The sequence below is a fragment of the Dyella jiangningensis genome, assembly GCF_003264855.1.
GTDB classification, from domain to species: Bacteria; Pseudomonadota; Gammaproteobacteria; order Xanthomonadales; family Rhodanobacteraceae; genus Dyella; species Dyella jiangningensis_C.
This window is the reverse complement of sequence record NZ_NFZS01000001.1, coordinates 2,065,645-2,122,661: the sequence shown is the minus strand read 5'-3', so window position 1 is coordinate 2,122,661 and position 57,017 is coordinate 2,065,645. Positions and strand designations below refer to the sequence as shown.

Here is a 57,017-nt window from a genome sequence, read left to right as displayed (position 1 = left end):
AGCTTGTAGCGGCGCTCCATCTCGGCGACGCACCAGTTCAGCGCGTTGGCCGCTTGCTTCATGTCGGTCACGACCGGCGCGAGCAGGTGCGGGATGCCTTCGTAGACCGAAAGCTCCAGCATCTTCGGGTCGATCATGATCATGCGCACGTCTTTCGGGCTGCTCTTGTAGAGCAGGCTCAGCACCATGGCGTTGACCGCCACGGACTTGCCCGAACCGGTGGTACCGGCCACCAGCAGGTGCGGCATCTTTGCCAGATCGGCCACCGACGGACGACCGGCAATGTCCTTGCCCAGCGCCAGCGCGAGCGGCGACTTCATCTGGTCGTACTTCTCCGAACGCAGGATCTCGGAGAGATAGACGATCTGCTTCTTGGCGTTGGGGATTTCCAGGCCGATCACGTTCTTGCCCGGAATCACGTCGACCACGCGCACGCTGACCACGGAAAGGCCGCGCGCGATGTCCTTGTCGAGGCTGGACACCTGCGAACCGCGCACGCCCGCGGCCGGCTCCAGCTCGAAGCGGGTGATGACCGGGCCCGGATAGACGCCGACCACCTTCGCCTCGATGCGGAAATCCTTGAGCTTGAGCTCGACCTGGCGCGACAGCACTTCGAGCGTCTCCTCGGAATAGCCAGGGCCTTGCGGCGGCGCCTCATCCAGCAGCGACAGCGGCGGCAGCTCGCCCGGCACCGAGGCGCCGGTGAACAGCGGGATCTGCGTTTCCAGCTTCGCGCGCTCGCTTTTGACCACCGGCGGCGGTGGCGTCTCGATGCGCACCGGCTCGCGCTTGGCCTGCTTCACGGCCTCGGTCTTCTTGACCACCTCGCGCTCGGCGCGCGCCTGCCGGGCGGCCAGCACTTCCGGCGCCTCGCGCAGCTTGCCGCCGAACCAGCCGGCAAGCTTGAGCACGCCCTGCCCGGTCAGGTCCATCACCTTGAACCAGGAAAGGCCGGTGGCCAGCGTCACCGCCACCAGGAACAGCGCGAGCAGCAGCAGCGGCGCGCCCTTGTCGCCCAGCGCGCTCAGCAGGCCGCGACCGACCCACATGCCGATGATGCCGCCCACGCCCTGGGGCAGCACCGGCTCGTCATTGAAATTGAGATAGAGCAGCGCCGGCGCGGTGATGAAGAAGAACACCGAACCGATCAGGCGCAGCGAAGGCTCCCACGGCTGCACGGTGCGCTCGCCGCGATGGCGCAGCACCTGCACGCCGAGGAACAGCAGCAGCAGCGGGAAGCAATAGGACACCACACCGAAGATGTAGCGGAGCACGTTGGCGATGTTGGCGCCGATGGAGCCGCCGAAGTTGCGGGCGTGCTCGACCGTGCCGACATGGCCCCAGCTCGGATCCTGGTCGTTGTAGCTGAACAGGCAGACCAGCAGATACAGCGCCAGCGGCAACAAAAGCAGCGCACCGGCCTCGCGCAGGCGGCGCTTCAGCTCTTCGCTGAGCCCCTCGCGCTGCTTCTTTTCCTTCTTGACGTTCGCGCTACGCGGCACCGTGGTCCTTTTCCTATGATCTGTCATAAGGCCGGCCGCCTCGAAGGCGGCCGGCCCTTGTTACATCCGTCGAAACGGCAGGCTAGACCTTAGATCATGCCCTTGAGCGCCGGATGAACCAGCTCGCCGTTCTCGACGTTGATGCCCCCGCGCAGCGGTTCGAACTGGCGCCATTCGTTGCCGGCGGCCAGACGCTGCACGTACGGCAGGATAGCGGCAGAAATCGCCACCGACGAGGTCTGCGGAACGGCACCCGGCATATTCGTGACGCAGAAGTGGGTCACGCCGTGCACGTCGTAGGTCGGTTCCTTCCAGGTGGTCGGACGCGAGGTCTCGAAGCAGCCACCCTGGTCGATGGAGATGTCCACCAGCACGCTGCCCTTTTCCATGGTCTTGACCATGGCTTCGGTGACCACGCGCGGCGCCTTGGCGCTCGGGATCAGCACGGCGCCGACCACGAGGTCGGCCGTGGCGACTTCTTCGGCCACCGAAGACTCGTAGGCGTACAGCGCGGTGACGTTCGGGCCCATCGCCATCATCTCGGCGAGGCGGTCATGACGCTTGTCGAACACCACGACGTTGGCGCCAGCAGCGGCGGCCAGCGCGGCGGCATTGCCACCGGCAGCGCCCGCGCCCAGCACGACGACCTTGCCGCGCGGGGTGGAGGCCATGCCGCCCAGCAGCTTGCCCTTGCCGCCCTGCGGACGATGCAGCAGCGTCGTGCCGATCTGGGTGGCGATGCGGCCGGCGATCACCGACATCGGCAGCAGCAGCGGCAGGCCGCCGTTTTCTTCCACCGACTCGAACGCCACGCCGGTCAGGCCGATCTCGAGCAGGCGCTTGGTCAGCTCCGGCTCGGCGGCCAGGTGCAGGTAGCAGAACAGCAGGTGGTGCTTCTTGAGCAGGGCGAGGTCGCCGGCGACCGGCTCCTTCACCTTCACGATCAACTCGCCGGCTTCGTACAGGGCGGCAGCGTCCGGCACGAGCTTCACGCCGACCTTGGCGTAGGCCTCGTCCGAGAAGCCGCTCTTCTCGCCGGCGCCGGACTGGATGAAGACTTCATGGCCACGGCGCACCAGGTCGGCGGCAGCGGCGGGAATAAGGGCGACACGACCCTCGAGGGTCTTGGTTTCGGACGGAATACCGATACGCATGGGGAGTGGATCCTGTGGAAAAGCTTCAAGTGGCAACGACGCCCCGCCGTGACATGGCCGGGCAAACCTGTCCAGCAGCCTTGAATCGGCCCCGCGTCTTCCCCATCCTTGCGGGTTCGGACGCCTCGTTCCGTCACCTGCGATACGGCCTGAAGAAACCGTTGCAAGGGATGGAGCGAAAGACTGTTCAAGTCGCCAGCAAACCGAAGGATTATAACCATGACGGGCAGGTCGTTTTCACATTCCCGCTACGCTGCGCGAGCAGACCACCTTTGCGCACTTGCAGCAAAGTCAAAGGGATAGGCCCTGTCTTGATGAAAACCAGCTTCGGAGCCTCCATATAGGGGCGCACCGAAACACCATTCGCCGAAGCATGGTCGCCAGGGCGACCGGCGCCGGATTCCACCCATCCAGAACACCACCGCCCCGTCGGCGGATAGAAGGAACGCATGAACACAGCCACCAAGCACAGCCGCCTGCTGATCCTGGGCAGCGGTCCCGCCGGTTACACCGCCGCCGTCTATGCCGCGCGCGCCAACCTCAAGCCGACCATGATCACCGGCCTGCAGCAGGGTGGCCAGCTGATGACGACGACCGAGGTGGACAACTGGCCGGGCGATGTCGAGGGGCTGCAGGGTCCGGCGCTGATGCAGCGCATGGCCGAACATGCCGAACGCTTCAAGACCGAGATGGTGTTCGACCATATCCACACGGTGGACCTCAAGCAGCGCCCGTTCCGCCTGAAGGGTGATTCCGGTGAGTACACCTGCGACGCGCTGATCGTGGCCACCGGCGCCACCGCGAAGTACCTCGGCATCGCCAGCGAGGAACACTTCAAGGGCCGCGGCGTGTCCGCCTGCGCCACCTGCGACGGTTTCTTCTTCCGCGAGCAGGAAGTGGCGGTGATCGGCGGCGGCAACACCGCGGTCGAAGAAGCGCTGTACCTCTCCAACATCGCCAGCAAGGTCTATCTCGTGCATCGCCGCGACAAGCTGCGCGCGGAGAAGATCATGCAGGACAAGCTGTTCGAGAAGGCCGCCGCCGGCAAGATCGAGCTCATTTGGAACCACACCGTCGATGAGGTGCTGGGCGACAACTCCGGCGTCACCGGCGTGCGCGTGAAGGACGTCAACTCGGGCACGACGCGCGACATCCCGGTCACCGGCTTCTTCGTCGCGATCGGCCATACGCCGAACACCGGCATCTTCGACGGCCAGCTCGACATGCACGATGGCTACATCAAGATCCGCAGCGGCCTGGCCGGCATGGCCACGATGACCTCGGTGCCGGGCGTGTTCGCCGCCGGCGACGTGGCCGACCATGTGTACCGCCAGGCGGTGACATCGGCTGGCTTCGGCTGCATGGCCGCTCTCGATGCCGAGCGCTGGCTGGATCAGCAGGGTCCGGCGAGCTGATGGCTCACCTTTCCGGCGCATTCGTTCGGTGATTCCGAAGATGCGCCGGCCTGTCTTTGATCGTCATTCCGGCGCAGGCCGGAGGTGCTTTTTCAACGGCGAAGCCGGTCATCCAGTAGCGACGGTCCTGAGTTTTCGCGAAAAGACAATACTGAAGTCTTTCGCAATAACCGTACCCAGCGGCAACTGGATTCCGGCCTGCGCCGGAATGACGAGGATGTAACGGTTCGGCGAATTCAGAGTCACGTGATCGAAGCCCGCTTCCACGACAGCATCGACGGCATCCCCGCCACGGCGTGGGACGCGTTGCGGCCTGACGACAACCCGTTCGTCTCGCACGCCTTTCTTTCCCTGCTCGAGCGCACCGGCTGCGTCCGTCCCGACTGGGGTTGGCGCCCGCATCATCTCGGTCTCTACGAAAACGACGCACTGATCGCCGCCGCGCCGCTATACCTCAAGGGTAATTCGCACGGCGAGTTCGTGTTCGACTGGAGTTGGGCCAGTGCATGGGAGCGTGCCGGCGGCGACTACTACCCCAAGCTGCTCAACGCCGTGCCCTACTCGCCCGTGCCCGGCCCGCGCCTGCTCGCGGGACGGGGACCGCACGCGCAGGCGCGCCACGCCCTGCTCGCCAAGGCCATGAAAGGGCTCGCCGAACAGCTGAATCTCTCGTCCGTGCATGCCAACTTTCTTCGCGACGACGAGCTGGCCGCTTTCGATGGCGACTGGCTCGAACGCTCGGACGTACAGTTCCACTGGCATAACCATGGGCACGCGGATTTCGCCGGTTTCCTCGCCGCACTCAACCACAAGAAACGGAAGAACATCCGGCAGGAACGCAGCCATGTCGCCGGAAGCGGGCTCTCCATCGAGATGCGTGGCGGCGGCAGCCTGGGCACGAGCGAGTGGCGCCGCATCCACGCGCTCTACGAAGCCACCTTCGACGCGAAGGGCAACCATGCTGCGCTCACGCGTTCCTTCTTCGCCGCCCTGGGTGAGACGCTGGGCGATGCCGTGCAGGTGGCGCTGGCACGGATGGACCATGAGATCGTCGCGATGGCGCTGTTCCTGCAAGGCAACGACACCTTGTATGGCCGCTACTGGGGCGCCGCGGTGGATGTGCCCGGCCTGCACTTCGAGCTGTGCTACTACCAGGGCATCGAGCACGCCATACGCCACGGATTGCAGCGCTTCGAGCCGGGCGCGCAAGGCGAACACAAGCTCGCGCGCGGCTTCCTGCCCGTGCGCACGCATTCGCGCCACTACCTGGTGAACGGGAGTTTCCGCGACGCCGTGCGCCAGGCGCTGACGCACGAAGCGGAAGCCATCGACGATTACGCCAGGGAGCTGCTGCAACACAGCCCCTACGCGCACGTGTCGTCCTGAGATTTTTCAGCCGACGGAAATGCCCGCGACCTTGCCTTCGGCATCCAGCTCCACGCCGAAGGGAAGACTGTTGCCGGGGCCGAACTCGATCCGGTAATCGTTCCACGTCCTGTTCTTTTCCTTGTCCGGACGCTGGCCCTTGTAGATGAAGGACGACGGCTCGCCGAACGGCGACAACTGCCTGGCCATGCGCTCGGAAAGGCCGTCGCCCATCTTCGCCTTCAATCTCGCATCGAACATGGAAAGATCGGCGCCCCTGCCCTGCAACCTTGCGAAGGCCTTGCGCACCGCCTCCGTCGTTGCGGTGTTCTCGCCGGCCGCCGGCTTGCGCGCGGCCGCGGCGATGTCCGGGTACAGCGCCTCGAACGTGGCGGACACCAGCATCTGGCCCGGCTCCGGATTGTCGCCCACGTTGGTGAACGCGATGATCTGGATGCCCTGCTTCGGGAAATACTGGTTCGACGTGGTGAAGCCGAACGAACCGCCGGTATGGCCGACGCGCGGCTGTTCGTCGAGCGTATCGACGAACAGCCCCAGTCCGTAGTCGGTACTTCCCGTCGCCGGCGTCGCCATCAGCGCGTAATCCGCGGGGCTGACGATCTTTCCGCCCTGCAGCGCCATGTTCCAGCGTTCGAGGTCCGCCACGGTGGATACGAGATTGCCGGCGGCCCAGCCCACGGTGGCATGGATGGTCGGCGCAGCCTCGAGCTTGCCATTCGTATGTCGGTAGCCCTTCGCCATGGCCGGCGCGCGCGCCTCCTCCGCGACCGTGATCGTCTGGCCCATGCCCGCCTTCGCCAGCAAGTGCGTCCTCACGTAGTGCTCGTACGACTCGTGCGACGCCACCTCGATCACCCGGCCGAGCAGCACATAACCGCTGTTGGAATAGGACCACCGCGTGCCGGGCGGGAAATCCAGCGGACGATCCTTGATGCGCGCCATGATCTGCGCGAACGTCGCCGGCTTGACCGCCCACGTCTCCACGTCGTCGCCGTCGAGGTATTCCGGCATGCCGCTGGTATGGGAAAGCAGCTGTATCAGCGTCACTTCCTTCGCATGCGGCGCATCGGGGAGGTACGTGGCCAGCGTGGCATGGATATCAAGCTTGCCGGCCTCCTGCAGCTGCAGGATCGCGGCGGCTGTGAATTGCTTGGTGATCGAGCCGATTTCGTAGCGGGTCGACGCGGCGGCTGGTGTCTTTCGCTCCCGGTCGCTCAGGCCATAGGCATGGACATAGAGAGGCACGCCATCCCGATAGACGGCCAGGGTGGCGCCCGGCGTACCGGTTCGCTGCAGCACCGCTTGCGCGTCGGCGTCGATGCGGCCGGCCAGCGCCGGATCCATGGCAGGCGAGGACGCCATCGCCGCCGGAGCGAACAACACCATCCAACACAAGTCGCGACAGCGCATGCCAATTTCCGGGGGCTGCAAGGGTGGAACATGCTAACCACATCCCCATGCCGGTAGCATGTACCTCTCTTCCCGGCTTCGCCTTACCGAATATCCAGGCGCCATGATTCGACTGCCCCTGCTCGATACGGCCAAGCCGGAGCATTTTCCCGACCCGCGCAAGGCACTGGACGAGCCCAACGGCCTGCTCGCCTTCGGCGGCGACTTGTCACCGCGCCGCCTGCTGGCGGCGTATGCGCAGGGCATCTTTCCCTGGTTCAACGAAGACGAGCCGCTGCTGTGGTGGTCGCCTGATCCGCGCTGCGTTTTCCATACCGCCGCATTGAAACCCAACCGAAGCCTGCGCCGTCGTCTCGCACAGGTGTCATGGCGCATCACGGTGGATCACGCCTTCGGCGACGTCGTGAAGGCCTGCGCCGCGCCCCGGCCCGGCCAGAGCGGGACCTGGATCGTGCCTGCCATGGTCGATGCCTATACGCGCCTGCACCTGCTCGGGCATGCGCACAGCGTGGAGGTGTGGGAGCAAGAGCGGTTGGTCGGCGGCATCTATGGCATCGCGGTTGGCCGCCTGTTCTGCGGTGAGTCGATGTTCAGCCGCGAGAGCGGCGGTTCGCGCGTCGCGCTCACCGCCCTCGCGCAACTGCTGCGCCGGTGGGACTTCCCCTGGATCGATGCGCAGGTCACCAATGCGCATTTGCTGCAGTTGGGCGCGGTGGAATACCCGCGCCCGCAGTTCCTGCGCACCGTGAGCCAGCTGGCCCACCTGCCCGGACAGCCGGGCCTGTGGAGGGAATTCACGCCGCTGGCCCAGATCGCTCCCTCAGGCGGCCACTGACGTCTTGCGTGCCTGCGCGGCCCGATAGGAGCTGATGATGTCGCCACGCTCCGGCACGGCGCCCGTCGCCAGCGCATGCATCCATTCCTCCGTGCTCAGCACGGCCGCGAAGCGCGAGTGCTCGACCACGCTGAACACGCGATGGATTTCCTCGGCGCTGGCATAGCCGGCACGGTTGGCATACGAGACCGCGCCCGAGGCGTCGTGCACGAACTCCACCGCCAGGCCACGATCGAATGCGTGCTTGATGGTGGTGTCGTTGCAGTTATGGGTCATGTAGCCCACCACGGTGACGGTGTCGACGCCCTGCGCTTCCAGCCATGCGGCCAGGCCGGTCTCGCTGAAGGCGCTGGGCAGCGGCTTGTTGAACAGCGCGTCGCGATGGCGCCTGGCGACTTCGTCGTGCAACTGCCAGCCATGACTGCCCACGGCGAACGCGGGCGCGCTGGCCGGTGAATCCTGCTGGATCACGACCACCGGGATACCGGCCGCCGTGGCGGCGTCCATGATCTTCGCGATGTTGGCGAGCGAACCGGAGGACGGCGGATATTCGATCTGCAGGTTGCCGGTGAAATATTCGTTCTGCACGTCGACCACGATCAGCGCGCGGCGGGGAGAGACAGCCATGGCACAGCTCCTTGCGTGAGTTTGGATGGCGTGCATGGTGCGCCGCCGGGCACTTGCACACGAGTGGCCCGAAGGACAATTATCGATGCAATCGGGCCACCGGGATTTCTTGCCATGCGTCGCATCCGTATCGCCGTCGTCGCCTTCGAAGGCATCCTGCCTTTTCATCTCTCCGTGCCCTGTGCGGTGTTCCAGTCATCGACGCCGGAACGCCGCTCGCCATTTCGCCTGCGCGTGTGCTCGGCGGAAGGCCGCCGCATCACCAGCGCCGCCGGCTTTTCCATCGGCATGGATTACGGACTGGAAGAACTCGCTCACGCGGACGTCGTGATCGTGCCGTCCTGGCGCGACTCGAACGAAGTGCCGCCTGCCGCCTTGCTGCAGCAACTGCGGAACGTCGCCGCGCGCGGAAAGCGTGTCGTCGGTCTCTGCCTGGGTGCGTATGTGCTGGCCCACGCCGGCCTGCTCGATGGCAGGAAGGCCACGACGCACTGGCACTGGGCGGGTGATCTGGCCAAGCGTTTTCCCGACGTGGAAGTCGATGCCGACGTGCTCTACGTCGACGAAGGCAACATCGTGACCTCGGCCGGCGCGGCCGCCGGCATCGATTGCTGCCTGCACCTCGTGCGCCAGATGTTTGGCGCGGACATGGCCAGCAGCATTGCGAGGCGCATGGTGGTACCACCTTTCCGCCGCGGCGGGCAGGCACAGTTCATCGAACAACCCGTGCCCGAAGCGCCGACGGACCGTCGCATGGCGCGGCTGCTGGAACAGGTGCAGCGCCATCTCGACCAGGAACACAGCCTCGATGCCATGGCGGAGAAGGCGGCGATGAGCCGTCGCAGCTTTACCCGCCATTTCCGCCAGCTGACCGGCAGCAGCTTCGGCGACTGGTTGCTGTCGCAGCGCCTGAGCGAAGCGCAGCGCCTCCTGGAGACCACGCCTCTGCCATTGGAACGCATCGCGATGGCGATCGGGCTCGGTTCGCCGGTCACGTTGCGTCAGCACTTCCAGCGCGCCTACCGCACCTCCCCGACGCAGTACCGGCGAACGTTCTGCGCCGCGCAGGCTTAGGCGCCCGGGGCCTGCTTCCTGCAAAACGCCGCGGTGGCTTCGTCGTCGGGAAAGCAGCATTCGATGCGCAGCTCATCCACGGTCACATCACGCGGCGTACCGAACGTGGTGAAGGTGGAAAAGAAGCGCAGCTCCACGCCATCGCGCCGGAACACGGTAGTGAGCAGAGGCGATGGCGTCGTGCCAGGCTCGCGCGTGCGCCAGCGTGCCGGCACGCCGGGATAGGACAAGGCTTCGTCCAGCAGCGCGCGCGACACGCTGTCGGAAGGCGCCGATGCGACATCGCTGTGCAGGTGGCGAACGAGATCGCCCGCCACTTCCTCCCAGTTCACCACGGCGGCGCGCAAGCCTTCGGGATCGAAGAAATGGCGGATCATGTTGCCGTGCTGCCGGCCGTCGCGCAGCAGGAAACCCGTGATCCTCTGCGCCGCCTCGTTGGCCATCACGATGTCCCAATGGCAGTTCAGCACGAAGGCCGGATACGGCTCCTGCTGGCCGATGATGAACTCGGTGGCGCGACGCACCTGCGCAAGCGCCGGTGTCGTCAACGCGGTCTCCGGATAGCTCGGCGCATAACCCGCCGCCATCAACAAGGCGTTGCGCTCGCGCAGCGGCATCTCCAGCGCATCGGCCAGGCGCATCACCATGTCCTGGCTCGCTTGCGACTTGCCGGTCTCCACGCAACTGAGGTGACGTGTCGACACATCGGCGGCTAGCGCGAGATCCAGCTGGCTCATGCGCCGGGCGGCCCGCCATTCACGCAGCAGGATGCCTGCGCGCGAGGTGGGCGCGGGAGGTGGCGGGGACAGCGGAAGTCGGGCGGCCATGAGGCATCTTAGAGGGCCGATGCACGCGGCGCCCATGACCTTCGAGGTCAAGTCGCCATGACCCGCCGCGTTATTGCCCGCAGGAACGACGGGATCAACCATTTGCCCACCTTCCGAACCCAGGCACCGCCATGCATCGCCGGACCTTTCTGCAGACCATGAGCTTCGCGCTCGCCGCCGGCACCCTCGGCGTTGCGACCAGGAAAACGCTGGCCAGCGGCTCGGCACCCACGATCACGCTGGACGCTGCCACCTACCGCCGCGAACGCCGCCATGCCCATCTGCCCTGCGGCGATGTCGCGTATCTCGATCGCGGGCGCGGTCCGGCCACACTGTTCCTGCATGGCTTTCCGCTCAACAGCTTCCAGTGGCGCGGCGTGATCGCACAGCTCTCAGGCGAACGGCGCTGCATCGCGCCCGACTGGCTGGGGCTCGGCTACACGCATGTCGCGCCGGGACGGGCGGTCACGCCGGCCGCGCAGGTCAACATGCTGATCGCGCTGCTCGACCTGCTGCACGTCGTCACGGTGGACGTGGTGGCCAACGACAGTGGTGGCGCCATCGCGCAATGCCTGATGACGCGACACCCCGAGCGTGTACGCACGCTGCTGCTCACCAACTGCGATGTGGAAAACGACAGTCCGCCGGCAGCGCTGCAGCCGGTCATCGAGATGTCACGCAAGGGGCGGTTCGTCGACCAGTGGCTCGCTCCATGGCTGGCCGACAAGGCGCTGGCGCGATCCCCGCAAGGCATCGGCGGCATGTGCTACCAGTTTCCCGAGCATCCCACGGACGAAGCGCTCGACTACTACCTGTCGCCGCTGTGCCAGCCTGCCCAGAAGCCGTGGGTGCATGCCTATGCGCTGGGATTGACGCCCAACCCGCTGGCCGGCATCGAACCCCAGCTGAAGCACAGTCGCGTGCCGACGCGCATCCTGTGGGGCACGGGCGACGACATCTTCTCGCAGGCGAGTCCTGACTACCTGCAGCGAACGCTGGGCAATCCCCGCGGCATCCGCCGTATCCCCGGCGCCAAACTGTTCTTCCCCGAGGAGTATCCCGACGTTATCGTCGAGGAACTGCGCAGGCTGTGGGCTGCCTAGCGCTCAGGCCGGCACGGCGCCCCAGGATTTCAACAGCCCGTGCACGTCGTTGATGACGAACTGCATGCGACTCACCCCGCGAATCGATGCGGCACGAAGCAGCTGGTATTGCGGGTAATCAGGCCATCGTCCTCGCGCAGGCCGATGCCGACCGCGGTATCGCCCACCACCCATGAACCCACCAGGGCGTGCCGCCCTTCATACGATGGCAGCGGCGAGAATGCCTGGTAGATGCACCGCTCGCTGGTTGCGCTTTCCGCCTCGCCCTGCGGCAACACGATCACGCCCGCACCCTCCCTGCCCCAGCACGGCTTGCGCACGACAGGCCCTTCGAGGTCGCTGCGCCGCCGGCTGGCCGGCAACAGGTTCGGATGCCCGGGGAAGAACTCCCACAACAACGGAAGCACGGCCTTGTTCGACAGCACCATCTTCCACGCGGGCTCGATCCAGCGGAGCCGGGAGCCCTGCAGGTGCATCGCGAAAGGCTCGGCCAGCATCCATTCCCAGGGATAGAGCTTGAACAGCCGGTCGATCGGCAGGTTGTCCATATCGATGAAGTCGCGCCCCGACCAGCCGACCTGCTCGATATCCAGGGCCGTCGCACGGTGTCCCGCCTGCAGGCAGGTGTCGATCAGGTAGTCGGTGGTGAGTGCGTCCTCCAAGCTCTCGTAGCACGCCGCGAAATGCACGAGCGAAGACGGCGGCAGTATCCGCCAGCGCTCGACCAGCGCTTCATGGATCGCATTGAACTGATCGGCCTCGGGCGCGACGTCCTGCAGCCAGTACCACTGCGCTACCGAAGCCTCGAACAAGGCCGTCGGCGTGTCCGCGTTGTATTCGAGCAGACGCGGCGGCGCGCTGCCGTCGTAGACGAGATCCATCCGGCCATACAGCGCCGGCTCGCGATCCCACCAGCTGCGTTCGACCAGCGCCGCGGCACGTGCGTCCAGGCCGAGGTCGTCGTAGCGCCCGTCGCGCACCACGCGATCCACCGCCTCCAGGCAAAGCGCATGCAGTTCGTTGGTCGCGGCTTCGATCTCATCGATTTCGCGGGCGTCGAAGACGTAGCAGATGTCTTCGCGCCAATAAGGCTGCGCGTCGATCGTATGGAAATCGAAACCCTGCGCTTCGAGTCGCGCCTGCCAGTCCGCGCGTGGCGCGCATGCCTGACGGCGCATGCTCAGCTCGCTCGCGCAAACACGCGGCTGCTGGAACCGAAACCGCCGCGCGTGCCGAATTCGACCAGGCGAGGACCGGAACGGCCGGGTCCGGGGTCCGATGCACCGCCTCCGCGGTCGCTGCGATACCACGGCCCGTAGTAACGCAATCCGCCACCGCCGCTTCCGCTGGAACCCACCGGGTTGTCCAGCTCGCATTGGCCGGTGGAATAGTCGTGCACGCACTCTTCCAGGCTGTCGTAGCGATTGCGCTGCACGTCGTGGCCACGACCGAGTGCCGTCAGCCCCACCAGGGCGGCACCGCCCAGCATGAGCAGCGGCACGGCATGGGATTTCTTCTGCGGCTGATCGCGCAACGGCCGGAACTGCGCATCCGGCCGACGCGGTGTGCGCGTGTCATCGGACTTCTTGAGGTCACCCATGACGCGCTACCAGGTCATGGCCGCGGCGTTCACCACGCCGACGGCCAACGCCAGTACCGCGGCGAAGCCTGCCACCGCGCGGTTGTCGGCTTCGATCTGCGCGGCGAGATCATGGATCAACAGGCGTACCGTCAGATGCGTCAGCCACTGCACGATGAGCGCCACCAGGCCCCACAACGCCAGGTCGAGCAGGCTCACGCTGTGCGCCATCGCACTCGCGAGCGGCGCCACGAAACCCAGCAGCGCACCGCCCAGGCTGATCGCCGCGGCCTGGTTGCCATGCCTGATCAGCGCCAGCTCGCGCTGGGGCGTGAGCCAGAGATGCACCGTGCAGAAGATCGCGAGAAAAAGGACACCCAACCCGAAATACGCTGCGAACGCCGGCAGCGTGGAAAGATCCGGCAACACGTGCTTCCCCCGTTGATGCGCCCGTCCTGGGCGCCGACCCAGTGTAGCCAGACGCCTGGCGCTCAGTCGACGGTGGCCTGTCCCAGGCCAATCGCCCTCAGCTCGTCATAGTGCTCAAGGAACAATCCCACGATGCTTGGGTCGAGCTGGCCGCCTGCCGCATTGCGCAGATAGTCGAGCACATCCTCTTCGGGCCATGCCGGCTTGTACACGCGCGGAAAGCTCAGTGCGTCCCACACGTCGACCACGCTGAAGATGCGCGCCGCCAACGGAATTTCTTCGCCACTCAGGCCGCGCGGATAGCCGGTGCCGTCCCAGCGCTCATGGTGCGCAAACGGAATGTCGATGGCGGGACGAAGGAACGCCGTGCGCATGAGCAGGTCGCGGCCCAGCGTGGTGTGCGTGCGCATCACCGTGGTTTCCTCGGGCGTGAGCGGACCGGGCTTCACGAGGATCGCATCCGGCAAGGCGAGCTTTCCGATGTCGTGCAGCAAGGCGCCAAAACGCACGTTGCGCAACGCATCGCCCTCCAGGCCGGCCTGGCGTGCCAGCGCCACGGTCATGCGCATGACGCGCTCGGAGTGGTCGCGTGTTTCCTTGTGGCGCACGTCCATCGCCGACACCAGGGCGCGCAGCGATTGCTCGTTGCCGTTGAGCAGCATGTGGTTGAGGCGGTCCAGGCGCCGCATGTCGCGCCCGATCAGCCAGTAGAGCAGCACCGCCGTGCACAGCACGAACAGCGTGCCCTTGAGACTATGCAGGAGACCCAGCGTGTGCTCGCTGTAACCGAGTGAAAACACCAGGCGATCGGACAGGAAAATCCATGCCAGCGCCAGCAGCACATAGATGGCGACGATACGAATTTGTGGCCTGACTGTCACCGATCCTCCCGAACTCCATTCCGGCGTCCGCGCGGAACTGCCGCGACGGCGGAGCATACACGCAGACGATGCGCCGAGCAGGTGAGCGACGCGTGCACGAATGGATCAGGCGTCGTCCGGCTCAAGCAGCACGTCCACCGGCTGGCCCGCGGCGAGTTCGGCCGCGGTGGCTAGCGAATCCTCCAGCAACAACCAGAAGGAGCCGGCGCGCTCCACGACCGAGGCGCTGAAGGTGCGCCCGTTGAGGCTGCCGCGCACGCGATGGCCGTGGCCACATCGCCACAGCGGCCGCGCGGGCGTGGACCACTGGCTGATCGGATCGAACGGCAGCGGCACCAGCCACTGCCGTTGCCCACTCTGAACAACGGCACGAAACGCAACGGCGCGATGCCTGTTCATTCCCCTCCCCCCGAGGTTACCCCGCCATGAAGATAACGGACGCGGGCTTGCCTGTGCGAGGGTGCAGCGGTTCGCGGAGGTCCATCAGGCACAGCCCCGCGCGGCGGAAGCTCGCCATCCAGCCCTCCAGCGTGCGGAAGTACCACGGCGCCGGCTGCCCGAAGCCATCGCCGCAACCGTCCCAGGAGCCTTCGCGCCAACCGTCGCGATAGGGCTCCACGCCCGCTGCCCAGGGATGGAGGGTCTGCACCAGCAAGGCGCCGCCAGGTTCGAGCAGGCAGGGAACGGATGCGAGCAGTTCGGCGACCGAGGTCTCGCCGAGCAGGGAGAAATTGCACACCACCAGGTCGGCGCGCTCATGCAGTGCGCCGGTAGCCACGTCCTCGTAGGCCATGACCCGGAACGTACCCCCGCCTTGTGCCTGCGCGGCTTTGACGAGCGACGGCACGGCATCCACGCCCAGGACCTCGACACCGGCCGCGGTGAGCGTTCGGGCGAGCCAGCCTTCGCCGCAACCGAGATCGATGACCTTGCGCGGCTTGCGGGACAGCACGGCGTCGACGATGGCGCGGTCCGTCACCAGCCTGCGGCTCTCGATCACGCCGCCGCGGACCGCGTGCTCCCATGCCTGTGCGTTGGCCTGCCAGGCGTCGAGGATGCGTGCTTCGCTCGCCTCGCCGCCCATGGCCGCCTCAACCTGCCCGGCTGGCGTATTTCGTGGCGACGTAATGGTCGAGGATGCCGATGAACTCGTTGGCGATGTTGTCGCCACGCAGCGTCATGGCCTTCTCGCCGTCGATGAACACCGGTGCCGACGGCGCTTCGCCGTTGCCCGGCAGCGAGATGCCGATGTTGGCGTGCTTGGATTCGCCGGGGCCATTCACCACGCAACCCATCACGGCCAGCGTGAGGTTCTCCACGCCGTCGTACTTCACGCGCCACAGCGGCATCTGCTCGCGCACATGCGACTGCACCGTGCGCGCCAGTTCCTGGAAGAATTCACTGGTGGTGCGGCCACAGCCCGGACAGGCCGTGACCAGCGGCGTGAACGCGCGCAAGCCCATGGTCTGCAGCAGCTCCTGCGCCACGATGACTTCGCCGGTACGCGATGCGCCCGGCTCAGGCGTGAGCGAGATGCGGATGGTGTCGCCGATGCCTTCCTGCAGCAGCACGGCCAGCGCCGCGGACGAGGCCGTGATGCCCTTGGAGCCCATGCCGGCCTCGGTCAGGCCCAGGTGCAGCGCGTAGTCGCAGCGACCGGCGATATCGCGATACACCGCGATCAGTTCCTGCACGCCGGACACCTTGCACGACAGGATGATGCGATCGCGCGGCAGGCCGATCTCCTCCGCGCGCAACGCCGAATCCAGCGCCGAACGGATCAATGCTTCGCGCGCCACATGCGCGGCATCCCAGGGTTCGGCACGCTTGTGGTTCTCGTCCATCAGCGTGGCGACCATCGACTGGTCGAGCGAACCCCAGTTCGCGCCGATGCGCACCGGCTTGTCGTAGCGCAGCGCCATCTCGATGATCGAGGCGAACTGGCTGTCCTTCTTCTTGCCAAAGCCCACGTTGCCCGGATTGATGCGGTACTTCGCCAGCGCCTCGGCGCAGGCCGGCTCCGCTTCAAGCAGCTGATGGCCGTTGTAGTGGAAGTCGCCGATGACCGGCACGTCCACGCCCATCATCGCCAGCTTGTCGCGGATGCGCGGCACCGCGGCTGCAGCCGCCGGCGTGTTCACCGTGATGCGCACCAGCTCGGAGCCCGCGCGGGCCAGTTCGGCGATCTGCCTGGCGGTGCTCGACGGATCCTCGGTGTCGGTATTGGTCATCGACTGCACCACGATGGGTGCACCGCCGCCGACCGTGATCTTGCCGATCTTGACGCCGACGCTGGGGCGGCGGGGAGCGGGTTGCGCGGGACGGGGAGAAGAGGACTGGTCGCTCATGGATGGATTTGGCTGCACGTCTTGGGCCGCGGGCGGATGCGGCAACTGCAAAAGGATAACCGAATGCCCGGGGCTGCCCTAGCAAGCCGGAAACCCGGTTCAGCGATGCGGCATAAACGCGCACAACTGCCATTCCCGCCCCGCTTGCGAGGATCATGGCCCCGGATACCGAGCAAGGATTCAGGAGGCCAACGCACCATGCTTCAGACATACCCACGCCAGGACGGCGCCAACCGCATGACACCCTCGCCATCCTGCGCGGGCTGCGGTCACGCCTCCGTCTGCCAGGCCAGCGGCTTCGACCGAGCCGAGCTTTCAGGCTTGCGCCATATCGCCGAACGCATCGGCCCACTGCGCACTGGCGAGTACCTGTACCGCCCGATGTCGCCGTTCCGCGCCCTGTACGCCGTGCAATCGGGCATGGCCAAGACGGTGGCGGTGGACGTGGCCGGTCGCGAGCAGGTGCTGGCCTTCCACCTGCCTGGCGAAATGATCGGCCTGGATGCGATCGATCGCGAAATGCACGACAACGCCGTGGTGGCCCTCGGCAAGACGCAGTTCTGCCGGTTCCCGTATTCGGCCGTGCGCCAGGTCGCGATGGAGCAGCCCGAGGTGCCCTGGCATCTCATGAACGCCGCGAGCCACCGCATCTCGCGACTGCAGCTGAGTGGTGGCAACTACCTAGCTGAAGAACGCTTCGCGGCGTTCCTGGTCGATCTGCGCGATCGTCGCGCCATGCTGGGCCTCTCCGCCGATTACCTGCCGCTGCCGATGTCGCGCGCCGATATCGGCAACCACCTGCGCCTGACCACGGAAACCGTCAGCCGCCTGCTGGGACGCTTCCGCCAACGCAACCTCATCGCGCTGGACCGCCACGGCCTGCACGTGGTCAATCTGCCCGCCCTGCGCGAACTTGGCCAATCACTGCTGATGAGCTGAAGCCTCACCCGGGGAGTGCATGTCGCACTCCCCGGCCTGCTTCATAGCAGGTGCAGGCCATCGAACGAACGGCGCTCCACCGACGCCAGCTCGATGCCTTCCAGGCAGCGCACGTTGACCGCGACCATGTCGTCGCCGCTCTTGGGATCCTTGCCATACGCAAACGGCTGGCAGCCGCAATGGGGACAGAACCGGTGGTCGATCATGTGCCGGTTGAACTGGTAACTCGACAAGGCATCTTCGGCGGCGTGCAGATGAAACCGCGCGCGCGGCACGAACCACAGCAGGAAGCCCTTGCGGCTGCAGTGCGTGCAATTGCATTCGATGGCCTGCGTGGGTTCGCCTTCGACTTCGAAGGTGATGCGTCCACAATGGCAGCTGCCCTTCTGCATCGTCATCCACTCCTTGTCGTATCGGTTTGAGCGCCCGCCTCGGCCGGCTCGATCGCGTGGCCGGTCCGGCGCAACGCGGCCCTTAGCACCAGTCGAGATGCGCGATCGCCCATCGTGGCCGGCTTGTCCAGCGCCATGCGCGTGATGGCCTCGGCCTCGCCTGCTACCGGCGCACCTCGTTTCAAGGCGGCACGCAGGATATCCAAACGGCCGCGCCAGCTGTCCTTGCGCAGCTTCAGCCAGGTAAGCGCCGTCAGCAGCTGCTGCTCGACCTCGGTGAAGTCGCTGCCGAACGGAAAAGCCGTCAACGCACCTTTGGACTGCCAGGGCGAAAGCGACTCGCGCAGGACATCGGGCCGGTTGTTACGCCACCGTTCCGGCACCTGGAAATCCGAAGCGAGCTTGCCGTGCGCCTTGGCTTCCGCGCACAGCGCATCGATGAAGCGCGCATCCGAAATCGCCAGCATGGCTTCGATGCATTCGCTGTCGGTCTTGCCGCGAAGGTCCGCCACGCCGTATTCGGTGACGAACAGGTCGCGCAGATGTCGCGGAATGGTGGCGTAGCCGTAGTTCCAGCGGATGTTGGTCTCCACGCCGCCGCGCCCCTGCCGAGTGGACCGCAACAACAGCACCGAGCGACCATCGGGCAGTTCGTGGGCCATGGCGACGAAGTTGTATTGGCCACCGACGCCGCTGACCACTTCGCCATTCTCCAGCCCGTCCGACACCGCCGAACCGAGCAAGGTGGCCATCATGCAGGTGTTGAAGAAGCGGGCGCCTCGTCGTTGCAACGACGCGAGTACCTGATGGTCGCCGTAGAGCTGGTTGACGTTGGAGACGCGGCACATGTCGAGCGCATCGGCATCTTCCGCCTCCAGCGCCGCCACCCAGTCGTACAACGCCTTCGAGCCCAGGAAGAAAGCCCCGCGCAGGTAATGCCCACCCGGCGTATCGGGCGACAGCCTGCCGCTGGCCGCTGCGCGCTCCAGGGCGATGTTGTCCCATGCGCGCCGCTTGAGGATGCCGGCCTGCTGAAGGTGCATGAAGCCGTCCATCACCATCTCGCTGGCGCCATACAGCCCCGTGCGAAACGGCGCGAGGCCGCCCATGCGGGCAGCCAGCGCGTGGGTGCCACCCCGCGGATCCAGCGCCACCAGCGCGCGGCGCCATTGCGTGTTGTCCAGTTGCCGCCAACGCAGCGCATGCACCAATGCATCGGAGAGCGCACCGATGCCGATCTGCAGGCATCCGCCATCGCGCACCAGCGCACTCGCATGCATGCCCAGCGCGTACTCCACCACGTCGAGCGGTTGCCTCGGCACGGCGAACAGCGGCGGCGATGTTTCGGTGCGCAGTTCGATATCGAAATAACCGCGCGTCACCTCCGCATGCCCGCTGACATAGGGCAGATCCGGATGCACGACGGCCACGCACAACGGCCGCGGCTTGCCCGACTGCACGACCTGCTCGATGAAATCCAGCGTCAGGTCAGGATTGCTCGACAGGCTGTAACGCACGCCGTCGGACGTTTCACGCCGCGCGACCAGCTGCAGCAGCAGGTTGATGTCCTGCACGGCGAGGTCGCGCGCGACGTGCGTGTAGTTCTGGCTGATGTAGTTGCGCTGCGCGCTGCCCGAATGCAGCAAGGCTCCGGACTGCATGTAGAACTCATGCACCGCCACGTTGGAAGGCAGGGCGTTGCGCGCCTGGTCGATCGCGTATTCCGGGTCGACTGCATCCGCACCGAAATGCCGCTCCACGAACGGACCGAGAAAACGCGCCTCAAGGCCCGGTGCAGGACGAGGCCGCGTCAGCGAAAGCGCCGTATAGAGCGACAGCGAACGCGAAGTGTCGGCCTTGGTCAGCCGATAGAGCGCATTGAGCAATCCATGCGGCTTGCCCAGCCCCAATGGCGCCGCGACGCGCAGGTCGGGGCCCAGCCGCTCGGCAATGTGTTGGGCACAGCTGTCGATGTCGGCAAAACATTGCTCAGGTGCCATGGAATGAGCATGACAGAAGGTTGATGGAGACGACACTGACCGCCATGGGCGCGTATTCGTGACACGCATCGGGTGAACGCGGGTTGAAGAAAGGCCGATGGCATGCCCTACTCTCCCTCATGAATTCAAAGCTCGCGTCCGCGTCCGCACGACTGTTGGCCGAACAGGCACTGAGCCGAGCCGCCGGCGCACCCTTGCTTGGCGGCAACGCCATCGAGTTGCTGATCGATGCCGCCGCCCACTACGACGCATGGCTGACCGCGATCCAGGCCGCGCGCCACCGGGTGCTGCTGGAGAACTACATCATCCGTGACGATGAGGTGGGCCGCGCCTTCCGCGACGCGCTGGTGGAATGCGCCAAGCGTGGCGTGCAGGTGGCCGTGGTGTACGACTGGCTGGGCTGCAAGGGGCAGTCGCGCGATCGTTTCTGGCGGCGGTTGCGCGCTGCCGGCGGCGAAGTGCGCGCTTTCAATCCACCCCAGCTCGGCCAGCCGTTCGGCTGGATCAGCCGCGATCATCGCAAGCTGCTCGTGGTCGACGGCGAGATCGGTTTTCTCTCGGGCGTATGCATCAGCCAGAAGTGGCTGGGTGACCCCGGGCGTGGCGTGGAGCCATGGCGCGACACCGGCGTGAGCCTGCGGGGGCCGGCCGTCGCCGAACTGGAACACGCGTTCGCCGAGAGCTGGGCCATCATCGGCGCGCCGCTTCCGCCCTTTCCGGAATCCGCCGCTGCGCAGGACCCCGCAGGCCCGGTGGCGCTGCGCGTGATCGCCACGCAGCCTTCGACGGCAGGCATGTATCGGCTGGACCAGCTCATTGCCGCCATGGCGCGACGAACGTTGTGGCTCACCGACGCCTATTTCATCGGCATCGCGCCGTATGTGCAGGCGCTCACGTCGGCCGCGCGCGATGGCGTGGACGTGCGACTGCTGGTGCCGGGCAGCAGCGATATCCCGCTCGTCGCCGGCATGTCGCGCTCGGGTTACCGGCCGCTGCTCAAGGCGGGCATCCGCGTGTTCGAATGGAACGGCTCGATGCTGCATGCGAAGACGGCGGTGGCGGACAACCTCTGGGCACGCGTGGGCTCGTCCAACCTCAACATCGCCAGCTGGCTGAGCAATCGCGAGATCGACGTGGCCGTCGAAGACACCGGTTTCGCGAAGCAACTGGCCGAGCAGTACGAGCGCGACCTGGAGCACGCCACCGAGATCGTGCTGGCGCCGCGGCGCTGGCGGCGCCACACCGAGCACGTGCGCAGCAAGGACCGGCAGCCTCAAGCGCGATACCGCCACGTGGGCGGCAGTTCGGGGCGGGCGGCGGCCGGGGCGCTGCGCATCGCCAACACCGTGGGCGCCGCGCTGACGGATCGCCGCGTGCTGGGCGATACCGCCACCGGGCCATTGGTGCTGGGTACGCTGGCGCTGACCCTGCTGGCGGCGCTGGGTTTCTTCTGGCCTGCCGTCATCGGTTGGCCGCTCGGCGCCATCGCCGCCTGGCTCGCCCTGAATTTCGGCGTCCGGACCTGGCGGTTGCGGCGGCGCCTGCGCGAAGCTGCAGCGGAGTCCGACGACACGCCGCCATGATCTTATAAAAATCAATGCAGTAGACGTATTGCCTCAGGACCTGGCTATGCTTGGTTCGGCAAGCGGATGTAATCCAAGCATTCATCAGCCGCCGGTCATGCTAGGCTCCCGCGTCCATGCGCTCGCCCGACGACTACAGCCAGGATCACGGCGGTTCTCCGCCTCGACAGATCCTCACCCCCAGTTCGCTCAACCGCCTGGTGCGCGATCTGTTGGAGGACGCCCTGCCCCTGATCTGGATCGAGGGCGAGCTGTCCAATGTGGCGCGCCCCGCCTCCGGACACCTCTATTTCACCCTCAAGGACGCCAGCGCCCAGGTGCGCTGCGCCATGTTCCGCCCGAAGAGCGGCTGGCTGAAGTTTCGTCCTACCGATGGCATGCACGTGCTGGTACGGGCACGCGTGGGCCTGTACGAACCCCGCGGCGAATTCCAGCTCGTTGCCGAGCACATGGAGCCGGCGGGCGAAGGCGCCCTGCAGCGCGAGTTCGAACAGCTGAAGGCGCGACTGGATGCCGAGGGCCTGTTCGATCCCGCGCGCAAGCGTGCACTGCCCCGATACGCGCGACGCATCGGCGTCATCACTTCGGCCACCGGGGCGGCGATCCGCGACGTGCTCAGCGTGATGTCGCGGCGCTGGCCGCTGGCTGAAGTCGACGTGCTGCCCGTGCCGGTACAAGGCCGCGAGGCGCCGCCGGCAATCACCACGATGTTGCGCAAGGCCTCGGCGAGCGGCCGCTACGACGTGTTGCTGCTCACCCGCGGCGGCGGCTCGCTGGAAGACCTGTGGGCGTTCAATGATGAGCAGGTGGCACGCGCCATCCACGCGAGCGCGGTACCGGTGGTGTCGGCCGTCGGCCACGAGATCGACTTCAGCATCGCTGACTTCGTGGCCGACCTGCGCGCGCCCACGCCATCCGCCGCGGCCGAACTGCTGGTGCCCGACGCCGCGCCGATGCGGCGACACCTGGAGCAACTGCGGCAACGCCTTGCCGTGCTGGAACAGCGCAAGTTGCAGGCGCGCATCCAGCGCGTGGATCACCTGTACGCGCGCCTGCAGGCGCAGCGGCCACAGGCCCGGCTTGCGCGCGATCGCGAGCGCCTGATCAACCTTGAGCGCCGGCTGCTGGGGGTGCAACGCGAACAGGCCCGCATGCGGCGCGTGGCGCTCGAACGCGCGTACGCGCGGCTGATCGCCCAGCATCCGCGCCTGCGCCTGCCGCTGTTGCGTCGTCGCCTGGCGGAGCTGTCGCAACGCCTTCGCCACTCGGTGGAACGACGACTGGAACGCGAACGCCTGACCCTGCGGCAGGCGGGCCGCGCCCTGCATGCTGTGAGCCCGCTGGCCACGCTGGAGCGCGGCTACGCGATCCTGTTCGATGAGCAGGGCAAGGTCGTGCGTTCAGTGCAGGGCGTGAGCGAAGGAGCACAGCTGCGAGGACGCCTTGCGGATGGCGAGTTGCCGCTGGTGGTGGGCCTGAAATTGAAAGCGGAAAAGCCCAGGGAGCAGTGACGCACCGCTTTTTGGTAGGAGCGCACCCAGTGCGCGATGGCATCTACCGTGGCGTCGACGCAACGTTGTTCGCGCACTGGGTGCGCTCCTACATTTGGGGTAACGGGACGCTGCGGCTCACATGATGTGAACGACTCATGCCCCATCCTTCGCGTTCCGGTCACAGGAGCGCGGCATGAAGGCAGCGGCATTGTTCGTTAAGGCACTGGAAGCCGAAGGCGTGCACAGCATTTTTGGCGTGCCGGGCGAAGAAAACCTCGACCTGGTGGAAGCGCTGCGCGATTCCTCGATCCGCCTTATCGTGACCCGGCATGAACAGGCCGCGGGGTTCATGGCCGCCACTTGGGGACGGCTTACCGGGGAAGCCGGTGTCGCGCTTTCCACCCTGGGTCCGGGCGCCACCAACCTCGTCACCGCCGCGGCCTATGCGCAACTTGGCGCCATGCCGATGCTGATGATCACCGGCCAGAAGCCGATCCGCGAACACAAGCAGGGCTTGTTCCAGCTGGTCGACGTGGTCGACATGATGCAGCCGCTGACCAAGTACACACGCCAGCTGGTTTCCGCGGCGACGATACCGGCGCGCATCCGCGAGGCCTTTCGCCGGGCGGAGGAAGAACGCCCCGGCGCGGTTCACCTGGAACTGCCCGAAGACATCGCACGCGATACCGTCGAGGAAGCGATCCTGCTGCCCACCGAATATGCGCGCCGCCCTTCGCCGGATGACGCGGCGCTGGTGCAGGCGGCCGAGGCGATCAGCAAGGCGCGGCATCCCATCCTGATGATCGGCGCCGCGGCGAACCGGCAGCGCACCACGGTCGCGCTGCGCGCGTTCATCGACAAGCTCGGCATTCCCTTCTTCACCACCCAGATGGGCAAGGGGGTCATCGACGAGGATCACCCGCTGTGGCTGGGCAACGCCGCGTTGTCGGACGGCGACTTCGTGCATCGCGCCATCGACGCCGCGGACGCGATCATCAACGTCGGTCACGACGTGGTGGAGAAGCCGCCTTTCCTGATGCGCAAGGGTCGTCGCACGGTCATCCACATCAATTTCTCCAGCGCCGAGGTCGATGCCGTCTACTTCCCCCAGATCGAAGTCGTGGGCGACATCGCGCACACGGTGGAACGCCTCACCGATGCGCTGCAGCCGCAGGAACACTGGAACTTCAGCTTCTTCGATCGCGTGCGGCTGGCCTTCCATTCGCAGCTGGAGGATCACTCGCGCGACGATCGCTTTCCCATGCATCCGGTGCGCGTGGTGGACGACACGCGCAGCTTCATGCCCGACGACGGCGTGCTGTGCCTGGACAACGGCATGTACAAGATCTGGTTCGCGCGCTACTACCGCGCGCGCGAGCCGAATTCGATGCTGCTCGACAACGCGCTCGCCTCGATGGGCGCCGGCCTGCCCTCGGCGATGGCCGCGAAGATGGTCTACCCCGAGCGCAAGGTGCTGGCGATCTGCGGCGACGGCGGCTTCATGATGAACTCGCAGGAGCTGGAAACGGCCGTGCGTCTCAGGCTCGACCTGGTCGTCCTGCTGCTGCGTGATGACGCCTACGGCATGATCCGCTGGAAGCAGGCCGAAATGGGCTACGCCGACTACGGCATGACCTTCGGCAACCCGGACTTCGTACAGTTTGCCGAAGCGCATGGCGCACACGGTCATCGCCCCGCCAGCGCCGACGAATTCCTGCCCACGCTGCAGCGCGCGTTCGATGCCGGCGGCGTGCACCTGATCGATCTCGCCATCGACTATTCGGACAATCACCGCATCCTCAACGAAGAGATCCGCCGGCTCAGCGCAGCCGTCTGATCGCCTGGAGTTTCCATGCTCGCCAAAAGCTATCCGTATTACCTCGCCAACCAGCCGCAGACCTCGAAGGAAACGATGGATGTGCTGGACAAGTACAGCGGCAAGGTCGCCACGCGCGTAGCCGTGCCCGATGCCAAGGCCACCGAAAAGGCCATTGCCGCCGCGGTGAAGGCCGCGGGCCCGATGCGCGAGTTCAAGCCGTGGGCGCGCCAGCAGGTGCTGCAGCACTGCGCGCAGCGCTTCAGCGAGCGCCGCGAGGAGCTGGCCTATGCGCTGTGCGTGGAAGCCGGCAAGCCCATCAGGGATTCCGACGGCGAAGTCACCCGCCTGATCGAAACCTTCAGCATCGCGGCCGAAGAAGCGGTGCGCGTCAACGGCGAAACCATCAACCTGGAACTCGCCAGGCGTCTGGACGGCTATCACGGCTACACCAAGCGCGTGCCGCTGGGCCCGGTGTCGTTCATCACGCCGTTCAACTTCCCCTTGAACCTGGTGGCGCACAAGGTGGCGCCGGCCATCGCGGCCGGCTGTCCGTTCGTGCTCAAGCCGGCCGAACGCACGCCGATCGGCGCGCTGATCATCGGCGAAGTGCTGGCCGAGACCGACCTGCCCAAGGGCGCGTTCTCCGTGCTCACGCTGGACGGCAAGCACGCCAAACCGCTGGTGGAGGACCCGCGCTTCAAGCTGCTCTCCTTCACCGGCAGCCAGATAGGCTGGGACCTCAAGACGCGCGCCGGCCACAAGAAGGTGACGCTGGAATTGGGTGGCAATGCGGCCTGCATCGTCGATGCCGACCAGGGCCCGCGGCTGGATCGCGTGATCGACCGCCTGGTGTTCGGCGCGTTCTACCAGTCCGGCCAGAGCTGCATCAGCGTGCAGCGCATCTATGCGCACAAGGACATCTACGACGAGCTGAAGAAGAAGCTCGTCGCCGCCGTGAAGAAGCTGAAGGCCGGCGATCCGAAGAAGAAGGACACCTTCCTCGGCCCGATGATCGACGAGGCCGCGGCCGAACGCCTGCACGGATGGATCGAGGAAGCCCGCAAGGCCGGCGGCAAGCTGCTGTGCGGCGGCAAGCGCGACGGCGCCATGCTGGAAGCCACCTTGATGGAAGGCGTGCCGACCAGCGCCAAGGTGCATCGCCAGGAGGTGTTCGGCCCGTTCGCCCTGCTTGCGCCCTTCGACGATTTCGACGAGGTGGTGGCGATGGTCAACGACTCGGACTACGGCTTGCAGGCCGGCATCTTCACCGACAGCCTCGCCCACGCCATGCGCGCCTGGAACGAGCTGGAACAAGGCGGCGTGATCGTCAACGACGTACCCAGCTTCCGCGTGGACAACATGCCCTACGGCGGCGTGAAGCTCTCCGGCATCGGCCGCGAAGGCGTGCGCTGCGCCATCGAGGACATGACCGAGGTGCGGCTGATGGTGATGCGCGAGTTCTGAGGCAGTCGCCGCGACGTGCGCAGCCTTGCCGTCGCGGCTTTTCCTTTCGGGGTTTGCTGCAAGCTGCGGCTTGTGGCGCCCGGGGGCCGGGTGGTGTTCAATCCTCCCACCCGACCCGGCATGCCATGGCATGCTTCCCTGCCCCCAGCGGAGCCCGACGGATGCCCACGAAACTAGCCATGTGCCTGGGCGCCCTGCTCATGACAGGCAGCGCCCTCGCGCAAGAAAGCTCGCCAACACCTGCCGCCAGTACGCAGGGCACCGTGGCGCCCGCCAAGCCCGTCGACCTGCAGACAGTGACCGTTCGCGGTACCCAGCCTGGGCCGGCCCTATGGGAAGTTCGCAAGGGCGACCACGTGCTGTGGGTGCTGGGAACCATATCGCCGCTGCCGAAGTACGCGACCTGGCAATGGACCCAGTTGGAGCAGGCCCTGGGGAAATCGAGCGAAATGCTGGAGGCACCATCGGCGCGCCTGAAGATGCCGCCCAGCCTGTTTTCCCGCCTTGCCTTGCAGCCGGCGGCGCGCCTCAATCCGGGCGGTGCCACGCTGGAGCGCATGCTGCCTGCCGACATGTACCAGCGTTGGCGCGTGTTGCGGCACGAATATCTGCACGATGACGATGCCTACGAGTACCAGCGCCCCATCATCGTCGCCGAGCAACTGTTCACCAAGGCGCTCGATGCGCACGGCCTGACCGGCGACACCGACGTCGAGGACATCGTCGAAAAGCTGGCGCGCAAGCACGGCACCCGGCAGGTGCCTGTGCGCTATGAACTGGTGATACGCAAGGTACCCAAGCCCAATGGTGGCGCGGACAGTGACCAGCAACAGGGCATCGCCTGCCTCGACGAGACCATGCAGATCATCGAGCACGACATGCCCAAGCTCACGCAGCGCGCCAATGCCTGGGCCACCGGCGACACGGCGACGCTGCAAAAGCTCATGGAGGGTTCGCGCGAACCCTGTGTGGTGAGCGCGATCAATGGCGATTTCGAACACCAGCTCAACGTGACCGACCTGCCACAGCGCATCAACACGGCATGGGTCAGGGAGGCGGATCTGGCGCTCACGCGCAACCGGCGCACGGTTGCCGTGTTGACGATGGAACAGTTGACGTCGCCTACCGGCTACCTCGCCACGCTGAGATCGATGGGTTACCTGGTGCAGCCGCCGGCAGACCTCAAGCAGTAACCCACGCTCAAAAAGAAGGCCCGGCGCGTCTGGCGACGCCCGGGCCTTTGTTTTGCCTCGCGGCTTACTTCGTGGCGCCGTACAGCTGCGCCGCATCCGCCTTGAACGACGAGGCACTACCGTCGCGGCTGTAGAACATGTGGCCGCCCGGATAGATCGACAGCTTCACGCGCTGCGGCTGACCGAAGGTTGGCATCTGGTCGATGATCAGGCGCGAGGTGAAGAACGGGCATGACAGGTCGTTGTAGCCGTGCACGATCAGCACCTTCATGTTCGGATCGTTGGCGATCGCCTTGCGCAGGTCGGCCACCGGCTTGTCGTCGGTTTCTCCGCGATCCCAGGCGTTGTTGACGGTGTAGGACAGCGCCTCGTAGTGCGCGTCCGTCTTCCAGCCCACTTCGCGCGTGACGAAATCCACCATCGCGCTGGTGGTCGGCGCCAGCAGCGCTTCGAGGATCGGGTCGCCCGACTGGCGACGGGCCGAACCCGGAAACGGATCGAACGCGGTGACGTTGGAGTCGTACACGCTGCCGATCTTCTTCTCGGAGCGATGGATCTCGCGCAGGTAGGTGCCGATGTCGACGCGGCCATCCAGCTTGGACACCACCGACGGATCAAGGCCCGTATAAGCCGACACCTTCTGCACCATGCGGCTGATCGCGCCGGGATCCGAGCGACCCGCCAGGAAGTCGGTGACGAACTGCGTGCGGACGTAGTTTTCCACGTCGGTCATCGCCGCCGGGGTGAGCTTGCCCTGGGCTTCGAGATGCGCCGCCGTCATCGACGGCAGGTTGATCATCCACGGCAGCGGCGACAGCGCATCACCGTCGCCGATCGCGGCCGGATCGAGGTAGGGCGACACCATCACCAGGCCGTTCACGCCCACGCCCATGCGCGTCTGCAGTTCCAGCGCGATGCGCGGCGCGCGATAGCCGCCGTAGCTTTCGCCCATCACGTACTTGGGCGCGCGCAGGCGGCCGTGCTTGACCAGCCAGTCGTACACCACGCGCGAGAGGTACTTGATGTCCGCCTCGGTGGAGTAGAAATCCTTCTTGGTCTTGTCCTCGTCTTCCAGCGAACGCGAGAACCCGGTGCCGACCGGATCGATGAACACCAGGTCGCTCATGTCGAGCCAGGTGTTCGGGTTGTCCTTGGTCACGGCCGCATCGGACGGCGCATCGCCATCCACGCCGAACTGGATGCGCTTGGGACCGATCGCGCCCATGTTGAGGTACACCGACGAAGCACCGGGACCGCCGTTGAAGGCGAACGTCACCGGGCGGTGCGGATCGTTGCCGGGTACGACATAGGACGTGTAGACCACATCGGCGATCTTCTTGCCCTTGGCATCGCGCACCGGAATGGTGCCGACGGTCGCCTCGTAGGACACCGTGCGGCCACCCACGCGCACGCTCTGCTTGATGGTCTTGTCGGCCGGCAGCGGCGGCAGCTCGGCGTCGGATTTCTTCTCCGCCTCGGCGGCGGGCTTGGCATCCTTGCCTTCGGCAGCCATGGCCAGCGACCACGGCGACATGACCATGCCCAGCGCAAACACGGCTGCAAACCAGGCAGCACCACGCCCCACCCGGGCGGCACGACCACAAACAGGCAAATCTCGCTTCATCAGGAATCTCGCAAAGGCCAAAAGGCGGTTAGCTACGCAGATGCCCGACACGCACGCTCCCCGCTGCGTTCCACAGGCGCAGCCATGCTCGTGTCGGAGGCAATCTCCATAAAAGCGGCACGCCTGCCAGGGGCACCAGTGCCGTTAGGCACGGGTCACGGGCTGAGGCATGAAGAGGCGCGCAACATCATGCGCCTTGCGACAAGGTCAGTGAGGCAGGTAGTCGTTGGGCTCCACCAGCTGGAATCCGGGCGTCTCACTCACGCACTGGCGCAGCAGAAAGGCGTGGCCGCTGCCATAGAAAACCACGATACGGTCGCCAGGCTTCGCCAGCTGCACCAGGTTCGCGCAGATGAGGAAATTGCGGCGATACCACGCAGCGAGCAGCTCGGCGCCCGGCTGTTCGTTGCCTGAGCCCATGCGCAACGCGGTGCGATAGAACGAATTGCCCTCGTCGATCAGGGCCGGCTCGTTGACGCGCCGCAACGCCGCCGAGAGGCCCTGTTCCGCGAGCAGTCGCTGCTGCTCGGCCATCTGGCGATCGATCTTCGCACCCTCGGCGTCGAGCAGGCTCGAAAGGCCGTGCGCATCCGCGTAGGCCTTGACGGGCTCATAGGGAAAATCGCCATCGGCGTCGATGCCATAGACGCCGATGGCGTGGGCCGTCCTGGCCAGGCGAAAGCCGAGCTGCACGACCTCGTTGCGCGACGGCGGCAAGGTGCCGGCGAGGTATTTGGGAAAGCGCTCCTCGACCGTGTCACGCGGCCACTCGACCGCCACCTTGTCCGGCTTGAACCGCGCCAGCGCATCGGTGATGGCGCCCAGCTCGGCCTGGCGCTTCGGCGCCAGCACATCGTCCACCTTCATGTTGTGCAGGTCGTGCCCGGGATTGGACAGATGGAAAAGACCCACCACCATCACCTGGACAGGTGCTGGCGGCGCATCGGCGCGCGCGCCCTCGACGGGCACCGACAACGCGCCAATCCACGCGGCGCACAACAGAAACGACCACCTTGCCATTGTGGACCTCATGCAGACCTCCACCAGGCGCTGCCGGATCGCCCCTCGCCACCCGGCTCTACGGCGCTTCGATGCCTTTGGCCGGCGATAGGTTTAGCGCAGCGACATCGTGAGACCCCAGCGGCACGTCGAGCCCCGACCAGCCCCCACCCAGCGCCTTGATCAGCCGCACATCGGCCTCCAGCCGACGACGCGACAGTTCCACGAGGTTGCGCGACTGGGTCAGGCTCACGCTCTGGGTCGAGACCACTTCGAGATAGTCCGTGGCGCCGTCCCGATAACGCGTCAGGGAAAGCTGCGCCGCGCGCGAAGCGGCGTCGACCGCATGCTGTTGCGTGGCTGACTCATCGCCCAGCACGCGGAGCGAGGCGAGGTTGTCTTCCACGTCCTGGAACGCGGTGAGCACGGTTTGCCGGTAGTCGGCAGCCGCGGCGTCATGGCTTGCGTTCGCCCCGGCGAGTTCCTGCTTGCGGCGTCCGCCATCGAACAACGTGCCCACCAGTGCAGGACCGATGGCCCAGAAGCGGCTGGGCAACATGGCGAATTGAGCCAACTTCGAGGCTTCCAGCCCGCCACTGGCGGACAGCAAGAGGTCCGGAAAGAATGCGGAAGTGGCTTCGCCCACATCGGCGTTTGCCGCTGCCACGCGACGTTCGGCGGCGGCGATATCCGGGCGACGCTGCAGCAAGATTGACGGCACGCCCGCCGGAACCGACGGCAAGGACAGCGGCTGCGTGTTCACCGGCAGGCTGAGCTGGGCCGGCGGCACGCCGATCAGCACGGCGATGGCGTGTTCGTGTTGCGCGCGGCTCTCGCCAAGGTCGATCAACTGCGCCTGCGCCGCCTGCCACTGCGTTTCGGCCTGCTGCAGGTCCGATTCGGAGGCGATGCCTCCCTGGTAGCGCGTGTTCACCAGCGCCCGGGCCCGCGCATAGTCCGCCACGGTCTGCTGCAACAGGGCGGCCTCGGCATCGAGTTCGCGCAGGTCGATGTAGTCGATGGCCAGTTCCGCCTGCATGGCCAGGCGCACCGAAGCCAGATCGGCCTCGCTGGCCTGATAGCGCGCCTGCGCGGCCTTCACCTGGTAGCCGATGCGGCCGAACAGGTCCGGCTCCCATGAGACGGTGAGTCCCGCATTGAAATCGGACACGGTCTTGCCGGCCAGCGAACGGCCCACCACGTTCTGCGAGGTATGCGCGCGATCGGCACTGACGCCCGCGGTCACCGTGGGAAAGTAGGACGAGCGCGCGGTGCCGACCATCGCCTTGGCCTGCGCGAGACTCGCGACGCTCTTGGCAATGGTCTGGTTGCCAACGTCGACCTTGGCTTCCAGATCGTCCAGCGTGGCGTCGCCGAACAAGGTCCACCACGCGCCGCGATCGGCATCGTCGCGAGGATGTGCCGGTTGCCAGCCCGGCGCTGTTCGCGAAGCCTCCTTGAACTGATCGGGAACCGTCACGGTTGGACGTATATAGGCCGGCCCCGGAGAACACCCGGCCAGCATCACACCGAGCAGCGTCGCCACCGCGGCCGTACGCAAGAGAGATGTCGTTTGGCGATTCATGGACGGCCCCCCTTTCTCACGCGTTGGCCGGCTGCGCATTGATGCGCACCGCTTGGCCCGCCGTGATGGCGTCGCCCGGATTCACGATCACGCGCTCGTCGCCGTGCAGCCCGGCATGGATCTCCACACGCGCACCGAAATCGCGACCCAGCGTGACGGTGCGCAGCTGCACCGTGCCCTTCGCATCCACCACGGCCACCTGCACGCCCGCCGGTCGGAACAACAGCGCATTCGCCGGCAGCGACAGGCCCGGCTGCGCGGCGGACAGCGGCAGGCTCACCTGTGCGTATGCGCCCGGCAACACCGCACCATCGGGATTATCCATATCCACCTCGACGCGCAGCGTACGGCTGTTCGCGTCGATCGCGCCCGATGTGCGCGCCACCGTTCCGGCGAAGCTGCGGCCCGGATACTGCGGCAGCGCCAGCGTCGCCTTGGCTCCAGCGACAACATCAGCCGCCTGGTCCTGCGGCACGTCGACGAAGACGCGCAGACGGTCAGTCTCGGCCAGGCGGAACAAGGCGGCAGGCGTGCCGCCGTTGCCTGCATCGATCAAGGCACCCACGTCGATGTTCCGCACCGTGACCACGCCATCGAACGGCGCCACCACCTTCTCGAACGACTGCAGCTGCGCAAGGCGGCTGACATTCGCCTGCGCCGCCGCGAGCATCGCCTGCTTGGCTTTCATCGTGCTCGCGTTCTCCTCGCTGGACTGGCGGGAGACGGCATCGTCCTTGAGCATCTGCTGCCAGCGGGCGGCAGTGACCTTGGCGATGTCGTAGTTGGCCAAGGCCGTCGCCGCGTCCGACTGCGCTTGCGTGAGTTCGGCGTCGAGTTCGGGCGCATCGATGTCGGCGAGCAGGTCGCCGCGCTTCACGTGCGTGCCGATGTCGCTGTACCAGCGATGCAGGTAGCCGCTGGTACGCGCATAGATGTTGGCCTCCTGGAAAGCTTCAACGTCACCAGGCAGCACCAGCACCTGCTGGGCCGGCGCCTTGGTCGGCGTCACCACGGCGACGGTGGGTACGGCAAGCGCATCGGTCTGACGGGCGACCACGCCGTGCGCGGCGAGGCGCGGAATGCCGCCTGCCGACAAGGCCAGCGCCGCCACCACGGCCGAGACGATCAGCAGGCGCCTGGGTGCAGCTGCAGGCTTCACGGGAACGAGCATGGACATGGGAATTCTCCCTCACGGAGTCGATGGGGTCGGATTGGGCAACGCCTGCAGGGTTTGGCCGGCGCGGCGGCGCAGCCAGGCATGCACGGCGGCAAACACGACGGGAACGAAGACCAGGGTGGCAACCGTGCCGAACAATAGGCCACCGATGACCGCGCGGCCGAGCGGCGCGTTCTGCTCGCCGCCATCGCCGAGGCCCAGCGCCATCGGCAACATGCCGATCAGCATGGCCAAGGCCGTCATCAATACCGGACGGAAGCGGGTGCTGCCGGCGTCGAAGGCAGCCTGCAAGGGCGTGGCGCCTTCGTTGATGCGGTCGCGCGCAAAGCTCACCACCAGAATGCTGTTGGCAGTGGCGATGCCAATGCACATGATGGCTCCGGTCAACGCAGGCACGCTGATGGTGGTGCGCGTGACGAACAACACCCCTGCCATGCCGGAGATGGCGCCCGGCAAGCCGCTGATGATCACCAGCGGGTCCAGCCACGACTGGAAGTTCACCACCATCAGCGCATACACCAGCAGCACGGCGAAGGCGAGGCCAAGCAGCAGGCCCTGGAACGACGACTGCATGGTCTGCACCTCGCCGCGCACGACCAGGCTCGAACCCGGCGGCAGATGCGCACGCGCCTGCGCGACCAGCGTCTCGACGTCGGCAGCCACCGCGCCCAGATCGCGACCCTGCACACCGGCGAACACGTCGATCACCGGCTGCACGTTGTAGTGCGATACCACCGCGTCCTGCGATCCGCGCGAGAGCGTGCTCAGCGATGCGAGGATCGGCACCGTCGCGCCCTTCCCTGCCACGCCCTGCTGGTTGCCGTTGGTCAGCGGGATATTGCCCAGCGACTGCAGCGAGTCGATGGTGTACTGCGGTGCTTCCGTGGCCAACGGATAGCTCACGCCATTGATCGGGTTGAGCCAGAAATTCGGCGAGGTCTGCGAACTGCCCGACAGGGCGATCAGCAGGTTCTGGGCAATCACGCGTTGCTGGAAGCCGGCCTGGATGGCCTTGGTGCGATCCACGTTGATGTTGATCGACGGCGCGTCGCCCGGCTGCTGGATACGCGGATCAACCAGGCCCTGCACATGGCGGAACGATGCCAGCAGCTGATCGGCGATCTGCCGATTGGCGACCTGGTCCTTGCCCACGATCTGCACGTCGATCGGCGACGGCAGGCCGAAATCCAGTGTCTGGCTGATGATGTCGGCCGGCAGGAAGGCAAACGTCACGCCGGGGAAATCGCGATTCAACTGCTCGCGCAGCGTCTCGACGTATGCGGCCGTTGGGCCATGACCGGGCTTCAGCGTCACCAGGATGTCGGCATCGGCCGAGCCCACCGGCAATGACGAGTCGTAGGTGATGTTGATGCCGCTCACCGGCAGGCCGATGTTGTCGAGGATCCCGCCCAACGTCGACGGCGGAATCACCGTGCGGATACGCTGCTCCACCAGGTCCACCACCCGCGCGGTCTGCTCGATGCGTGTACCGGTACGAACACGCATGTGCAGGCGGATCTCGCCGGTATCGGAAGTGGGAAAGAAATCCCTGCCCAGTACGGGAACCAGCAGCAACGAGATACCGCAGACCACCGCGAAACCGAGCGCCACGCGCCGCGGACTGGCGATGGCAGCAGACAGCACCGCCTGGTAATGCCCATGGAATCGCTCGAAACCCCGCTCGAAGCGCTGCTGGAACCGGCGCAGTACTTCCCAGCGACCATGAGTGTCGGTCGTCGCGCGCTCGCCGCGCAGCAGGTACATCGCCAGCGTTGGGATCAGCGTGCGGGACAGGAAATATGACGCCAGCATCGCGAACACTACGGCCTCGGCCAGGGGTACGAACAGGTAGCGCGCCACGCCCGTCAGCAGGAACATCGGCACGAACACGATGCAGATCGACAGCGTCGACACCAGCGTGGGCAAGGCGATCTGCGATGACGCATCGATGATCGCGTCCATCAGCGGCTTGCCCATGTCGCGGTGATGGCTGATCGCCTCGATGGCCACCGTGGCGTCATCCACCAGGATGCCCACTGCCAGCGCCAATCCGCCCAGCGTCATGATGTTGATGGTCTGCCCCAGCGCGGACAGCGCGATCAGCGAACTCATCACCGACAGCGGAATCGAGATCGCGATGATCAGCGTCGAGCGCCAGCTGCCGAGAAACAGCAGGATCATCAGCGCGGTCAGCGCGGCGGCGATCAGCGCCTTCGCGAATCACGCCGTCGACCGCGGAGCTGACGAACACCGACTGGTCGGACACCGGCTTCACCGCCAGCGCCTTGGGCAGGCCGGCGACGATATGGGGCAGCATGGCCTTTACCTGGCCGATGATGTCCAGCGTCGAAGCATCGCCGCTCTTCTCCACCTGCAGCAGCGCCGACCGCGTGCCGTCGACGCGCACGATATTAGTCTGCGGGGCAAAGCCGTCGCGCACCTGGGCCACGTCGCGCAGGTACACCACGCCGCCAGGTGTCGATTTCACCGGAAGAAGATTCAGCTCATCCACGCTGGACGGGCTGCCGTTGAGATTGACGTTGTATTCGAGCGCGCCGATCTTGGCGGTGCCTCCGGGCAGGATCAGGTTCTGCGCGTTCACCGCATTCACCACGTCCAGCGGCGACAGACCGTGTGCCTGCATGGCCTGCGCGTTCAGGTCCACCATCACCTGGCGCACCTTGCCGCCGAACGGCAACGGAATCGCCGCGCCCTGTACCGTGGCCAGCTGCGTACGGATGAAGCTGTTGCCGAGGTCGTACAGCTGCTGTTCGGCGAGCGTGTCGCTCGACAGTGCCAGTTGAAGGATCGGCACTGTCGAGGCGTTGTACGAAATGACCAGCGGCGGCAGCGTCCCTGGCGGCAGCACACGCAGGATCGATTGCGCGTTGGACGACGCTTCGGCGATGGCGCGGTTGATATCCGCGCCGGGATGGAAATACACCTTGATTACGGCCACGCCGTTCAGCGACTGCGACTCGATGTGCTCGATGTCGTCGACGTCGGACGTGAGCGCGCGCTCGTAGTTCGACGTGATCCGCTTCGCCATGTCCTCGGCCGAGAAGCCGTTGTACGACCACACGATGCTGACCACCGGAATGTCGATGTTCGGAAAGATGTCGGTCGGCGTGCGCAGCAGCGCGAGCGGCCCGATGAAGACCAGCAGCAGGGCCAGCACGATGAAGGTATAGGGGCGCCGCAGCGCCAGACGGACGATCCACATGACCCACTCTCGGTATCGGCCAACAGGCCGCGATGGGTCCAAGGCTAGGATCGCCGCGCTTGCCGGCCCCTGACGGTCACCTGACAAATCTGTAATCACGGTCGGGCGGGGGCCAACGTATGATGACGGCAAGCCAAGGCGAGACCGTCCATGCGTCTGCTTGTCATCGAAGACGAAAAGAAAGCCGGTGAGTACCTCAAGAAAGGGCTCGAGGAGTCCGGCTTCACCGTGGATGTCGCGCTCAATGGCATCGACGGCCTGCACCTGGCGCTTGAGGACGATTACGACCTCATCGTGCTGGACGTGATGCTGCCGGGTATCGACGGCTGGGCCGTGCTGACCCGGCTGCGCGCCAGAAAGGACACGCCGGTACTGCTGCTCACCGCGATGGACGAGCTGGAAGAGCGCGTGAAGGGGCTGGAGCTGGGCGGCGACGACTACCTGGTGAAACCGTTCGCCTTCGTCGAACTGCTGGCCCGCATCCGCACCCTGCTCCGCCGCGGGCCGCCGCGCGACATCGAGCACATGCATATCGGCGATCTGGAAATTGACGCCGTACGTCGACGCGTTCGACGCGCCGGTCAGCGCATCGATCTCACCCCACGGGAATTCTCGCTGTTGCAGTTGCTGGCACGGCGCCGCGGAGAGGTATTGAGCCGCACGCAGATTGCTTCCTACGTGTGGGACATGAACTTCGACAGCGATACCAATGTGGTCGAAGTGGCCATCCGCCGGCTGCGCGTCAAGATCGACGACGGCCACGAGGTCAAGCTGATCCACACCGTGCGGGGCATGGGCTACGTGCTCGACGAAGCGCGCGAGGCCAACTGATGGCACGACTGTCGCTCAGCGCCCGCCTGGCCATCACTTTCGTAGTGATCACGGTGGCGTGTTTCAGCGCGGTAGGCTTCCTGCTGTTCGAAGCCGCGGCGCGGCGCATCCACGAGCAGGACGACACCAACCTCGTGCTGGCGACGCGGCACCTGCGCCGCTTCGTGGCGGAGCTCGATTCCCCTGCCGACGTCGCCGCGCACCAGTATCGCCTGATCATCGGCGTGCTGGGCGATACGAACAATGCGCTGCGCATCGTGGACGAAGCGGGCCATGTGTTGGTGGAGCGCAACCCGTCCCGTCTTCCCATGACCGTCCAAGCCATGGTGCCGTCGGAGCGGCGCATCGTCGCGGCCGACGTCCAGTCCTGGCGCGATGCCGACGATCACGAGATTCGCGGCGTTTCTGCCATCGGCAAGCCCGGGGATGGTTCGACCGTGACCATCGTGGTGGCGCGCTCGCTGGCCGACCGAGCGCTGCTGCTCTCACGCTATCGGCGCGACACCATCCTGGCGTTGGCTGCCGGCATGCTGGTCGCCGTATTGCTCAGCTACCTGCTGGTGCGGCGTGCGCTGCGGCCGTTGCGCGCCATGGCTGCCAGTGCCTCGGCGGTGACCGCGCATCACCTGAGCACGCGGATGCCGGCCGACGATGTGCCCGCCGAACTGCAGACGCTCAGCATCGCGCTCAACGACATGCTGGGCCGCATCGAGGATGGCTTCGCGCGAGTGTGGCAATTCACCGTGGATCTCGCCCACGATCTGCGCACGCCGATCGGCAACCTGCGCGGCGCGAACGAGGTCGCCCTCACCCGCCCACGCAGCGTGGAGGAATACCAGTTGCTGCTGGGATCCAACATCGAGGAATGCGACCGCGTCAGCCGAACCATCGAAAGCGTGCTGTTCCTCGCGCGCGCCGACAGCCCGCAGTTCGCGCTGCAACGCGTGATGATCGAAGCGGGCGAAGAACTGCAACGCATCGCCGACTACTTCGAAGGACTGGCGTCCGACGCCGGTGTCGCCGTACGCGTGACAGCGCATGCCAGCGTCCACGCCGACCGCGAGCTGTTCCGCCGCGCGGTCAGCAACCTGCTGTCCAACGCGCTGCGCTACACGCCGGCTGGCGGCACGATCGAGATGCGCGCCCTGGATACGGAGCGCGGCGTGGAGGTCAGCGTGGAGAACCCCGGCGCCGGCATCCCGCCCGAACATATGGCGCACCTGTTCGATCGCTTCTACCGCGTGGACCGCTCGCGCAGCGACTCGGCCCATTCCACCGGGCTGGGCCTTTCCATCGTCAAGAGCATCATGGAGCTGCACGGCGGCGACGTCGTGGCGAAGAGCGAACGACAAGGCGTCACCCGCTTCACCTTGACCTTTCCGAAGCCGCCCGCAACCGGCTGAACGCGGGCTCAGGCCACCTCGCGCCACTGGAAGTAGCGACGATGGGCCATTTGCAGCAGCTCGCGATCCTCATGCGTGTCTCCATACGCGTAGACGACCGGATAGGCGTCGACGTCATATGCCGCGTGTACGCGGCGACGTTTTTCTGCGCCCACGCATTGCGCGCCACGGTACCTACCGGTCAACCTGCCGCGGTGGCTTTCCAGCTCCGAACACAGCAGTTCGAGGTCATGCTGCCGGCACCAATGGGAGAGATAGATGTCCAGCGCACCCGAAACCACCACCACGCGATCCCCTTGCCGCTTGTGCCAGAGAATGCGTTCGAGCGCGTTGTCGCGCAGGGCCTGGGGAATGATTTCATCGGCGAAGCGACGCCCCTGTTCGTTCGCATGCGCCTCATCCATGCCCTGCAGGCCGAGGCGAACCGCGCTGGCGCGCATCGTGTTGGAGGGCACGACGCCGAGCTTGTAGCCCAGCACCATCGGCGCCAGCAGGAGGCCGCCCCAGCGCAGCCTGATCGACGGCACCGCGAATTCGAGGAACGGACGAAACAGCTCCTTGGTGGTGATGGTGCCGTCGAAGTCGAACAAAGCCAGGTTCATGCCGTCCCTTTGAAAAACACGGTGTTTGCTCGTCTGTAGGAGCGCACCCAGTGCGCGATGGTCCTGTACTTACTCGCGATCGGCAATCGCGCACGAAGTGCGCTCCTACAAAGGAGGCTAGCCGGAGGCAACCTCCGCCAGACGCAGCCGCGATACGTCACGCAGCGGTGGCGCGCCGAAGTGCCGGCTATATTCGCGACTGAACTGCGACGGGCTTTCGTAACCCACGCGATGGGACGCCGTGGCGACATCGCATTGCCCAGCCAGCAGCAGTCGTCTCGCTTCGTGCAGCCGCAGCTGCTTCTGGTATTGCAGCGGACTCATCGCCGTGATCGCACGAAAGTGGTGATGCAGCGATGAACTGCTCATGTTCACGCGCCCGGCCAGTTCGTCGATGCGCAGCGGTTCGTCGTAGTGCCGGCGCAGCCATTCGATCGCCCGCGAGACCTGATGGCCCTGGCTGCCTGACGTGGCGATCTGCACCAATCGTGCGCCCTGCCCGCCGGTAAGCAGCCGATAGAGCACTTCGTGCTCGATCAGCGGACCGAGCATCGCCAGATCCCTCGGCGCATCGAGCAATCGCACCAAGCGCAGCAAGGGATCGAGCAGGCCATCCTCGAGTGGGCTCAGCGAAATGCCCGTGGTGGGCGCGCCCATCGGCCGACCGGCGGTGACCTCGGGCAGCATCTCGCGGATGCGCGCCATGTCGAGCCGGAACGTGAGGCAAAGACAGGGCTCGGTGGGGGTTGCGCGCAGCACCTGCGAAGACACCGGTACATCCACCGACGTGACGAGATACGAAGCAGGCTCGTGCACGAAGACCTGCTGTCCCAGCAGGATCTGCTTGGCGCCCATGAGCGCCAGGCCAAGGCCGGGCTCGTACATCGCACAGGTCGGGACGCCCGGCGAATCCGCACGGAAGAAGCTGAGCGCAGGCCAGGCGGTGGCGTGCACGCCCTCCGTGGGCGTCCATCGTTCAATCAGGGTTGTCAATTCCTCGCGATCCTGGACCAGACGCGCGGGTTCCGACTGATGGGAAGGCTTGCTGTTCATGATGTTGCCGAAACACGGGGCAGCGTTAGATTGCCCGTTCCTGCACGGCATGGCGAGTACCTCGCCGGCTATCGCGCAGGATCCGGCTACCCGTCGCGCGGCCGGTCCGACCATACTTTCAGGCCTTCGCCGTTTTTCACCCCAGGAGTTATGCATGGCTCTCTCCATCCGCGGCTACGCCGCCCAGTCGGCCACCTCCCCGGTCGCTCCCTATCAGTTCGAACGCCGCGATCCGCGTCCTGACGACGTGGTGATCGACATCCTTTATTGCGGCGTCTGCCACTCCGACCTGCACCAGGCCCGCAACGAGTGGCACGGCAGCATCTACCCGTTGGTGCCAGGTCACGAGATCGTTGGCCGCGTCAGCGCCGTCGGCGACAAAGTCAGCACGTTCAAGGTCGGCGAGATGGTTGGCGTCGGCTGCATGGTCGACTCCTGCCAGCATTGCGCGTCGTGCAACGCCGGCCTCGAACCGTACTGCGAAAACGGCGCGACCTGGACCTACAACGACAAGGATCGCCACGACGGCCTGCCGACCTTCGGCGGCTACTCCGAGCGCATCGTCGTGTCGGACAAGTTCGTCGTACGCATTTCCGACAAGCTGGATCCGAAGGCCGCCGCGCCGCTGCTGTGCGCAGGCATCACCACCTGGTCACCGCTGCGTCACTGGAAGATCGGCAAGGGCAGCAAGGTGGCGGTGATCGGCCTGGGCGGCCTGGGTCACATGGGCCTGAAATTTGCCAAGGCCATGGGCGCCGACGTCACCCTGTTCACCCGCACGCCGGGCAAGGAAGCCGAAGCGCGTCGCCTTGGTGCCGACCACGTGGTGCTGTCGACCGACGCGCAACAGATGGCCGCCTCGGCACGGCAGTTCGATTTCATCCTCGACACCGTGCCCTCGCCGCACGACCTCAACCCCTACCTCGCCACGCTCAAGCTCAACGGCGTGCTGTGCCTGGTGGGCCTGCTGGAGCCGATCGAACCGCCGGTGCAGGCCGCGATGGTGATCCTCGGCCGCCGCTCCATCTCGGGTTCGGCCATCGGCGGCATCGCCGAAACGCAGGAGATGCTCGACTTCTGCGCCGAGCACGGCATCGTCAGCGATATCGAAGTCATCGATATCAAGGACATCAATCACGCCTACGAGCGCATGTTGAAGAGCGACGTGAAGTACCGCTTCGTGATCGACATCGCCTCGCTCAAGACCGCCTGAGTGACGAAGGGCGCGGCTCTCAGGCCGCGCCCTTGCGACCGAGGTGGCGACTCGCTTCGCGCGCCTCACGCAGGCGACGCGCATGCGCAGCCAGCAGATCGCCACGGGTGAGGATGCCCACCATCCGCGTGCTGCCCTCGCCACCCATCACCACCAGGCGACCCACGTCCGCCTCGACCATGTGATCGGCCGCTTCGCGCAGCGTATGGGTTTCGCGCACCACCAGCGGCGGACGACGCACCAGCGAACCGACCAGCGCATCCGCGGACATATTTGCATTGAGCAGATCGCGCCGCGTCACCACGCCAAGCAGGCGCCCATCGTCCGCGAGCACGGGGAAACCTTGATGGCGCGTCTTCGCGTTGTCGTGGCCAAGCCATTCGCGAACCTCGCCCAGGGACTGCGACGCGCGCAGGCTCACGACGTCCCTGCTGCAGGCGTCGCCCACGCTGATGCGCTCCAGATGATCGGCCGCGTACTCCGACGGCACATGCACGCCGCGACGCGCGATCTTCTCCGTCATGATGGTGTGGCGCATCAACAGACCCGACACCAGGTAGGCCGCCGCGCAACCGGCGAGCAGCGGCAACAGCCCCTGCGTCTGCTGCGTCGTCTCGAACGCGAACACCACCGAGGTGAGGAACGCACGCGACGCACCGGCGAAGATCGCCGCCATGCACACCAGCGCCGCCATGTGCGGATCCACGTGCAGGCCAGGCAGCCACGCCACGCAGGCTGCGCCCATCACGCCTCCCATGGCGCCACCGATGGTGAACATCGGCGCCAGCGTACCGCCGGAGGTGCCGCTGCCCAGCGCCACCGACCATGACACCAGCTTGAGCAGGCACAGCGTAAGCATCGCCGCCATGCCGATCTGGCCACTCAGCACGATCGAAATATTGGTGTAGCCCACGCCCAGTGTCGCCGGCATCACATAGCCGACCACGCCCACCACCACGCCACCCAGCGCCGGCCACCACATCCAGTGCACCGGCAGCTTCTCGAAGGCATCCTCGATCGCATAGGTGAGCTTGGTGATGCCCACGCTCGCTACGCCGGTCAGCAGACCCATGGCCATATAGACGGCCAGCGCTGCCAGCGTCGGCGCAGCGACGGCCGGCATGGCGAACATCGGCTCGTTGCCTTCCAGCACGTAACGCACGCCCGTGCCGACGGCAGCGGCGAGCGCCACCGGAATCAGCGAGCGGGCGCGACGTTCGAACAACAGCAGCTCGAGCGCGAGCAGTACCGAGGAAATCGGCGCCGAGAACACCGCCGCCATACCGGCCGCCGCGCCGGCTGCGAGCAGCGTCTTGCGCTCATCGGCGGTGACGTGAAGGAACTGCCCCAGCAGCGAACCCAGCGCGCCGCCCGTGGCGATGATCGGGCCTTCTGCGCCGAACGGGCCGCCCGTGCCGATGGCGATGGCCGACGACACCGGCTTCAGCCAGGTCATGCGCGGCGGAATGCGGCTCTCATTGAGCAACACCTGCTCCATCGCCTCGGGAATGCCGTGTCCACGGATGGCGCGCGATCCCCAGCGCGCCATCGCACCGACGATCAGGCCACCGATCACCGGCACGGCGATCACCCACAAGCCGAGGTGATTGCCGGCGGGACTGCTGAATTCCGTGCTGACGCGACCATAGAAAGCCAGGTTGGTCACCAGGCCGATCAACGCCGTGAGCGCACGCGCCACCAGCGCCACGATCCCGCCCAGCGTCATGGCCAGCGCCGCGATCCACGCCACCCGCAGTTCCAGCGGGCGGAACTGGCGCGGCATGTGCGCGTCGATCAGCGCCGGATCAAGCGATGGGGCAAGCGGAAGCGCCGCACGTGTGTGCGGCTGGGGCGTCGAATCGGTATCCATGGGGAAACCCGGCTGGTGAATCGGCAAAGGTTACGTGGATACGTGCGTCGTAGCTGGCTGGAAAATGAACGACCCGCGAGCGCTCAGTGCCCCAGCCGGGCCGACGGGGCCGCGTTCAGGCCGAGCGCGTTGTAGACGTAGTAGCGCAGGATGCCCAGGTATTCGTGCATGGCCGCGTCCGCCAGCATGACATTCCATGAATCGGGAAAGGGTTCCCAGCGCGGATTGACCCAGTCGCCCGCCACCGGCTGCGGCGCCATGCCGAAATGACCGAAATACAGCAGCGAACGACGCAGGTGCACGCCCGAGGTCACCATCACCAGGTGTTGTGGCGCCTGTGCTTCCAGCATGGAACGGCTGAACTGGGCGTTCTGCCATGTCGACATGCTGCGGGTTTCCAGCAGCAGGTCCGACTCGGGAATACCCAACCGGCGCAGCGCGCGTCCGTACACGACCGACTCCGCTTCACCGTGCCCCTGCGAGTCGCCGCCCGTTACCAGGATGCGGCACTGCTTGCCCGCCGCATGGCACTCGCTGTACAGCTGCGCGGCGCGCAGCAGACGTCCGTTCGAGAAGTACGAAGGCTGCAGCGGCTCATCCGGCACCACTGCCGTGCCGGCAGCCAGCAGCAGGATCACGTTGGTCCCGGCCCATTCGATCTTCGGCGTTGCCGCGTAAGGGTCCTGCAACGGGTAAAGAAGCAGGCGCGACACCGCACCCGAGCCGATGCCGAAGAACAGCACGACGAGCAAGGTCGCCAGTGCGGCGCCTGTCCGGCGCCAGCGCCGTCGATAGCACCACACAGCCAGCAGCAACATCACGAACAGAACGGAGAGCATGGGTTTTCCTGATCCATGGAGACTCGTGGCATCTTAGGGCCTTGCCGCAAGGCCGGGCGATAGCGCGTTGCCTGCCCGCGACCTGGAAGGCGGCCGAACCCGGCAGGGAACCTGGTCATGACCACACTCGTTTTCGTCCACGGCTGGAGCGTCACCAACACCTCCACGTACGGCAACCTGCCCCAGCGGCTCCAGCAGCAGGCGGCGGCACAAGGCGTGGCGCTCAACCTGGCGGACATCTGGCTGTCCGAATACGTGAGCTTCGACGATGCCGTGACCATGGCCGACGTGGTCCGCGCGTTCGATCATGCGTTGCGCGATCTGCACTTGGTGGATGCGAGCTTCGCCTGCATCACGCATTCCACCGGCGGCCCCGTGGTGCGCGAATGGCTGCGTGCACAGCGTGAGCGGCCAGGTGCCTACAGCACCATTCGCCTGACCCACCTGATGATGCTGGCACCGGCCAATTTCGGCTCCGCGCTGGCCCAACTCGGCAAGAGCGTGCTCGGGCGCTTGCGCGCATGGTTCGACGGCATCGAGCCCGGCCAGCGCATCCTCGACTGGCTGGAGCTGGGCAGCGCCGAATCGCTGTCGCTCAACCTCGACCACATCCATGGCGACGATCCGGCAGCCAAGGGCCAGTACCTGTTCGTGCTCACCGGCGATCGCCCCGATCGCTCGCTGTACGACCATATCAACAGCTATACCGGCGAGGACGGCTCCGATGGCGTGGTGCGCATCGCCGCCGCCAACCTCAATGCGCGGCACGCGGTGCTCGCGCGCGATGACGGCGGCGCCGACGACACGCTCGCACTGCACGTCGCGCGGGCGCCGCGCACGGCGTTCAAGCTGATTCCCGGCGCCGCCCATTCCGGCACGGACCAGGGCATCATGGCGGCCGCTCCGCAAGCCACCGTCGAAGCACTGCTGCGCTGCCTGCGCGTGAAAGACGCGGACGCCTATCGGCACCTGTGCGATGCCTTCGACGCGGAGAATGCGCAACGCGACGCCGATCGCGTGGAACTGGAACCGGTCGGCCCGTTCTCCCCGCGCATACACATCCACGACCCACGCAGCCTGATGATCGTGCGGCTCACCGACGAGAGTGGCGAGCCCTTGCGTGGCAGCCGCCTGCTGCTCAATGCCGGCACGCCGCCGAACCCTGATTGGATGCCCCAGGGCTTCATGCTCGACCGGCAGGCCAACAGCCATCAGCCGCACGTGGTGTCAATGTTCCTCAACCACACGCTGCTGTCGGGGAGCCCGCGCATCGCCGACCCCACCAACACCCGCAAGACGCTGCGCGCCGCGACCGACGTGCATCGCCCTTACAACGCCACCGTGCAACCGGCCGACCTTGCCGGCTTCGTCCACCACGCGGCGACGGCCATGGCGGCGTCCGACGATCTCTTCGACGCGCTCGGTCCACACCAGACCACGGTGCTGGATGTGGTGCTCCCACGCCTGGTGCACGAAGGCGTGTTCCGTCTTACCCAGGAACTGACACCGGAAGACTTCAGCCACGTCGCGCCTGGCCCGGCCATTCCTTCCAGGTGACAGTCGCCTCCCCGTGATGCATAGTCGCAAAAACTTGCGCCATGGACGCAGGCACGACCGGCCGGCCCAGGCCGGTCCATCACAGGGAGGGGACAATGAAGAAGCTGATCCTGCTGGCGATCCTCGCCGGCCTCGCATGGTGGTACTTCGACCACAGCCGCCGCATGACCGAGGCGGACATCCGTGCCGCCTACGAAGCCGACATCGACGCCATGCGCCGGTTCGACAGCGAGTTCCTGTGCGCGCGCATGAGCGACGACTACGCAGGCAGCGAGACCTCGCGCCAGGACGACACCGAAGAACATTTCGACCAGGCCGCCCAATGCCAGCGCATCAAGCGATCCATCGCGACCATGCAGCAGCTCAGCGTGGCCACCGGCGGCCGGTTGGCACTCAAGATCGACTACGAGATCAAGGCCATCGAACTGTCGCCCGATCGCAAGCACGCCGACGCAGTCGGTATCGACCGCGAAACTGGGCGACATGACGATTGGACGTGATCGCACCACCGATCACCTGATCCGTCGCAACGGCCGCATCCTCAGCGTCGCGAGCGAAGCGAAGGTCTGGAGTTACACGCCGCAGTAATCGTCATGGGGCTCAACCCCATTCCGGTGAAGGCGCGTTACATGGACATGAGCCCATCGAACGCGCCCCTGCCCCGTGCCCGATTTCCTTAGGCAGCAACCCGCACCGCCGACGCCCGGCGCTTATCGCCGCGCCCGCTTTGCCTTAACCTCGCCGTCCATGGATGCCTCCGTGGACGATGATGCAACGCTGATGCTCGCCTATGCACAAGGCGAGGCGTCGGCGTTCGACACGCTCTACGCCCGGCATCGCGGCACGCTGTATCGTTTTTTGCTGCGCAGTGCGCGCGACCAGGCGCTGGCCGACGAGCTGTTCCAGGAAACCTGGAGCCGCGTGGTCGCAGCACGATCGCGCTACACGCCGCAGGCGAAGTTCAGCACCTGGCTGCTGCAGATCGCCCACAATCTGCTTGTCGACAGCTACCGGCGCAAGCGCCCCATGGCGGATGGCGACGAAGCGGAACAGGCACTGGGCAACCTGCCCGCCCCCGGGCACGAACAGCCCGAACACGTGCTGTCGGATTTCGAGCGCCGCCGGCGCCTGCAGCGCGCGATCGAAGCCCTGCCCGACGAACAACGCACCGCCGTGTTGTTGCGGCTGGAAAACGACCTGAGCGTGGAGGAGATCGCGGAAATTACCGGCGTGGGGCGCGAAACGGCAAAATCACGCCTGCGCTATGCCATGAACCGATTGCGCGAACAGTTGGCCGAATGAACACGCACGATCACGACGACGATCCCCTGCCCGGCGAGGACGAGCTCAAGGCACTGTACGGCAGCCTGCCGCGCAAGGAGCCTTCGCCGTCGCTCGACCAGGCCGTGCATCGCATGGCCGCCGATGCCGTGCGCCCGTCCAAACGTCGCGCGCGCTGGCCGGCCATGGCCGCCAGCGCCGCCGTGCTGGTGCTTGCCGGCGGTATCAGTTGGCGCCTGTACGAACAATCGCCCGAACGGACACCGATGCCTGCGCCGGCTGCCTCCGGTCGGGAGGCGGCCACATCCGCCGGCCTCGCTGCACCCGCTCCGCCCCGCGCAGCAAAGGCTACGACCGAACCCGCGGCAACAGCGGCTTCCTCACTCGCCACATCCACGCCGGCGATCGCACAACGCCAGCATGAGTCCATCCGTATGGCACTGAAGCCACGCGTGCTCCCGGCCGCTCCCGCTACGCGACGCGCAGTGCCGGAAGCGGCAGCACCGTCGGAACCGACAGCGCAGGACCAGGTCATGGAAGCATCCGCTCCGCTTCCTGCGCCCGCACCGCCGGTACCGGCCGCAGCCCAAGCCTATGCGCCTTCGCCGCCGGCGCCGGAAGCCCGGGCCAACGACAGCCGACACGCCATGGCCGCGAAAACGATGGCGGCACCTGCCGTGGTCGCGATAGCGCCGGCCGACCCCACGGCACGGAACCCCGCCGACAGCCCCGAGCAGGAGCTCGACAAGATCCGGCAACTGTTCGCCCAGCAGCGGCGCGACGAGGCACTGCAGCGGCTTTCCGCCTTCCGGCAGGCTCATCCGGATATTCCCGTGCCTGGGGATCTGCAGGATCAGCAAGCCCGCCATGAGTGACACGCTGTACACCCTCGCGACCGTTTGCCAGCACAGCGAGGACATCAAGAAAAGCCGCTTTCTCGCCCAGGCCGCACCGGTGCAGACACCGGCCCAGGCGCTGGATTTCGTGCGGCAGGTAAGCGACCTGGCGGCCACGCACAACTGCTGGGCCTATCGCATCGGCCAGGATTACCGCTTCAACGACGATGGCGAGCCCGGCGGCACGGCCGGCAGGCCGATCCTGCAAGCCATCGAAGGCCAGGGCATCGACCGGGCCGTGGTGGTGGTGACGCGCTGGTACGGCGGCATCAAGCTCGGCGCGGGCGGACTGGTGCGCGCCTATGGCGGCACCGCCGCGGAGTGCCTGCGCCGCGCCGAGCGCACGCCCATCGTGGCAATGGCCCGACTGGGCCTGACCTGCGATTTCGGTGAGCTCACCCTGCTCAAGGCGCGATTGCGCGAACTCGACGCGGATATCGTGGACGAACAGTTCGGTGCGGATGGAGCCACGCTGGAGATCCAGCTACCCGAGCATCGCGTGACCGAAGCCCAGGCGCGCGTTACCGACATCAGCCGCGGCCGCCACGCTGCAAGAAGGCTGGATTGATATCGCAGCACCGCCGCCCCACGTAGTTCGCTTGCGGGGGCGAGCCAGCCCTCGGCCACCCAACGGGACTCGAAGTCGCCCATGACCGAAGCCGCCACCACGCAACGCCCCGCACGCCGCGTCGGCGCCCTGCTGCAGCTATGGCCGTTCGTCAAACCCCACCGCAGGCTCGCCCTGGGGTGGCTGGTGTTCCTCGCCATCTCTTCGTCCGCCACGCTGGTATTGCCGATGGCGGTGCGGCACATGATCGATCAGGGATTCATCCATTCGAACGCCTCGGCCATCAATGTCACTTTCCTCGGCCTGTTCGGCGTGGCGCTGGTGCTGGCCTTCGCCACGGCGGCCCGCTACTACTGCATCACCCTGCTGGGTGAGCGCGCGCTGGCCTCGCTGCGCGCCAAGCTGTATTCGCACGTGATCCGGCTCGACGTCAGCTTCTTCGAACGCAGCCGCGTCGGTGAATTGATCTCCCGCCTGGGCACCGACACGGAAGTGATCCAGGCGCTGATCGGCTCGGGCATCTCGGTGGCGCTGCGCAGCGCGGTGATGCTGCTGGGCGCCACGGCAATGATGATCTGGACCAGCCCGCGTCTCGCCGGCCTCACCGCCCTGGTGATTCCCGCCGTGATGTTGCCGATCCTCGTATTCGGGCGCCGGGTGCAGAAGCTGTCGCGCGCCAGCCAGGATCGACTGGCCGACACCGCCGCCATCGCCAACGAAACCCTCAATGCCGCGCCTGCCGTGAAGGCGTATGCGCGCGAGGACATCGAGAGCACGCGCTACGGCGCTGCGATCACCCGTGCGCTCGCCACGGCGCGCAAGCGCATCGGCATGCGGTCGTTGCTGACCGCCACGGTGATCGTGCTGTTCTTCGGCGCCATCACCCTGGTGCTGTGGGCCGGCGCGCGCGACGTGTTGAACGGCACGCTGGGCGCCGGCGTGCTGGGGCAGTTCGTGCTGTATGCGATCTTCGCCGCCGGTTCGCTGGCGGGTCTCTCCGAGGTGTGGGGCGACGTGCTGCGCGCCGCCGGTGCAATGGAGCGTATCGGCGAACTGTTCGAGGAGCGCGCCGAGATCACCAGCCCCGCGCAGCCCACGCCGCTGCCCAAACCGGTGCAGGGAGCGCTGCGTTTCGACCATGTAGCGTTCCACTACCCTTCCCGGCCCGACGCACCCGCACTGCACGACTTCGACCTGTCGATCCGGCCGGGCGAAACCGTGGCCCTGGTCGGCCCATCGGGCGCCGGCAAGAGCACGGTGTTTGCCCTGCTGCTGCGCTTCTACGATCCGCAGGCCGGCCGCATCACGCTTGACGGCGTCGACCTGCGCGCGCTGTCGTTGCCCGGCCTGCGCGGCACCATCGCGCTGGTACCGCAGGAAACGGTGATCTTTGGCGGCAGCGCGGCCGATAACATCCGTTTCGGTCGCCAGGATGCGGACGACGATGAAGTGCGCGACGCCGCGCGAGCCGCCGAGGCGCACGAGTTCATCAGCGCGATGAGCAAGGGTTACGACGAAGAACTGGGCGAGCGCGGCGTGCGCCTGTCCGGCGGGCAGCGCCAACGCATCGCCATCGCGCGGGCCATTTTGCGCGACGCGCCGCTATTGCTGCTGGACGAGGCCACTTCCGCGCTCGATGCGCAGTCCGAAGCCGCCATCCAGCAGGCGCTGGAGCGCCTGGAGAAAGGGCGCACCACGCTCGTGATCGCGCATCGCCTTGCCACCGTGCAGCGCGCCGACCGCATCGTGGTGATGGACGGCGGCCGCATCGTGGCGCAGGGCACGCACCAAAGCCTGCTGGCCGAAGGCGGCCTCTACGCGGAGTTGGCCAGGCTGCAGTTCACCGCCTGACGCCACGATCTGCGGCAGCAGGTTCAGGCTGAAGCCCACGCATGCATGAGGGCGCGCACCTGTTCCTCGTCGGTACGGATCTCGCCATCCGCCATGTCCAGCGCGTCGGCAGGCTGATGTGACATCCCCGACGGATGCACACGCTTGGCCGACGCATGCAGTTCCTGCGCCCCGGTCAGCGCCGCGATGCGGGCGATGTTGCCCGGTGTGATGCCGGCGCCCGGCATCACCACCAGGCGTCCGTTCGCCTGCGCCACGCACTCGCGGATACGCTCCGCACCTTCCAGCGCGGAACGCGCACCGCCCGAGGTCAGCACCCGCTCCGCACGCAGGGCGATGATGTCTTCCAGCGCACGCGCCGGATCGCGCACGAGATCGAAGGCGCGATGGAAGGTAATGCCCATGCGCCCCGCCGCGGCGGCCAGCTCGCTGCAGCCATCCATATCCACGTCGCCATCGGCATCCAGCACGCCGAACACGACGCCGTCGCAGCCGAGCGCCGCGCAGGCTTCGATGTCACGACGCATGGTGGCGCGCTCGTGCTCGCTGTAGAGGAAGTCTCCGGCGCGCGGGCGGATCAGCACGTAGAGCGGCAGCCTGACATGTTCACGCACCAGAGCGATCTCGCCATGGGAAGGCGTCAGCCCGCCGAGCTCCAACGCCGTACACAACTCGATACGTCCGGCACCGCCCGCCTGCGCGGCCAGTGCCGAGTCCAGCGAGTTGGCGGCCACCTCGAGCAGGCGCGCCGCCATCAATACACGCTCTTGGAAGGCAGCAGGCCATCCTGTCGCTTCGCATCGCACACGGCGTAGGAGAAGCCCGGCTGGATCGCGAAAGCACCCACCTCGCCATGCTTGTTCATCGCAAGGAAACCGACCTGCAGGTCCTTGGAAGCATTCGGGCGCTTCTTGACGATACGCATGACGGCTTCCTGGCAGGCCTCCTGCGGCGAACGTCCCTGGCGCATCAGCTCGACCACCAGGAAGCTACCGGCGTTGCGGATCACTTCCTCGCCCACGCCTGTCGACGTCGCGCCGCCCACTTCGCCATCCACGTAGAGGCCGGCGCCGATGATCGGGCTGTCGCCCACGCGGCCGCGCATCTTCCAGGCCATGCCGCTGGTGGTGCAGGCACCGGCCAGCCGGCCGCTGGCATCGATGGCCAGCATGCCGATGGTGTCGTGGTTGTCCTTGCCGCCCGGCATGCCGGTCTTGCCGTAATCGCGTACTTCGCTGTTGATCGATGGCTGGTAATGGGCGTTCTTCAGCCACTCCTTCCAGGCCTGTTCCGATTCGGGCGTCAGGAGCTCTTCCTTCTTGAAACCCTGCTCCAGGGCGAACTGCAGCGCGCCATCACCCACCAGCAGCACGTGCGGGGTGCGCTCCATGACCCGTCGCGCCACCTGGATGGGATGGGCGATGTGCTCCAGCGCCGCCACGGCGCCGCAACTGCCATCCGCATCCATGATGCTGGCGTCCAGGGTGACGTGGCCGTCGCGGTCCGGATAGCCTGCGCGCCCCACGCTGTGATTCTTCAGGTCGGCCTCGGGCACCATCGCGCCGGCCTCGACGGCATCCAGCGCATGGCCGCCTTTCGACAGCACCGCCCACGCAGCCTGGTTGGCGGCCACGCCGAAGTCCCAGGTGGAAATGACGCGCGCGCCCGTGGCGCCCTTGGCGTGCAGCGAGGTGCCTGCGTCCGCCTTGCCAGCCAATGCCAGGGCGGAAGCGCCCAGCAGCGAAGCCTTCAGAAAATCTCTACGGTCTGCCATTTCTGCTCCGATCTGTTCGTTGCATAACGCAGAAAGCCCCGCGCCTTTCGACGCGGGGCTCCCTAATCACTGCGATGAGCGGCGCGTTGCCTGCTCGTCGAGATCAACCAGCGATTTCGACGCCCGAAGCCTGGGCGCCCTTCGGACCCGTGGTGACTTCGAACTTCACGCGCTGACCTTCCTGCAGGCTGCGAAAGCCCTTGGCGTTGATCGCCGAAAAGTGGACGAACACGTCCTCCCCACCGTCCTCGGGTGCGATGAAGCCGAAACCCTTGGCATCGTTGAACCACTTGACCGTACCGAAACGCATTGCGTGAACCTCTGAATCATGGACTGGATGCACCACGGTATAGCGCTGAACCACCTTGACCCCTTGGTCCGCCGCCCCTGGCACAGCGGAAGTATCAACATGTTTGATAGCAAAGCGCAATACGGGTATGACTTTGGCACGATCAAAAAGCCGGACGGCTGCTCACCTTTTGAGCAATACCCCGAGGATGCGGGGTACTTCGGCGGTTGCCGCGGCCAGATGGGCGAAGATTTCCTCGATGCTGATCTCGGCCTCGTCGCCGCAACCGGCCGCGAAGTTGGCTACCAGGGCCAGGCACGCGTACTCCAGCTCCAGTTCGCGGGCGAGCACCGCCTCGGGCATGCCGGTCATGCCGACCAGGTCGCAGCCGTCGCGCTTCATGCGGGCGATTTCGGCCCGGGTCTCCAGCCGCGGCCCCTGGGTCGCGCCGTAACAACCGCCATCGATCACCGCCACGCCCGCCGCGGAAGCCGCAGCGATCAGCTCGCGACGCAGCGACTCGGTATAGGGCTCGCTGAAGTCGATATGGCGAACCTCGGCACCTTCCACGTCGCAGAAGCTGGTGTAACGGCCGTGGGTGTAGTCGATGACCTGATCAGGCACCACGATGACCCGTGGCCCCATGTCGCCGCGGATGCCGCCGACGGCATTGACGCCGATGACGCGGTGCGCGCCCAGCGAATGCAGCGCCCACAGGTTCGCCCGATAGTTCACCCGGTGCGGCGGCACGGTATGGCTTTCGCCATGACGGGCCAGGAAAGCCACCCGACGCCCGGCGAAGTCGCCGATCACCACGTCGCCCGAGGCGGTGCCGAAAGGCGTGTCGACGCTGTGGCGGGAGGTGTTCTCCAGCCCCGGGAAGTTGTACAAGCCGCTGCCGCCGATGACGGCCAGATCGATAGTCACGGGTCGTTCCTGTTTCAGATTTGCAGTTCTCTCGCCACGGCGGCCAGCCGGTCGGCGAATCCTTGCAGGTGCCGGCCCAGCGCCTCGCGCGTGCGCTCATCGGCCAGCCTGCCTTCGATGATCTTGGTATGCGCCTGGAACACCAGCACGTCACCTTGCGGCTCGGTACGCGCGCCGGCGCGGCGCAATACCAGCCGCAACTGGTCCTGCGCGCGCACGGTGCCGGTGATGCCCGGGCTGGCGCCGACAATGCACACCATCTTGCCGGTGAGCGCGGCCGCCTGGCGGGACTTGCCGATGCGCGACGCCCAGTCCACGGCATTCTTCAGCACGCCGGTGATGCCGCCGTTGTACTCCGGGCAGGCGACGAGGATGCCGTCCGCATGGTCGATGGCGTCCTTGAAGGCCGCCACCGCCTCGGGGTCGCCCTGCTCTTCCACGTCCTGGTCGAACAACGGCAGATCGTGCAGGCGATGGATCACGATGTTCATGCCGGCCGGCGCCAGGTCCTGCGCGGCATGCAGCAAGGCCGTGTTGAAGGAGGCCTGCCGCAGGCTGCCGGAGATGCCGAGTATGTTCATGTGTCCACTCCTCGCGGTGCGGCCAGCCAGGCCGGCTTACTTCAACGCGTAAATACCCGGCAGGTTGCGGCCCTGCTCGTAGTAGTCCATGCCAAACCCGAACACATAGCGATCCGGCAACTCGACGCCGTTGAAGTCGGCCGCGATGCCGTCGACCAGGCGATCGTGCTGCTTGGTGCACAGGCTGACCACCAGCACGCGGCGCGCGCCGCGGCGCAGGCAGTCGTCGCGCACGGCCTTCAGCGTGTGGCCTTCATCGAGGATGTCGTCCACCAGCAGCACGGTGCGCCCGGAGAGATCCACCGCAGGTTCGCGCAACCAGTGCAGCTCGCTGCCCGAGGTGGCCCCGCGGTAGCGGGTGGCGTGGACGTAGTCGAATTCGACGTCGGTGCGGATCGCGAGCGCCAGATGGCCCGCGAAGATCAGTGCGCCATTCATCACCGTGAGGAACACGGCGCGCTCGCCATCGAGCTCTGCATCGATGCGCCGGCCCATGTCCGCGATGACCGATTCGAGGTCCGCGCGACTGAACAGCAGATCGGCATCAGCGAGGGCTGCCGCCAGTGAAGGAGTGGTCGTCATGCTGCAGAGGATCCTTCCACGGCGTTGAGCGCCGTGACGCGCGCGATGAAACGGTCGCGCTGTGGGTTGTCGAGAAGTCCTTCCCAGGTGGAGGCGACGGCGCCCCGCAGGGCCGCCAGGCGTTCCGGCGCGGCGGCCGCGTGACCCTGCACGGCCGCAATGGCCTCGTCCACCACGTTGGGAAAACAGGCGAGCACCAGATCGCAGCCGGCATCGAGGTGAGCGCGCACGCGCTCGGCCGCGCCACCGGCAGCGCCAGCCGCCGCCATGCTGATGTCGTCGCTGATGACCGCACCGTTGAAGCCCAGCTCGCCGCGCAGGATTTCCCCGATCCAACGCCTGGAGAAGCCGGCCGGCTGCGCGTCGACCTCGGGGTAGATCACATGCGCGATCATCACCGCTTCCGCATGCGCGGCGATGCCTTCGACGAACGGCACCAGGTCGTCACGGCGGATCTCGTCCAGCGGACGCGGATCGATGGCCGCGGCCTTGTGCGTGTCCACCGCGACCGAGCCATGACCCGGGAAATGCTTGAGCACGGCCGCCATGCCGCCCAGATGCATACCGCGCACATAGGCCTGCGTCAGTTCGGCGGCGATGGCCGGATCGGCATGGAAAGCACGTGGACCGATGGCCGCGTTGCCGCGAGCCAGGTCGACCACGGGCGCGAAACTGAAGTCCACGCCGCTGGCGCGCAGTTCGCTGGACATCACCCAGGCGTGCTCTTCGGCGAGCCGGATGGCGTTCTCCGGGTCACGGGCGTATTCGGCGCCAATGGTCGACAGCGGCGGCAGGCGCGTGAATCCCTCGCGGAAGCGCTGCACCGGACCGCCTTCCTGGTCGACGGCAATGAGCATGTCCTCGCCACCGACGTCGCGAATCGCGTCCACCAGCGCCATCAGCTGCTCTCGCGATTCGAAGTTGCGCGCGAACAGGATGACGCCCGACACGCCCGACGCGGTGAGCCACGCATGTTCCGCGGGCGCCAAGGTGGTACCGGCGAGGCCGATCATCAGCATGCGCTGGTTTCTCCTGCGGCCTGTCGCTCCTCCTGGCTCCACTGGCCATAGGGATGCGCGATCAGGTTGACGTTGTAGTAGCGCGCGAGGTGGCTCACTTCACGCCCCAGCCAGGCGGGACGCGGGAAGGCGGCGTCCTGCGAGGGAAGCTCCACCTCGGCGACCACCAGCCCGGCGTTGTCGCCAAAGAACTCATCCACCTCGAATAGCACGCCGTCCACGACGACGTGATGACGGATCTTCTCCAGCACGCCGTCGCACAACGTGGCCAGCATCTGTTCGGCGTCGGCCAGGGGAATCGGGTACTCGTACTCCGCACGCTCGATGCCCAGCTGTGCCGACTTGATGTTCAGCCAGGCGTGCTCGCCGATGCGACGTACCCGCACCGAGGCGAGCGCCATGCCGTCCCGCAACGCCTTCGCGCCGACCAGATAACCCTGGGCAATGCGCTCGCTGCGCGAAGCAGCATCGCGCCAATCGTCGCTACCGAGGAGAAATTTGCGTTCGATCTCAATACCCACGACAGCTCCCGGTTATCACCTTTCGAACAACGCGATCGATTCGACGTGGGCGGTATGCGGGAACATATCCATCACGCCGGCCGCGCTCAAGCGGAAACCATGCTTCTGCACCAGGATGCCCGCGTCGCGCGCCAGCGAGCCGGGATGGCACGACACGTAGACGATACGCTTCGTTTCCTTGTGCGGCAGGTATTCCAGCACCTTGTCCGCACCGGCGCGCGGCGGGTCGAGCAACAGCGTGTCCCAGGGCTGGCGGGCCCAATGGGCCTGGCGCTGGTCCTCGAACAGGTTGGCCACCTCGAAGCGGGCATGCGTGATGCCGTTGCGTGCCGCGTTTTCGGCGGCGCGCTCCACCAGGCCATGCTCGCCTTCCACGCCCACCACTTCGGCCACGCGCCGCGCGATCGGCAAGGTGAAATTGCCCAGGCCGCAGAACAGGTCCAGCACGCGATCGCCGGGCTGCGGGTCAAGCAGCTCCATCGCGCGAGCCATCATGCGCTGGTTCATGCCGGCATTGACCTGCACGAAGTCGAGCGGCCGGAATTCCAGCTCCACGTCGTCGTACGCCGCGTCGCCACTCGGAATGCGGAAGGCCAGCCGCGGATGCTCGGGCCACAGCGGATGCACGCTGCTGACACTGCCGGGCTGCAGGTAGATCGCAAAGCCGTGTTCCTTGCCGAACGCGATCAATGCGTCGCGATCGCGTTCGCTCAACGGCGACATGTGGCGGAACACCAGCGCCACGACATCGTCGCCCGCAGCGAACTCGATCTGGGGGATGTCGCTCGCCGCATCCATGCCGCTGATCAACTCGGCCAGCAGCCCGATCTTGGGACCGATGGCCGGGTGCACCACTTCGCACTGGCTGATGTCGGCGACGAAGCGCGGATTGCTCTCTTCGCGAAAGCCGACCAGCACGCGTCCCTTCTTCGCCACCGAGCGTACCGAGAGGCGGCCCTTGCGGCGATAACCCCAGGGCTCGTCGGTGAGCGGCGGCAGCCACAGCGCGGGCTCGACCTTGCCGATGCGCTCGAAGTTGTCCTTCAGCACGCGCTGCTTCACTTCGATCTGCGATGCGGCATCCAGGTGCTGCAGCGAGCAACCGCCGCACTGGCCGAAGTGGCGGCAACGCGGCTCCACGCGATGCGGCGAGCGGGTGAGCAGCTCCACCACTTCCGCCTCGTCGTAGTGGCGATGACGCTTGCGGATGCGCAGCTTCACCTCCTCGCCCAGCAGCGCCCCGCTGACGAAGACGGCCTTGCCGTCGATGCGGGCGACGCCCTTGCCGTCGTGGCTGAG

The 57,017-nt window shown here is 66.4% G+C and carries 52 protein-coding genes and 1 pseudogene (2 of these 53 only partly in view); 20 read left to right on the top strand and 33 right to left on the bottom strand.

The genetic code is table 11. The features are described 5' to 3' along the window. Positions 1-1,502, bottom strand: partial view of a DNA translocase FtsK gene (locus CA260_RS09505; RefSeq protein WP_111982484.1) — the 5' portion only. Its footprint begins 829 nt before the window's first position; the window shows 1,502 of its 2,331 coding nt (coding positions 1-1,502); it begins with the start codon at positions 1,500-1,502; the stop codon falls past the left edge of the window. A gap of 89 nt (positions 1,503-1,591) precedes the next feature. Then, positions 1,592-2,656 carry an alanine dehydrogenase gene (ald, locus tag CA260_RS09500; RefSeq protein WP_038618750.1) on the bottom strand — a complete coding sequence of 355 codons (1,065 nt, stop codon included), beginning with the start codon at positions 2,654-2,656 and terminating at the stop codon, positions 1,592-1,594. Positions 2,657-3,105: 449 nt separating this feature from the next. On the opposite strand from ald, the gene trxB reads away from it, so the two are divergent. Beyond that, positions 3,106-4,071, top strand: a complete 966-nt coding sequence (gene trxB / locus CA260_RS09495) for a thioredoxin-disulfide reductase (protein ID WP_111982482.1) — start codon at positions 3,106-3,108, stop codon at positions 4,069-4,071. A gap of 246 nt (positions 4,072-4,317) precedes the next feature. Next, positions 4,318-5,457: a GNAT family N-acetyltransferase gene (locus CA260_RS09490; protein ID WP_111982480.1), complete on the top strand. Its 1,140-nt coding sequence runs from the start codon at positions 4,318-4,320 to the stop codon at positions 5,455-5,457. A 6-nt stretch (positions 5,458-5,463) separates the two neighbouring features. Here CA260_RS09490 and CA260_RS09485 read toward each other — a convergent pair whose 3' ends face one another. Next, entirely contained in the window at positions 5,464-6,867 is a 1,404-nt protein-coding gene (locus CA260_RS09485) for a serine hydrolase domain-containing protein (protein WP_111982478.1), read from the bottom strand. A 103-nt stretch (positions 6,868-6,970) separates the two neighbouring features. Here CA260_RS09485 and aat point away from each other — a divergent pair, with 103 nt between their 5' ends. Then, positions 6,971-7,702: a leucyl/phenylalanyl-tRNA--protein transferase gene (gene aat, locus CA260_RS09480; RefSeq protein WP_111982476.1), complete on the top strand. Its 732-nt coding sequence runs from the start codon at positions 6,971-6,973 to the stop codon at positions 7,700-7,702. Here aat and CA260_RS09475 read toward each other — a convergent pair. After that, complete coding sequence (locus tag CA260_RS09475) at positions 7,688-8,329, bottom strand: cysteine hydrolase family protein (protein ID WP_111982474.1); 642 nt, start codon at positions 8,327-8,329, stop codon at positions 7,688-7,690. The genes aat and CA260_RS09475 overlap by 15 nt on opposite strands. A gap of 114 nt (positions 8,330-8,443) precedes the next feature. On the opposite strand from CA260_RS09475, the gene CA260_RS09470 reads away from it, so the two are divergent. Beyond that, positions 8,444-9,403, top strand: coding sequence for a GlxA family transcriptional regulator (locus CA260_RS09470; RefSeq protein ID WP_111982472.1), 960 nt, complete (start codon positions 8,444-8,446; stop codon positions 9,401-9,403). Here CA260_RS09470 and CA260_RS09465 read toward each other — a convergent pair. Continuing rightward, the gene (locus CA260_RS09465) at positions 9,400-10,230 is read right to left on the bottom strand and encodes a helix-turn-helix transcriptional regulator (protein WP_111982470.1); all 831 of its coding nucleotides are present in this window, start codon (positions 10,228-10,230) and stop codon (positions 9,400-9,402) included. The genes CA260_RS09470 and CA260_RS09465 overlap by 4 nt on opposite strands. A 131-nt stretch (positions 10,231-10,361) precedes the next feature. Between CA260_RS09465 and CA260_RS09460 the strand changes: the two genes are divergently transcribed. Continuing rightward, positions 10,362-11,333, top strand: coding sequence for an alpha/beta fold hydrolase (locus tag CA260_RS09460; protein ID WP_111982468.1), 972 nt, complete (start codon positions 10,362-10,364; stop codon positions 11,331-11,333). Positions 11,334-11,404: 71 nt separating this feature from the next. Here the strand turns inward: CA260_RS09460 and CA260_RS09455 are convergent, their stop codons facing one another. From CA260_RS09455 to ispG, 7 genes are all read right to left on the bottom strand, one after another. Further along, a complete protein-coding gene (locus tag CA260_RS09455) occupies positions 11,405-12,511 on the bottom strand; it encodes a glutathionylspermidine synthase family protein (protein WP_111982466.1) in 1,107 nt (368 codons plus the stop codon). Positions 12,512-12,513: 2 nt separating this feature from the next. After that, a complete protein-coding gene (locus CA260_RS09450; protein WP_111982464.1) occupies positions 12,514-12,933 on the bottom strand; it encodes a hypothetical protein in 420 nt (139 codons plus the stop codon). Between the two features lie 6 nt (positions 12,934-12,939). Next, entirely contained in the window at positions 12,940-13,341 is a 402-nt protein-coding gene (locus tag CA260_RS09445; protein WP_111982462.1) for a DUF350 domain-containing protein, read from the bottom strand. A gap of 62 nt (positions 13,342-13,403) precedes the next feature. Beyond that, positions 13,404-14,222, bottom strand: a complete 819-nt coding sequence (locus CA260_RS09440; protein WP_172461767.1) for an HD-GYP domain-containing protein — start codon at positions 14,220-14,222, stop codon at positions 13,404-13,406. A 105-nt stretch (positions 14,223-14,327) separates the two neighbouring features. Continuing rightward, complete coding sequence (locus CA260_RS09435; RefSeq protein WP_111982458.1) at positions 14,328-14,621, bottom strand: DUF1905 domain-containing protein; 294 nt, start codon at positions 14,619-14,621, stop codon at positions 14,328-14,330. A 16-nt stretch (positions 14,622-14,637) separates the two neighbouring features. Beyond that, positions 14,638-15,306 (bottom strand): class I SAM-dependent methyltransferase, encoded by a 669-nt coding sequence (locus tag CA260_RS09430; RefSeq protein ID WP_111982457.1) that lies wholly within the window; start codon positions 15,304-15,306, stop codon positions 14,638-14,640. Positions 15,307-15,313: 7 nt separating this feature from the next. Then, the gene (ispG, locus tag CA260_RS09425) at positions 15,314-16,570 is read right to left on the bottom strand and encodes a flavodoxin-dependent (E)-4-hydroxy-3-methylbut-2-enyl-diphosphate synthase (protein WP_111982455.1); all 1,257 of its coding nucleotides are present in this window, start codon (positions 16,568-16,570) and stop codon (positions 15,314-15,316) included. A gap of 198 nt (positions 16,571-16,768) precedes the next feature. Between ispG and CA260_RS09420 the strand changes: the two genes are divergently transcribed. After that, positions 16,769-17,509, top strand: a complete 741-nt coding sequence (locus CA260_RS09420) for a helix-turn-helix domain-containing protein (RefSeq protein WP_172461766.1) — start codon at positions 16,769-16,771, stop codon at positions 17,507-17,509. A gap of 41 nt (positions 17,510-17,550) precedes the next feature. Here the strand turns inward: CA260_RS09420 and CA260_RS09415 are convergent, their stop codons facing one another. Together CA260_RS09415 and CA260_RS09410 are read right to left on the bottom strand one after the other, a co-directional pair. After that, entirely contained in the window at positions 17,551-17,907 is a 357-nt protein-coding gene (locus CA260_RS09415; RefSeq protein ID WP_202864046.1) for a GFA family protein, read from the bottom strand. After that, on the bottom strand, positions 17,904-19,901 hold the full coding sequence (locus CA260_RS09410) for an acetyl-CoA hydrolase/transferase C-terminal domain-containing protein (protein ID WP_111982449.1): 1,998 nt from the start codon (positions 19,899-19,901) through the stop codon (positions 17,904-17,906). Before CA260_RS09410 ends, CA260_RS09415 begins: the two co-directional genes overlap by 4 nt. 119 nt (positions 19,902-20,020) lie before the next feature. Here CA260_RS09410 and CA260_RS09405 point away from each other — a divergent pair, with 119 nt between their 5' ends. From CA260_RS09405 to CA260_RS09385, 5 genes are all read left to right on the top strand, one after another. After that, complete coding sequence (locus tag CA260_RS09405; RefSeq protein ID WP_111982447.1) at positions 20,021-21,484, top strand: phospholipase D-like domain-containing protein; 1,464 nt, start codon at positions 20,021-20,023, stop codon at positions 21,482-21,484. 116 nt (positions 21,485-21,600) lie between these two features. After that, on the top strand, positions 21,601-22,995 hold the full coding sequence (gene xseA, locus CA260_RS09400; RefSeq protein WP_111982445.1) for an exodeoxyribonuclease VII large subunit: 1,395 nt from the start codon (positions 21,601-21,603) through the stop codon (positions 22,993-22,995). A 175-nt stretch (positions 22,996-23,170) separates the two neighbouring features. Then, complete coding sequence (locus CA260_RS09395; RefSeq protein ID WP_111982443.1) at positions 23,171-24,814, top strand: acetolactate synthase large subunit; 1,644 nt, start codon at positions 23,171-23,173, stop codon at positions 24,812-24,814. A gap of 15 nt (positions 24,815-24,829) precedes the next feature. Continuing rightward, positions 24,830-26,260: an aldehyde dehydrogenase family protein gene (locus CA260_RS09390; RefSeq protein ID WP_111982441.1), complete on the top strand. Its 1,431-nt coding sequence runs from the start codon at positions 24,830-24,832 to the stop codon at positions 26,258-26,260. A gap of 161 nt (positions 26,261-26,421) precedes the next feature. Beyond that, on the top strand, positions 26,422-27,453 hold the full coding sequence (locus tag CA260_RS09385) for a TraB/GumN family protein (protein WP_172461765.1): 1,032 nt from the start codon (positions 26,422-26,424) through the stop codon (positions 27,451-27,453). 64 nt (positions 27,454-27,517) lie between these two features. Here CA260_RS09385 and CA260_RS09380 read toward each other — a convergent pair whose 3' ends face one another. The 6 genes and pseudogenes from CA260_RS09380 to CA260_RS21440 form a co-directional block, all read right to left on the bottom strand. Then, the gene (locus tag CA260_RS09380; RefSeq protein WP_111983085.1) at positions 27,518-28,993 is read right to left on the bottom strand and encodes a S10 family peptidase; all 1,476 of its coding nucleotides are present in this window, start codon (positions 28,991-28,993) and stop codon (positions 27,518-27,520) included. Between the two features lie 291 nt (positions 28,994-29,284). Continuing rightward, positions 29,285-30,109, bottom strand: coding sequence for a DUF5694 domain-containing protein (locus CA260_RS09375; protein ID WP_146745302.1), 825 nt, complete (start codon positions 30,107-30,109; stop codon positions 29,285-29,287). A gap of 46 nt (positions 30,110-30,155) precedes the next feature. After that, on the bottom strand, positions 30,156-31,661 hold the full coding sequence (locus CA260_RS09370) for an efflux transporter outer membrane subunit (RefSeq protein ID WP_111982435.1): 1,506 nt from the start codon (positions 31,659-31,661) through the stop codon (positions 30,156-30,158). A 16-nt stretch (positions 31,662-31,677) separates the two neighbouring features. Continuing rightward, complete coding sequence (locus CA260_RS09365) at positions 31,678-32,838, bottom strand: efflux RND transporter periplasmic adaptor subunit (RefSeq protein ID WP_111982433.1); 1,161 nt, start codon at positions 32,836-32,838, stop codon at positions 31,678-31,680. A 12-nt stretch (positions 32,839-32,850) separates the two neighbouring features. Continuing rightward, positions 32,851-35,019, bottom strand: coding sequence for an efflux RND transporter permease subunit (locus CA260_RS09360; RefSeq protein WP_272946563.1), 2,169 nt, complete (start codon positions 35,017-35,019; stop codon positions 32,851-32,853). Between the two features lie 94 nt (positions 35,020-35,113). After that, positions 35,114-36,061, bottom strand: a pseudogene (locus CA260_RS21440) (efflux RND transporter permease subunit); the annotation flags it as partial. A 150-nt stretch (positions 36,062-36,211) separates the two neighbouring features. On the opposite strand from CA260_RS21440, the gene CA260_RS09355 reads away from it, so the two are divergent. Both CA260_RS09355 and CA260_RS09350 read left to right on the top strand, forming a co-directional pair. Then, positions 36,212-36,892, top strand: coding sequence for a heavy metal response regulator transcription factor (locus tag CA260_RS09355; protein WP_111982431.1), 681 nt, complete (start codon positions 36,212-36,214; stop codon positions 36,890-36,892). Then, on the top strand, positions 36,892-38,295 hold the full coding sequence (locus tag CA260_RS09350) for a heavy metal sensor histidine kinase (RefSeq protein WP_111982430.1): 1,404 nt from the start codon (positions 36,892-36,894) through the stop codon (positions 38,293-38,295). The genes CA260_RS09355 and CA260_RS09350 overlap by 1 nt, the downstream gene beginning before the upstream one ends. Before the next feature lie 8 nt (positions 38,296-38,303). Here CA260_RS09350 and CA260_RS09345 read toward each other — a convergent pair whose 3' ends face one another. Continuing rightward, a complete protein-coding gene (locus CA260_RS09345; protein ID WP_111982429.1) occupies positions 38,304-38,897 on the bottom strand; it encodes an HAD-IB family hydrolase in 594 nt (197 codons plus the stop codon). Positions 38,898-39,014: 117 nt separating this feature from the next. After that, the gene (locus tag CA260_RS09340) at positions 39,015-39,950 is read right to left on the bottom strand and encodes an AraC family transcriptional regulator (RefSeq protein ID WP_111982428.1); all 936 of its coding nucleotides are present in this window, start codon (positions 39,948-39,950) and stop codon (positions 39,015-39,017) included. 154 nt (positions 39,951-40,104) lie between these two features. Here CA260_RS09340 and CA260_RS09335 point away from each other — a divergent pair, with 154 nt between their 5' ends. Next, a complete protein-coding gene (locus CA260_RS09335) occupies positions 40,105-41,163 on the top strand; it encodes an NAD(P)-dependent alcohol dehydrogenase (protein WP_111982427.1) in 1,059 nt (352 codons plus the stop codon). A 19-nt stretch (positions 41,164-41,182) separates the two neighbouring features. On the opposite strand, the gene CA260_RS09330 is transcribed toward CA260_RS09335, so the two are convergent. Together CA260_RS09330 and CA260_RS09325 are read right to left on the bottom strand one after the other, a co-directional pair. After that, positions 41,183-42,946: a chloride channel protein gene (locus CA260_RS09330; protein ID WP_111983084.1), complete on the bottom strand. Its 1,764-nt coding sequence runs from the start codon at positions 42,944-42,946 to the stop codon at positions 41,183-41,185. 170 nt (positions 42,947-43,116) lie between these two features. Continuing rightward, complete coding sequence (locus tag CA260_RS09325; protein ID WP_111982426.1) at positions 43,117-43,872, bottom strand: YdcF family protein; 756 nt, start codon at positions 43,870-43,872, stop codon at positions 43,117-43,119. A gap of 117 nt (positions 43,873-43,989) precedes the next feature. On the opposite strand from CA260_RS09325, the gene CA260_RS09320 reads away from it, so the two are divergent. The 6 genes from CA260_RS09320 (at position 43,990) to CA260_RS09295 (ending at position 50,025) form a co-directional block, all read left to right on the top strand. Then, complete coding sequence (locus CA260_RS09320) at positions 43,990-45,429, top strand: alpha/beta hydrolase (protein WP_111982425.1); 1,440 nt, start codon at positions 43,990-43,992, stop codon at positions 45,427-45,429. A 95-nt stretch (positions 45,430-45,524) separates the two neighbouring features. Then, positions 45,525-45,929, top strand: coding sequence for a hypothetical protein (locus CA260_RS09315; protein ID WP_111982424.1), 405 nt, complete (start codon positions 45,525-45,527; stop codon positions 45,927-45,929). 247 nt (positions 45,930-46,176) lie between these two features. After that, positions 46,177-46,731: an RNA polymerase sigma factor gene (locus CA260_RS09310; protein ID WP_111982423.1), complete on the top strand. Its 555-nt coding sequence runs from the start codon at positions 46,177-46,179 to the stop codon at positions 46,729-46,731. Next, positions 46,728-47,585: a hypothetical protein gene (locus CA260_RS09305; RefSeq protein WP_111982422.1), complete on the top strand. Its 858-nt coding sequence runs from the start codon at positions 46,728-46,730 to the stop codon at positions 47,583-47,585. The genes CA260_RS09310 and CA260_RS09305 overlap by 4 nt, the downstream gene beginning before the upstream one ends. Further along, positions 47,578-48,174 carry an IMPACT family protein gene (locus tag CA260_RS09300; RefSeq protein WP_111982421.1) on the top strand — a complete coding sequence of 199 codons (597 nt, stop codon included), beginning with the start codon at positions 47,578-47,580 and terminating at the stop codon, positions 48,172-48,174. The genes CA260_RS09305 and CA260_RS09300 overlap by 8 nt, the downstream gene beginning before the upstream one ends. A gap of 81 nt (positions 48,175-48,255) precedes the next feature. Beyond that, positions 48,256-50,025, top strand: a complete 1,770-nt coding sequence (locus CA260_RS09295; RefSeq protein WP_111982420.1) for an ABC transporter transmembrane domain-containing protein — start codon at positions 48,256-48,258, stop codon at positions 50,023-50,025. A 23-nt stretch (positions 50,026-50,048) separates the two neighbouring features. Here CA260_RS09295 and CA260_RS09290 read toward each other — a convergent pair whose 3' ends face one another. The 9 genes from CA260_RS09290 to rlmD form a co-directional block, all read right to left on the bottom strand. After that, the gene (locus CA260_RS09290; RefSeq protein WP_111982419.1) at positions 50,049-50,780 is read right to left on the bottom strand and encodes a copper homeostasis protein CutC; all 732 of its coding nucleotides are present in this window, start codon (positions 50,778-50,780) and stop codon (positions 50,049-50,051) included. Continuing rightward, positions 50,780-51,799: a N(4)-(beta-N-acetylglucosaminyl)-L-asparaginase gene (locus CA260_RS09285; protein WP_111982418.1), complete on the bottom strand. Its 1,020-nt coding sequence runs from the start codon at positions 51,797-51,799 to the stop codon at positions 50,780-50,782. The genes CA260_RS09290 and CA260_RS09285 overlap by 1 nt, the downstream gene beginning before the upstream one ends. Before the next feature lie 103 nt (positions 51,800-51,902). Then, positions 51,903-52,109, bottom strand: a complete 207-nt coding sequence (locus CA260_RS09280; protein WP_019465945.1) for a cold-shock protein — start codon at positions 52,107-52,109, stop codon at positions 51,903-51,905. A gap of 162 nt (positions 52,110-52,271) precedes the next feature. Next, on the bottom strand, positions 52,272-53,015 hold the full coding sequence (locus CA260_RS09275) for an S-methyl-5'-thioinosine phosphorylase (RefSeq protein ID WP_111982417.1): 744 nt from the start codon (positions 53,013-53,015) through the stop codon (positions 52,272-52,274). A gap of 14 nt (positions 53,016-53,029) precedes the next feature. Then, positions 53,030-53,596 carry an NADPH-dependent FMN reductase gene (locus CA260_RS09270; RefSeq protein ID WP_111982416.1) on the bottom strand — a complete coding sequence of 189 codons (567 nt, stop codon included), beginning with the start codon at positions 53,594-53,596 and terminating at the stop codon, positions 53,030-53,032. Between the two features lie 36 nt (positions 53,597-53,632). After that, on the bottom strand, positions 53,633-54,178 hold the full coding sequence (locus CA260_RS09265) for a hypoxanthine-guanine phosphoribosyltransferase (protein ID WP_111982415.1): 546 nt from the start codon (positions 54,176-54,178) through the stop codon (positions 53,633-53,635). Next, positions 54,175-55,197, bottom strand: coding sequence for a beta-N-acetylhexosaminidase (nagZ, locus tag CA260_RS09260; RefSeq protein ID WP_111982414.1), 1,023 nt, complete (start codon positions 55,195-55,197; stop codon positions 54,175-54,177). The genes CA260_RS09265 and nagZ overlap by 4 nt, the downstream gene beginning before the upstream one ends. After that, positions 55,191-55,718, bottom strand: coding sequence for a CYTH domain-containing protein (locus CA260_RS09255; protein ID WP_111982413.1), 528 nt, complete (start codon positions 55,716-55,718; stop codon positions 55,191-55,193). The genes nagZ and CA260_RS09255 overlap by 7 nt, the downstream gene beginning before the upstream one ends. 15 nt (positions 55,719-55,733) lie before the next feature. Further along, positions 55,734-57,017, bottom strand: partial view of a 23S rRNA (uracil(1939)-C(5))-methyltransferase RlmD gene (gene rlmD, locus CA260_RS09250; RefSeq protein ID WP_111982412.1) — the 3' portion only. It continues 30 nt past the right edge of the window; the window shows 1,284 of its 1,314 coding nt (coding positions 31-1,314); its start codon lies beyond the right edge, outside the window; its stop codon occupies positions 55,734-55,736.

Coding starts and splice junctions, on each gene's coding strand:
- CA260_RS09375 (WP_146745302.1), bottom strand. CDS start 30,109: ATGAGGTCCACAATGGCAAGGTGGTCGTTTCTGTTGTGCGCCGCGTGG.
- CA260_RS09270 (WP_111982416.1), bottom strand. CDS start 53,596: ATGAACATACTCGGCATCTCCGGCAGCCTGCGGCAGGCCTCCTTCAAC.
- CA260_RS09355 (WP_111982431.1), top strand. CDS start 36,212: ATGCGTCTGCTTGTCATCGAAGACGAAAAGAAAGCCGGTGAGTACCTC.
- CA260_RS09430 (WP_111982457.1), bottom strand. CDS start 15,306: ATGGGCGGCGAGGCGAGCGAAGCACGCATCCTCGACGCCTGGCAGGCC.
- CA260_RS09280 (WP_019465945.1), bottom strand. CDS start 52,109: ATGCGTTTCGGTACGGTCAAGTGGTTCAACGATGCCAAGGGTTTCGGC.
- CA260_RS09350 (WP_111982430.1), top strand. CDS start 36,892: ATGGCACGACTGTCGCTCAGCGCCCGCCTGGCCATCACTTTCGTAGTG.
- aat (WP_111982476.1), top strand. CDS start 6,971: ATGATTCGACTGCCCCTGCTCGATACGGCCAAGCCGGAGCATTTTCCC.
- CA260_RS09485 (WP_111982478.1), bottom strand. CDS start 6,867: ATGCGCTGTCGCGACTTGTGTTGGATGGTGTTGTTCGCTCCGGCGGCG.
- ispG (WP_111982455.1), bottom strand. CDS start 16,570: ATGAGCGACCAGTCCTCTTCTCCCCGTCCCGCGCAACCCGCTCCCCGC.
- CA260_RS09265 (WP_111982415.1), bottom strand. CDS start 54,178: ATGACGACCACTCCTTCACTGGCGGCAGCCCTCGCTGATGCCGATCTG.
- CA260_RS09380 (WP_111983085.1), bottom strand. CDS start 28,993: ATGGTCATGTCGCCGTGGTCGCTGGCCATGGCTGCCGAAGGCAAGGAT.
- nagZ (WP_111982414.1), bottom strand. CDS start 55,197: ATGCTGATGATCGGCCTCGCCGGTACCACCTTGGCGCCCGCGGAACAT.
- CA260_RS09390 (WP_111982441.1), top strand. CDS start 24,830: ATGCTCGCCAAAAGCTATCCGTATTACCTCGCCAACCAGCCGCAGACC.
- CA260_RS09310 (WP_111982423.1), top strand. CDS start 46,177: ATGGATGCCTCCGTGGACGATGATGCAACGCTGATGCTCGCCTATGCA.
- CA260_RS09475 (WP_111982474.1), bottom strand. CDS start 8,329: ATGGCTGTCTCTCCCCGCCGCGCGCTGATCGTGGTCGACGTGCAGAAC.
- CA260_RS09340 (WP_111982428.1), bottom strand. CDS start 39,950: ATGAACAGCAAGCCTTCCCATCAGTCGGAACCCGCGCGTCTGGTCCAG.
- CA260_RS09410 (WP_111982449.1), bottom strand. CDS start 19,901: ATGGCACCTGAGCAATGTTTTGCCGACATCGACAGCTGTGCCCAACAC.
- CA260_RS09360 (WP_272946563.1), bottom strand. CDS start 35,019: ATGATCCTGCTGTTTCTCGGCAGCTGGCGCTCGACGCTGATCATCGCG.
- CA260_RS09450 (WP_111982464.1), bottom strand. CDS start 12,933: ATGGGTGACCTCAAGAAGTCCGATGACACGCGCACACCGCGTCGGCCG.
- CA260_RS09395 (WP_111982443.1), top strand. CDS start 23,171: ATGAAGGCAGCGGCATTGTTCGTTAAGGCACTGGAAGCCGAAGGCGTG.
- CA260_RS09330 (WP_111983084.1), bottom strand. CDS start 42,946: ATGCCGCGCCAGTTCCGCCCGCTGGAACTGCGGGTGGCGTGGATCGCG.
- xseA (WP_111982445.1), top strand. CDS start 21,601: ATGCGCTCGCCCGACGACTACAGCCAGGATCACGGCGGTTCTCCGCCT.
- CA260_RS09300 (WP_111982421.1), top strand. CDS start 47,578: ATGAGTGACACGCTGTACACCCTCGCGACCGTTTGCCAGCACAGCGAG.
- ald (WP_038618750.1), bottom strand. CDS start 2,656: ATGCGTATCGGTATTCCGTCCGAAACCAAGACCCTCGAGGGTCGTGTC.
- CA260_RS09295 (WP_111982420.1), top strand. CDS start 48,256: ATGACCGAAGCCGCCACCACGCAACGCCCCGCACGCCGCGTCGGCGCC.
- CA260_RS09285 (WP_111982418.1), bottom strand. CDS start 51,799: ATGGCAGACCGTAGAGATTTTCTGAAGGCTTCGCTGCTGGGCGCTTCC.
- trxB (WP_111982482.1), top strand. CDS start 3,106: ATGAACACAGCCACCAAGCACAGCCGCCTGCTGATCCTGGGCAGCGGT.
- CA260_RS09435 (WP_111982458.1), bottom strand. CDS start 14,621: ATGAACAGGCATCGCGCCGTTGCGTTTCGTGCCGTTGTTCAGAGTGGG.
- CA260_RS09345 (WP_111982429.1), bottom strand. CDS start 38,897: ATGAACCTGGCTTTGTTCGACTTCGACGGCACCATCACCACCAAGGAG.
- CA260_RS09305 (WP_111982422.1), top strand. CDS start 46,728: ATGAACACGCACGATCACGACGACGATCCCCTGCCCGGCGAGGACGAG.
- CA260_RS09455 (WP_111982466.1), bottom strand. CDS start 12,511: ATGCGCCGTCAGGCATGCGCGCCACGCGCGGACTGGCAGGCGCGACTC.
- CA260_RS09325 (WP_111982426.1), bottom strand. CDS start 43,872: ATGCTCTCCGTTCTGTTCGTGATGTTGCTGCTGGCTGTGTGGTGCTAT.
- CA260_RS09470 (WP_111982472.1), top strand. CDS start 8,444: ATGCGTCGCATCCGTATCGCCGTCGTCGCCTTCGAAGGCATCCTGCCT.
- CA260_RS09335 (WP_111982427.1), top strand. CDS start 40,105: ATGGCTCTCTCCATCCGCGGCTACGCCGCCCAGTCGGCCACCTCCCCG.
- CA260_RS09415 (WP_202864046.1), bottom strand. CDS start 17,907: ATGACGATGCAGAAGGGCAGCTGCCATTGTGGACGCATCACCTTCGAA.
- CA260_RS09365 (WP_111982433.1), bottom strand. CDS start 32,838: ATGTCCATGCTCGTTCCCGTGAAGCCTGCAGCTGCACCCAGGCGCCTG.
- CA260_RS09465 (WP_111982470.1), bottom strand. CDS start 10,230: ATGGCCGCCCGACTTCCGCTGTCCCCGCCACCTCCCGCGCCCACCTCG.
- CA260_RS09460 (WP_111982468.1), top strand. CDS start 10,362: ATGCATCGCCGGACCTTTCTGCAGACCATGAGCTTCGCGCTCGCCGCC.
- CA260_RS09315 (WP_111982424.1), top strand. CDS start 45,525: ATGAAGAAGCTGATCCTGCTGGCGATCCTCGCCGGCCTCGCATGGTGG.
- CA260_RS09420 (WP_172461766.1), top strand. CDS start 16,769: ATGCTTCAGACATACCCACGCCAGGACGGCGCCAACCGCATGACACCC.
- CA260_RS09290 (WP_111982419.1), bottom strand. CDS start 50,780: ATGGCGGCGCGCCTGCTCGAGGTGGCCGCCAACTCGCTGGACTCGGCA.
- CA260_RS09370 (WP_111982435.1), bottom strand. CDS start 31,661: ATGAATCGCCAAACGACATCTCTCTTGCGTACGGCCGCGGTGGCGACG.
- CA260_RS09405 (WP_111982447.1), top strand. CDS start 20,021: ATGAATTCAAAGCTCGCGTCCGCGTCCGCACGACTGTTGGCCGAACAG.
- CA260_RS09385 (WP_172461765.1), top strand. CDS start 26,422: ATGCCCACGAAACTAGCCATGTGCCTGGGCGCCCTGCTCATGACAGGC.
- CA260_RS09320 (WP_111982425.1), top strand. CDS start 43,990: ATGACCACACTCGTTTTCGTCCACGGCTGGAGCGTCACCAACACCTCC.